Source organism: Pseudomonas sp. FFPRI_1 (genome assembly GCF_055384485.1).
Window position 1 is genome coordinate 2,942,578 of record NZ_AP029168.1, and the last position, 56,479, is coordinate 2,999,056.

General features: G+C 65.3%; 48 protein-coding genes and 1 riboswitch (2 of these 49 running past the window's edge). Of the genes, 22 read left to right on the top strand and 26 right to left on the bottom strand.

Features of this window, described 5'->3' with window-relative positions; genetic code table 11:
* The 8 genes from ACZ5BO_RS13125 to ACZ5BO_RS13160 all read right to left on the bottom strand — a co-directional run.
* Positions 1-724 carry the start of a CHAT domain-containing protein gene (locus tag ACZ5BO_RS13125; RefSeq protein ID WP_464700253.1) on the bottom strand. It extends 2,417 nt beyond the left edge of the window, so 724 of the gene's 3,141 nt are visible here — the first part of the coding sequence; the start codon lies at positions 722-724; the stop codon falls past the left edge of the window.
* 800 nt (positions 725-1,524) lie between these two features.
* Positions 1,525-2,262 (bottom strand): hypothetical protein, encoded by a 738-nt coding sequence (locus ACZ5BO_RS13130; protein ID WP_464700255.1) that lies wholly within the window; start codon positions 2,260-2,262, stop codon positions 1,525-1,527.
* 1,107 nt (positions 2,263-3,369) lie between these two features.
* Positions 3,370-4,170, bottom strand: coding sequence for an amino acid ABC transporter ATP-binding protein (locus ACZ5BO_RS13135; protein ID WP_108542691.1), 801 nt, complete (start codon positions 4,168-4,170; stop codon positions 3,370-3,372).
* A gap of 16 nt (positions 4,171-4,186) precedes the next feature.
* On the bottom strand, positions 4,187-5,428 hold the full coding sequence (locus tag ACZ5BO_RS13140; RefSeq protein ID WP_464700257.1) for an NAD(P)/FAD-dependent oxidoreductase: 1,242 nt from the start codon (positions 5,426-5,428) through the stop codon (positions 4,187-4,189).
* 46 nt (positions 5,429-5,474) lie between these two features.
* Positions 5,475-6,185: an ABC transporter permease gene (locus tag ACZ5BO_RS13145; protein ID WP_011060496.1), complete on the bottom strand. Its 711-nt coding sequence runs from the start codon at positions 6,183-6,185 to the stop codon at positions 5,475-5,477.
* Positions 6,182-6,901: an ABC transporter permease gene (locus ACZ5BO_RS13150; protein WP_025130068.1), complete on the bottom strand. Its 720-nt coding sequence runs from the start codon at positions 6,899-6,901 to the stop codon at positions 6,182-6,184. Before ACZ5BO_RS13150 ends, ACZ5BO_RS13145 begins: the two co-directional genes overlap by 4 nt.
* 86 nt (positions 6,902-6,987) lie before the next feature.
* Positions 6,988-7,740: a transporter substrate-binding domain-containing protein gene (locus tag ACZ5BO_RS13155; protein ID WP_464700260.1), complete on the bottom strand. Its 753-nt coding sequence runs from the start codon at positions 7,738-7,740 to the stop codon at positions 6,988-6,990.
* Positions 7,741-7,756: 16 nt separating this feature from the next.
* Entirely contained in the window at positions 7,757-8,632 is an 876-nt protein-coding gene (locus tag ACZ5BO_RS13160) for a MurR/RpiR family transcriptional regulator (RefSeq protein ID WP_025130066.1), read from the bottom strand.
* 129 nt (positions 8,633-8,761) lie between these two features.
* Between ACZ5BO_RS13160 and ACZ5BO_RS13165 the strand changes: the two genes are divergently transcribed.
* From ACZ5BO_RS13165 to nahK, 4 genes are all read left to right on the top strand, one after another.
* Entirely contained in the window at positions 8,762-9,799 is a 1,038-nt protein-coding gene (locus ACZ5BO_RS13165) for an Ldh family oxidoreductase (protein WP_464700262.1), read from the top strand.
* Between the two features lie 224 nt (positions 9,800-10,023).
* Positions 10,024-11,208 (top strand): porin, encoded by a 1,185-nt coding sequence (locus ACZ5BO_RS13170; protein WP_025130064.1) that lies wholly within the window; start codon positions 10,024-10,026, stop codon positions 11,206-11,208.
* Positions 11,209-11,900: 692 nt separating this feature from the next.
* Positions 11,901-13,064: a nitric oxide-sensing protein NosP gene (gene nosP / locus ACZ5BO_RS13175; protein WP_464700264.1), complete on the top strand. Its 1,164-nt coding sequence runs from the start codon at positions 11,901-11,903 to the stop codon at positions 13,062-13,064.
* Positions 12,994-15,636: a hybrid sensor histidine kinase/response regulator NahK/ErcS' gene (gene nahK / locus ACZ5BO_RS13180; RefSeq protein WP_464700266.1), complete on the top strand. Its 2,643-nt coding sequence runs from the start codon at positions 12,994-12,996 to the stop codon at positions 15,634-15,636. The genes nosP and nahK overlap by 71 nt, the downstream gene beginning before the upstream one ends.
* Positions 15,637-16,007: 371 nt before the next feature.
* Here the strand turns inward: nahK and ACZ5BO_RS13185 are convergent, their stop codons facing one another.
* Both ACZ5BO_RS13185 and ACZ5BO_RS13190 read right to left on the bottom strand, forming a co-directional pair.
* Positions 16,008-16,673: a response regulator gene (locus ACZ5BO_RS13185; protein WP_464700268.1), complete on the bottom strand. Its 666-nt coding sequence runs from the start codon at positions 16,671-16,673 to the stop codon at positions 16,008-16,010.
* 54 nt (positions 16,674-16,727) lie between these two features.
* Entirely contained in the window at positions 16,728-17,270 is a 543-nt protein-coding gene (locus ACZ5BO_RS13190) for a PQQ-dependent catabolism-associated CXXCW motif protein (RefSeq protein ID WP_464700270.1), read from the bottom strand.
* Positions 17,271-17,551: 281 nt separating this feature from the next.
* On the opposite strand from ACZ5BO_RS13190, the gene ACZ5BO_RS13195 reads away from it, so the two are divergent.
* The 3 genes from ACZ5BO_RS13195 to ACZ5BO_RS13205 are packed head-to-tail and all read left to right on the top strand — an operon-like array spanning position 17,552 to position 19,574.
* Positions 17,552-17,674 (top strand): hypothetical protein, encoded by a 123-nt coding sequence (locus ACZ5BO_RS13195; protein WP_464700272.1) that lies wholly within the window; start codon positions 17,552-17,554, stop codon positions 17,672-17,674.
* Positions 17,675-17,676: 2 nt separating this feature from the next.
* Positions 17,677-18,936 carry a sensor histidine kinase gene (locus ACZ5BO_RS13200; protein WP_025130059.1) on the top strand — a complete coding sequence of 420 codons (1,260 nt, stop codon included), beginning with the start codon at positions 17,677-17,679 and terminating at the stop codon, positions 18,934-18,936.
* Entirely contained in the window at positions 18,936-19,574 is a 639-nt protein-coding gene (locus tag ACZ5BO_RS13205; protein WP_025130058.1) for a response regulator, read from the top strand. Before ACZ5BO_RS13200 ends, ACZ5BO_RS13205 begins: the two co-directional genes overlap by 1 nt.
* A 628-nt stretch (positions 19,575-20,202) precedes the next feature.
* Here the strand turns inward: ACZ5BO_RS13205 and ACZ5BO_RS13210 are convergent.
* Together ACZ5BO_RS13210 and exaA are read right to left on the bottom strand one after the other, a co-directional pair.
* Entirely contained in the window at positions 20,203-20,862 is a 660-nt protein-coding gene (locus tag ACZ5BO_RS13210) for a pentapeptide repeat-containing protein (RefSeq protein ID WP_025130057.1), read from the bottom strand.
* 192 nt (positions 20,863-21,054) lie between these two features.
* A complete protein-coding gene (exaA, locus tag ACZ5BO_RS13215; RefSeq protein WP_464700275.1) occupies positions 21,055-22,947 on the bottom strand; it encodes a quinoprotein ethanol dehydrogenase in 1,893 nt (630 codons plus the stop codon).
* A 253-nt stretch (positions 22,948-23,200) separates the two neighbouring features.
* On the opposite strand from exaA, the gene pedF reads away from it, so the two are divergent.
* From pedF to ACZ5BO_RS13260, 9 genes are all read left to right on the top strand, one after another.
* Positions 23,201-23,659 carry a cytochrome c-550 PedF gene (gene pedF / locus ACZ5BO_RS13220; protein ID WP_464700277.1) on the top strand — a complete coding sequence of 153 codons (459 nt, stop codon included), beginning with the start codon at positions 23,201-23,203 and terminating at the stop codon, positions 23,657-23,659.
* Between the two features lie 5 nt (positions 23,660-23,664).
* Positions 23,665-24,429 (top strand): quinoprotein dehydrogenase-associated SoxYZ-like carrier, encoded by a 765-nt coding sequence (locus tag ACZ5BO_RS13225; RefSeq protein WP_464700279.1) that lies wholly within the window; start codon positions 23,665-23,667, stop codon positions 24,427-24,429.
* Positions 24,430-24,444: 15 nt separating this feature from the next.
* Complete coding sequence (locus tag ACZ5BO_RS13230) at positions 24,445-25,380, top strand: quinoprotein relay system zinc metallohydrolase 1 (RefSeq protein ID WP_464700281.1); 936 nt, start codon at positions 24,445-24,447, stop codon at positions 25,378-25,380.
* A 405-nt stretch (positions 25,381-25,785) separates the two neighbouring features.
* The gene (gene exaC / locus ACZ5BO_RS13235; protein ID WP_464700283.1) at positions 25,786-27,306 is read left to right on the top strand and encodes an acetaldehyde dehydrogenase ExaC; all 1,521 of its coding nucleotides are present in this window, start codon (positions 25,786-25,788) and stop codon (positions 27,304-27,306) included.
* Between the two features lie 601 nt (positions 27,307-27,907).
* The gene (gene pqqA, locus ACZ5BO_RS13240) at positions 27,908-27,979 is read left to right on the top strand and encodes a pyrroloquinoline quinone precursor peptide PqqA (RefSeq protein ID WP_011060521.1); all 72 of its coding nucleotides are present in this window, start codon (positions 27,908-27,910) and stop codon (positions 27,977-27,979) included.
* A 61-nt stretch (positions 27,980-28,040) separates the two neighbouring features.
* Positions 28,041-28,955 carry a pyrroloquinoline quinone biosynthesis protein PqqB gene (gene pqqB / locus ACZ5BO_RS13245; RefSeq protein WP_464700285.1) on the top strand — a complete coding sequence of 305 codons (915 nt, stop codon included), beginning with the start codon at positions 28,041-28,043 and terminating at the stop codon, positions 28,953-28,955.
* Between the two features lie 195 nt (positions 28,956-29,150).
* Positions 29,151-30,314 carry an alcohol dehydrogenase-like regulatory protein ErcA gene (gene ercA, locus ACZ5BO_RS13250; protein WP_464700286.1) on the top strand — a complete coding sequence of 388 codons (1,164 nt, stop codon included), beginning with the start codon at positions 29,151-29,153 and terminating at the stop codon, positions 30,312-30,314.
* Positions 30,298-32,025 (top strand): PAS domain-containing hybrid sensor histidine kinase/response regulator, encoded by a 1,728-nt coding sequence (locus ACZ5BO_RS13255; RefSeq protein WP_464700288.1) that lies wholly within the window; start codon positions 30,298-30,300, stop codon positions 32,023-32,025. Before ercA ends, ACZ5BO_RS13255 begins: the two co-directional genes overlap by 17 nt.
* A gap of 88 nt (positions 32,026-32,113) precedes the next feature.
* Positions 32,114-32,965: a VanW family protein gene (locus ACZ5BO_RS13260; RefSeq protein ID WP_464701254.1), complete on the top strand. Its 852-nt coding sequence runs from the start codon at positions 32,114-32,116 to the stop codon at positions 32,963-32,965.
* On the opposite strand, the gene ACZ5BO_RS13265 is transcribed toward ACZ5BO_RS13260, so the two are convergent.
* Positions 32,939-33,487 carry a YniB family protein gene (locus ACZ5BO_RS13265; RefSeq protein ID WP_464700290.1) on the bottom strand — a complete coding sequence of 183 codons (549 nt, stop codon included), beginning with the start codon at positions 33,485-33,487 and terminating at the stop codon, positions 32,939-32,941. The two genes, ACZ5BO_RS13260 and ACZ5BO_RS13265, sit on opposite strands and share 27 nt — an antisense overlap.
* A gap of 185 nt (positions 33,488-33,672) precedes the next feature.
* Between ACZ5BO_RS13265 and ACZ5BO_RS13270 the strand changes: the two genes are divergently transcribed.
* The 4 genes from ACZ5BO_RS13270 (at position 33,673) to ACZ5BO_RS13285 (ending at position 38,597) form a co-directional block, all read left to right on the top strand.
* A complete protein-coding gene (locus ACZ5BO_RS13270) occupies positions 33,673-34,341 on the top strand; it encodes an ABC transporter ATP-binding protein (RefSeq protein WP_464700292.1) in 669 nt (222 codons plus the stop codon).
* On the top strand, positions 34,341-36,821 hold the full coding sequence (locus tag ACZ5BO_RS13275; protein ID WP_464700294.1) for an ABC transporter permease: 2,481 nt from the start codon (positions 34,341-34,343) through the stop codon (positions 36,819-36,821). The genes ACZ5BO_RS13270 and ACZ5BO_RS13275 overlap by 1 nt, the downstream gene beginning before the upstream one ends.
* Complete coding sequence (locus tag ACZ5BO_RS13280; RefSeq protein ID WP_464700296.1) at positions 36,811-37,896, top strand: lipocalin-like domain-containing protein; 1,086 nt, start codon at positions 36,811-36,813, stop codon at positions 37,894-37,896. The genes ACZ5BO_RS13275 and ACZ5BO_RS13280 overlap by 11 nt, the downstream gene beginning before the upstream one ends.
* Before the next feature lie 113 nt (positions 37,897-38,009).
* Positions 38,010-38,597 carry a hypothetical protein gene (locus ACZ5BO_RS13285; RefSeq protein ID WP_025130638.1) on the top strand — a complete coding sequence of 196 codons (588 nt, stop codon included), beginning with the start codon at positions 38,010-38,012 and terminating at the stop codon, positions 38,595-38,597.
* Between the two features lie 293 nt (positions 38,598-38,890).
* Here the strand turns inward: ACZ5BO_RS13285 and ACZ5BO_RS13290 are convergent, their stop codons facing one another.
* Positions 38,891-39,277 (bottom strand): hypothetical protein, encoded by a 387-nt coding sequence (locus tag ACZ5BO_RS13290; RefSeq protein ID WP_464700298.1) that lies wholly within the window; start codon positions 39,275-39,277, stop codon positions 38,891-38,893.
* A gap of 211 nt (positions 39,278-39,488) precedes the next feature.
* Between ACZ5BO_RS13290 and ACZ5BO_RS13295 the strand changes: the two genes are divergently transcribed.
* Complete coding sequence (locus ACZ5BO_RS13295; protein ID WP_025130640.1) at positions 39,489-39,854, top strand: hypothetical protein; 366 nt, start codon at positions 39,489-39,491, stop codon at positions 39,852-39,854.
* A 103-nt stretch (positions 39,855-39,957) separates the two neighbouring features.
* On the opposite strand, the gene ACZ5BO_RS13300 is transcribed toward ACZ5BO_RS13295, so the two are convergent.
* Positions 39,958-41,376: an FAD-binding oxidoreductase gene (locus tag ACZ5BO_RS13300; protein WP_464700300.1), complete on the bottom strand. Its 1,419-nt coding sequence runs from the start codon at positions 41,374-41,376 to the stop codon at positions 39,958-39,960.
* 131 nt (positions 41,377-41,507) lie between these two features.
* Entirely contained in the window at positions 41,508-42,902 is a 1,395-nt protein-coding gene (gene hglS / locus ACZ5BO_RS13305; RefSeq protein WP_464700302.1) for a 2-oxoadipate dioxygenase/decarboxylase HglS, read from the bottom strand.
* Between the two features lie 275 nt (positions 42,903-43,177).
* Here hglS and ACZ5BO_RS13310 point away from each other — a divergent pair, with 275 nt between their 5' ends.
* The gene (locus ACZ5BO_RS13310) at positions 43,178-44,260 is read left to right on the top strand and encodes a diguanylate cyclase (RefSeq protein ID WP_464700304.1); all 1,083 of its coding nucleotides are present in this window, start codon (positions 43,178-43,180) and stop codon (positions 44,258-44,260) included.
* 960 nt (positions 44,261-45,220) lie between these two features.
* Here the strand turns inward: ACZ5BO_RS13310 and ACZ5BO_RS13315 are convergent.
* From ACZ5BO_RS13315 to ACZ5BO_RS13360, 10 genes are all read right to left on the bottom strand, one after another.
* On the bottom strand, positions 45,221-46,135 hold the full coding sequence (locus ACZ5BO_RS13315) for an ABC transporter substrate-binding protein (RefSeq protein WP_464700306.1): 915 nt from the start codon (positions 46,133-46,135) through the stop codon (positions 45,221-45,223).
* Positions 46,128-46,880, bottom strand: coding sequence for a (2Fe-2S) ferredoxin domain-containing protein (locus ACZ5BO_RS13320; protein WP_025130645.1), 753 nt, complete (start codon positions 46,878-46,880; stop codon positions 46,128-46,130). Before ACZ5BO_RS13320 ends, ACZ5BO_RS13315 begins: the two co-directional genes overlap by 8 nt.
* An 11-nt stretch (positions 46,881-46,891) precedes the next feature.
* On the bottom strand, positions 46,892-48,868 hold the full coding sequence (locus tag ACZ5BO_RS13325; RefSeq protein WP_464700309.1) for a TonB-dependent receptor plug domain-containing protein: 1,977 nt from the start codon (positions 48,866-48,868) through the stop codon (positions 46,892-46,894).
* A gap of 98 nt (positions 48,869-48,966) precedes the next feature.
* Positions 48,967-49,167, bottom strand: a riboswitch (cobalamin riboswitch).
* Positions 49,168-49,402: 235 nt separating this feature from the next.
* Positions 49,403-50,515, bottom strand: a complete 1,113-nt coding sequence (locus tag ACZ5BO_RS13330; RefSeq protein ID WP_464700311.1) for an arginine N-succinyltransferase — start codon at positions 50,513-50,515, stop codon at positions 49,403-49,405.
* 61 nt (positions 50,516-50,576) lie between these two features.
* Entirely contained in the window at positions 50,577-51,593 is a 1,017-nt protein-coding gene (locus ACZ5BO_RS13335) for an arginine N-succinyltransferase (RefSeq protein ID WP_464700313.1), read from the bottom strand.
* Positions 51,594-51,765: 172 nt separating this feature from the next.
* Positions 51,766-53,115 (bottom strand): APC family permease, encoded by a 1,350-nt coding sequence (locus tag ACZ5BO_RS13340; protein WP_464700315.1) that lies wholly within the window; start codon positions 53,113-53,115, stop codon positions 51,766-51,768.
* Between the two features lie 216 nt (positions 53,116-53,331).
* Positions 53,332-54,084 (bottom strand): N-formylglutamate amidohydrolase, encoded by a 753-nt coding sequence (locus ACZ5BO_RS13345; RefSeq protein WP_025130650.1) that lies wholly within the window; start codon positions 54,082-54,084, stop codon positions 53,332-53,334.
* Entirely contained in the window at positions 54,068-55,423 is a 1,356-nt protein-coding gene (locus tag ACZ5BO_RS13350; protein WP_029978607.1) for a type I glutamate--ammonia ligase, read from the bottom strand. Before ACZ5BO_RS13350 ends, ACZ5BO_RS13345 begins: the two co-directional genes overlap by 17 nt.
* Positions 55,420-56,064 carry a cysteine hydrolase family protein gene (locus tag ACZ5BO_RS13355; RefSeq protein WP_025130652.1) on the bottom strand — a complete coding sequence of 215 codons (645 nt, stop codon included), beginning with the start codon at positions 56,062-56,064 and terminating at the stop codon, positions 55,420-55,422. Before ACZ5BO_RS13355 ends, ACZ5BO_RS13350 begins: the two co-directional genes overlap by 4 nt.
* A gap of 2 nt (positions 56,065-56,066) precedes the next feature.
* Positions 56,067-56,479, bottom strand: the final stretch of a protein-coding gene (locus ACZ5BO_RS13360) for a MurR/RpiR family transcriptional regulator (RefSeq protein ID WP_025130653.1). Its footprint extends 442 nt past the window's final position; only the last 413 of its 855 coding nucleotides appear in the window; its start codon lies off the right edge, out of view; the stop codon is at positions 56,067-56,069.

A 56,479-nucleotide genomic window follows, 5' to 3' on the forward strand; every position in this document is an offset into this window, starting at 1 on the left:
CTTCCTCCTTCTCCGATCCGGCGAGTAAGTGTGCGACATTGATCGCAGCGACCACCTCATGTCTTGCAATCAAGTATCGAAGAATAGCTAGTGGCACTAGCTTGCCAGATGAACGCTCAGCCAGTATCACCATTTCTTTAGTATCAAGCGAATCAGAATCGGCCAGCAGCTGCAGTTGATATAGATACTCGCGCGAGCTCATGAAATCGGGGTGAAGCAGAGCTGCCGCTTCAGCGAAACGTTCGTCGGCTAATGCCCGCTCCAAGACCAAGTTCCGGACACCACTATCGGAAGCGTGTTCAGTGATCATGCGCAGCTCGAATTGTGCCCGCAGATTTGCATCGCCAATTCGTTCGGCGATGCGGGAAGCAATATAGAGAGAGCTCAACATGAGTTCATCATGGACAATTCTGTCTAGCAAGTCCTTAGCGTCAGCGTCAGCTCCAGCGTCCGCACACACATGAGCCATCCGTAGCAGTACTTCTGGTTCGGGATCAGCCGGGAGTATCAGCTTTTTGAACTCGTCATACGCGTGATCCGCCAAACCAGCGCTATGAAGCATTTGAATGGCTACAGCCCTAGTATCCACCTCATCACCAAGCTCCAGGCCACGGAGATGCGCGAGGGCTGCCCCTACCTCCCCATTTGCCAGCATCTGATCGCACAAATTAAGACCCTGCTGGATCCTCGATTCCCAATTGGAATAGCCATTTTCCTGACTCATAGTTACTCTCCAGAACCTTCATCCTTGCAGCTTGAGCGTACGGGCAAAATGCCCAACATGTAATTCAATTGTTCGCTGGTATTTCTGCCGATGCACTGGAGCTGAAGAGGCGTCGCTCACCTTATTGTTCTTAAATCAGGCCGCCCCCCCCCTATTCTTTCGTAGCTTCGGTATCTGGTTAAAAGACGCGCTCACTATTCCTTTTAATGATGGGGTCGGAAGGGGAGTTCGCAGGCAGTTGCCTATGAAATCTATACTTCGCCTCCTGCATCAATAAGTCGGAGATGGAGAGGTAGGCGTGAGCCTTAGCTTCGGCCGCGGAGGGGTTACAGAGGTAGGCTTTCGTGCCAAGGTCAGCACATTCCTTGGTGGCTGTTGGCCATTATCACAGACTTCGATCCTCTAATCACTTGCTTGGGGTTACCCAGCGGGTAAGGAGCAGGATCAGTTGGGTCTTTGAACACCCCGTGGCGCTTGGCTTGTAAAGGGCTGCCACGTGGGCTGTCTTACCCTTCTGGTTATCGCGAAGGTTGGTAGGCACCCAAGAAGCGTGGTTATCTCACTGCCATCAAGTTCCGGTCCGCTGATGCGAAGAGACGCTTTGGAACGTGTCACTGGCCCCATGACTTACTGCCTCCATTAAGAGGGTACAGCGATAGCAGCCTTCTCGAATGGCTCAGCATCCGGTTGTGGGCTGGCATGATCTGGGGTCTATTACGCGAGTGGCCGGTAGCTGCCCGTCGTGAACGGCTGCAACCGGCCAAAAGCGGTCATTAAGCTCATGAAAATTTGGGAGCAACTCAGCGCTTTATCGCCTCATATACGTAAGAACCAACAACTGATCCCGTTGCACCTATCACTATTGCCGTGATACCGGAGATTGCGAATGACCATACAGGGTACTGTTTTATGAAATCTGTAATTTTATAGAAAAGATCTTTTTGTATTCGACGTAGCTCGGACTGGCATTTTTCGATAGTTTCACTTGAAACTTTTTCTTGGCGAGACCGCTCTGCGCAACTTGAACAGAGGATAGGCTTGTGGCATGAATGAACAATATCTGTTTTTATACCATTCATATCAAAGATACACCCACGAGTCTCGTCGTGAGTAAAGTTGGTATGCTCTGCATTTGTGGGTATGCGGTTTCCGCTTCTTATGAAAAGCAATGAATATGCGTAAAAAAGACGATAAATTACATTCTCCAATGGAATATTTGAGTGTCTAAGTATATCCTTTATTTCATGAAACGAAAATACCACTCTATTGGACGTGAGACGTCGCGTATACCAATTCCCTTCAATTGGCACATTAACTATGGACACCAAAAAATCGCCAGTAAAACTCGTAGGCAATACTTTTTCTAGAGCTGCGTCTGTGAACTCCCACTCATGACCGTCGGATTGACAGTTGAGGGAGTAGTTTTCTATTTCTCCAGCCACTTCAAATATCGAAGACTTCCACTCTTTCAAGTTTTTATTTTGGAACTCCGCCTGAACATGCCCGATTGTTGCGACGGTTATTTTGATTTTTGGCATTGCCGATCCTTAGCTAGAGATAGTTGCAAATGAAGTCACATGTTGCATATGGCGAAAACTAATTTACTAGTACAGCTTGCGTTTCTCTCTCCATCCCTTTCGAGGTAGAGACTTTAAAAACTCTGATATATCACACGACAAAAGTATACAGCATGAATAAATGGCTTCGTTCACTCGGGCAGGCAGGTATGCACGTAAAACGCTATGCAATGTAGGCTCTCTTTCAGAAAATAAGATCAGCCTCTCTGAATCGCCCCGAGTTTCATAGATACTTTCGAGCCTCAGGGACACCAGCCTAGTCTAGTTAGACTGTCCGCTTTTGGCCGACAGCTGTCTGTCAAGAACGGTAGCTCATTGTCGGTTACTGTCGGTCTTGATCATTGCAGTGCGCAATATTTTGCGTTCGTTGATTTAGCTTTTTGCTTCCTTTTGGTGACGGAGGACTTAGGTTCTGCTCCAGATATTGCGGTGCAGGATCTGCTTTTTGTGCTGGTAGGTGCCATGGCTACGGCGAGCGAAAATGCTGAGTATCACTTGTAGTTCAAATTGCATAGATAGCCAGCCTTGAGATCGCTACGCCTGCTTCGCAGTCGTTCGTAGCCTTCTCCTACAGAGAACGCGAACGGCGATTAAACAGGCCGGCCGATAGGCCGCCGTCTGCTTTTGCTCTTGCTTTGGCTTTTGATCTGCCTGCCCCCTTAAACACGATGGCCGAACGCAGGCATTGAGCCGTGGGTAACCCGGCAGGACGCCGGGTTAGCCGCACTGGGCCAGGGATGGCCCATTGCGGCGGCCCACGGATCAATGCCGGAGTTCGGGCATGCCGAGCCTAGGCGAGGCACCGAGTGGAGGGGCAGGAGCCCTTTGCTTACTTTGGGGCTTTTCCAAAGTGAGTCGCTGTAAGAGCGAAACCCTAAGTGGCCATTACCGCAGCAACGGATATGTACACCCAAAAGACCGCAAACTCAGGTTTTACGACCGCTGCGCGGCCGAGCGGGAGCAAGCTCCCTCGCCACAGTAAGCTCGCTGAGCCCCTTGCTCACCGTGGCGTTTCAACCTGACTCGTTGCAGGGCGCCGACCAGCAGCAACGGATATGCCCACCCATCTCAATGCACAATCTGCGCAAGAAACGCCTTAGCCCTCTCACTCTTCGGCGCCCCAAAAAACGCCTCCGGCGGCGCATCCTCCACAATCCGCCCCCCATCCAAAAACAGCACCCGCTCCGCCACCTGCCGCGCAAACCCCATTTCATGGGTCACACACAACATAGTCATCCCACTCCCGGCGAGCTTCACCATCACATCCAACACCTCACTCACCATCTCCGGGTCCAGCGCCGAAGTCGGTTCATCGAACAACATGATCTTCGGCTCCATGCACAACGCCCGGGCAATCGCCACGCGCTGTTGCTGCCCACCGGACAGCTGGCTCGGGTACTTATCCGCCTGGTTCTCGATCCCCACCTTGGCCAGAAACCCCCGCGCCAGTTCTTCGGCTTTTTTCCGCGATAACCCGCGCACGGTCATCGGTGCCAGGGTGCAGTTGTCCAGCACGCTCATGTGCGGGAACAGGTTGAAGTGCTGGAACACCATGCCCACTTGGCTGCGCACCTGGGCGGCTTCGCGGGTGTTTTGCGAGAGGTCGGTGCGGTCCACCAGGATCCGGCCTTTTTCGGCGATTTCCAGGCGGTTGATGCAACGGATCAGGGTCGATTTGCCCGAGCCGGAAGGCCCGCAGAGGACGATGCGTTCGCCCTGGCGCACTTTGAGGTCGATGTCGTGCAGTACATGGAAAGCACCGTAGAACTTGTTCACCCCGGCAATATCGATCACCACTTCACGTGGGTCGGCAGCAGGGCGGGCAGGCGCTTCGGAAGCGGCGGGAAGCGGGGCGGTCTGGGTCTGCATGGCGGTTCTCCGTCGGTCAGTTGAAGCGCTCGGCGCGGTAAGGAGTGGGGTCGGTAAACGGGGTTTCGCCGGTGACCATCTGCGCCAGCAGTTGGCCGCTCACCGGGCCCAGGGTCAGGCCGTGGTGGGCGTGGCCGAAGTTGAACCACAGGCCAGGGTGGCGCGGGGCCGGGCCGATCACTGGGCACATGTCCGGCAGGCACGGGCGGCGGCCCAGCCAGGGTTCGGCGTCGAGGCGTTCGCCCAGGGGGTAGAAGTTTCGGGCCAGGGCTTCGCAGCGGCGCAGTTGGATTTCGTTGATCGGGTCGTCGCGGTCGGCGAATTCGATGCCGGTGGTCAGGCGGATGCCGCCCACCATCGGCGCCAGGACGTAGCCACCCACCGGGTCGAGGATCGGGTGCTGCAGGCGGGTGCCGGGCACGGCGGCGTAGTGCATGTGGTAGCCGCGCTTGATCGCCAGGGGAATGCGGTAGCCCAGGGGTTCGAAGATGCCGCTGGCTTGCGGGCCCAGGGCCACCACCACTTCCTGGGCGGTGATCGGGCCGAGTTCGCTCTGCACCTGCCAGCCGCCTTCGATCTGGGTCAGGGTCAGGGCATCACCGATGACGAATTGGCCGCCGCGCTGCTTGAACAGTTCGGCGTAGCCGCGGGTCAGGCCGCCGGGGTCGCTGACGGTCTTGGGGTCGAGCCAGTGCAGGCCGCCCACTATGTCGGGGTGCAGGCCGGGTTCCAGGGCCAGCAGTTCGGCGCGGTCCAGTACCCGGTAGTTGAGTTCGTAGTCGCGCAGGTCGGCGGCGGCGCGCTGGGCGAAGTCGAAGGCCTGCTGGTCGTTGAAGGCTTCGAGCCAGCCGCCGTCGGCGATCAGCTCCAGCATGTTGGCCGGGCGGGCCAGGGCCAGGTGTTCGGTGACGCAGCGTTCGATCAGCGGCAGCATGGCGCGGGTGGCAGCGGCCAGGCCCTTGGGCGAGGAGTGGCGCCAGTATTGCAGCAGCCAGGGGCCGGCCTTGGGCAGGTGGCGCAGGCTGTAGCGCACGTCCGATTGCTGGTTGAGGCCGTAGCGCACCAGCTTGGTCACTTCCCGGGGGAAGGCGTAGGGAATCACGCTGGCGCGTTCGATCAGCCCGGCATTGCCGTGGCTGGTGCCATTGCCCGGAGGCTGGCGGTCCAGTAGCACTACTTGGCGGCCGCGGGCCTGCAGGTGCAGGGCGCTGCTGACGCCGACGATCCCGGCGCCCAGAACTAAGGTTTGGCAATGCATGTTTCAGTCCTTATGACAGGGGCCGCGCGGCGGCCCGCTAAAGGGTTCAGTTCAGGTGCCGGCCCAGGCGGCCTTCCAGGTACTTGAGGCTGCGCCGCACCACTTCGACGATCAGCAGGTAGAGCACCGCGGCCCACAGGTAGATCTGGAAATCGAAGCTGCGGGAGAAGGCCAGTTTGGTCACTCCCATCAGGTCGTAGATGGTCACCAGGGAGGCGATGGCGCTGGCCTTGATCATCAAAATCAGCTCGTTGCCCAGAGGCCCGATGGCGATCAGCAGCGACTGCGGCAGTATCACTTTGCGAAACGCGGTCCAGCGCGACAGGCTCAGGGCCTTGCAGGCTTCGCGCTGGCCCTGGGCAACGGCCAGCAGGCTGCCGCGCAGGATCTCCGCCTGGTAGGCGGCGGTGTTCAGGGTGAAGGCCAGCAGGGTGCAGAACCAGGCGTCGCGGAAGAACCACCACAGGCCCACGTCCTGCCAGAAGCCTTTGAACGAGCCCAGGCCGTAATACAGCATGAACAGCTGGGCCAGCAGCGGCGAGCCGCGGAAGAAGTACACATAGGCCCCGGTGAAGCGCCGCAGGAAACGATTGCTGGACAGCCGCCCGAGGGCGATCAGCAGGCCGAGCACAGCGCCCAGGCTGAAGGAAATCGCCACCAGCTTGGCGGTCACCAGCAGGCCGTCGATAAAGCGCGGGCCGTAGCGTTCCAGCAGTTCCTGGTTGAGGAACAGGTTCAGCAGGTCATCCAGGTTCATGGCTGCAGGCTCCGTTGCGCACGGTTGAAGCGCCGTTCAAGAAAGCTGAACAAGTGCCCCGACAGCGCCGAGAAGAACAGGTAGCCAAAGCAGGCCACGCTGTAGAACAGCATGGGTTCCTTGGTCACGCTGACCGCGAGGTTGGTCTGGCGCATCAGGTCCACCAGGGAAATGGTCGACACCAGGGAGGTGTCCTTGAGCAGCGACAGCCAGTTGTTGGAAAGGCCGGGCAGGGCGATGCGCGTCAGTTGTGGCAGCAGCACCCGGGTGAAGGTGGTGCGCCGCGACAGGCTCAGGGCGCTGGCGGCTTCGTACTGGCCCTTGGGCAGGGTCTTGAACGCGGCCAGCCAGATCTCGCTGGAGAAGGCGGCGAACACCAGGCTGAAGGCGATCATCGCGGCGACGAAGGTGTTGATCGCCACTTCACCGGGGTAGCCCAGGGCGCCGAGGATTTTCTGCGCGGCGATCTGGCAGCCGTAGTAGATGATCAGCAGGGTCAACAGCTCCGGCAGGCCGCGAAACACCGTGGAAAAGGTCGTGGCCCAGGCCCGTGCCCAGCGGTTTTTCGAGCGTGCGGCCAGGGCCACCAGCAAGCCCAGGGGCAGGCCGATGGGCACGCACGCCAGGGCCAGGGCGATGGTCACCAGGGCCCCGGCGAGCAGGGCCGAGCCCCAGCCGCCGCTGGCGAAGGACAGGAGTGACAGCTGTTCGAACATGCGCGAACCCTCTGGAAGAATGAACCGTGCAGGGCGCCGCCGCGTTCAAGGGAACGCGGGGCTTAGGCAGCGGCAAAGGCGGCCAGTCAGTAGATGTCGAAGGCGAAGTAGCGGCTGGAGATCTGCTTGTAGGTGCCGTCGGCGACGATCTCGTCCAGGGCCTTGTTCAGGCGCTCGCGCAGGGCGTTGTCTTCCTTGCGCACGGCGATCGAGGCATCGGCGGTGGTGCCGTTGACGTCACCGATGATCTTGCAGCAGTCCTTGCCGGCGCTTTCCGCCCAGGCCAGCAGCGGGAACTTGTCGGCGATCACCCCGTCCACGCGCCCGGCCGCCAGATCGCTGTTGGCTTCGTCCAGGGTCGGGTAGAACTTCACGTCGGCGCCGGCCGGGCCGTAGTGGTCCTCGGCGTAGATGGCCTGGGTCGAGGAAGCCTGGGCGCCCACGGTGCGGCCCTTGAAGTTGGTCTGGGCATCGCTGATGTCCGAGTCCTTGGCCACCGCCACCGACAGCGGGGTGCGGTAGTAGTGGTTGCTGAAGGCGATTTTTTTCTTGCGTTCGTCGGTGGCGATCATCGAGGCCACCACGGCGTCGTATTTCTTCGCCAGCAGCGCCGGGATGATGCCTTCCCAGTCCTGGGCGACGATCTGGCACTCGACCTGCATCTGCTTGCACAGGGCATTGGCGATGTCCACGTCGAAGCCGTGCAGCTGGTTGTTGGAGTCCACGTAGTTGAAGGGCGGGTAGGCGCCTTCGGTGGCGATCTTCAGGGTTTCAGCCTGGGCGGTGCAAGCGCCGATGACCAGGGCGCAGGCGCCGGCGAAGCGAAGGACGTTGTTCATGGAGCACCTCGGTTATTTATTGTTTTGCGCGGGTGGACGATGTGTAGCCAACAAATTCGTTATGCAGGGCGGCGGTGGCTTCCAGGCGTTTTTCCACCTCGGGTCCCAGGTGCTTGCACACCTCGTTGATCAGCAGGTGCACCAGCGACAGCATGGCCGCGGTGGATTCCCAAAACAGGTTGAACTCGGTGGGCACGCGGAACACCTCGTCGGCGTTCTGCTCGGCCCAGTCGCAGAAGGTGTCGGTGACCAGGGTCACTGGAATCCCCGCCTCGCGGGCCTTGTGGCACAGGGTCAGGGCGTGGCGCGAATAGCGCCGGGCCTCGAACACCACCAGGGCGCAGTCTTCGGCGGGGCTCAGCAGCACGTCGGCGAAATGCCCGGCGGAGCCGTCCACCAGGTGCACGCCGTCGCGCAGGTATTGCAGCAGGTGGACCATGGAGGCGGCGATGCCGCGCTCGGTCTGGAACCCCGCCACATACACCCGGCGCCGGCTGGCCAGGCGCTGGACCACGGTCTGCCAGGCTGGGGTCAGGCTGTATTCGTAGACCTTGACCAGCGCCGCCACTTCCAGCTCGAAGCTGCGGGGCAGGCCCTGGGCCGCCGGGTTGGGCTGCTGGCGAAATTCCTGCAGGCGGTCGCCCACCAGCCACGGGCCTTCGCCGAGGTCGTTCTTCAGGTCGTTTTTCAAATCCTTGAAATGGCTGTAGCCGATGGCGCGGCAGAACCGCCCGACGCTGGACTCGCTGACGCCGAGTTTTTCAGCGATGTCGGCGGCGGTCTGGAAGGGCAGCTCATAGAGGTTGGCCAGCATGTAGCTGGCAATCGCCCGGCCCGACGCGGTGGCGCTGGACAGGCTGCTTTCAAGGCGTTGTTTGATGGATTGGCTCATGGGTTTTCATTGTTATTGGCCGTTGACAATGGAAAATGAATGTTTTCTGTCATTAAGTCAATATTTGACAGTTAACTGGCGTGACGCGATAGTCAGGCACCTTCCAATAACAATTCCAATGGAGCCACCATGTCCCACGCGACCCTGGCGCAGGCTGATGTCGAGTACCTCGACCTGCCTGCCTTGACCGACTTGCTGCAACGGATTTTTCTTCGCCACGGCACCTCTGCCGAGGTGGCCCGGGTGCTGGCCGACAACTGTGCCCGGGCCCAGCGCGATGGTTCCCACAGCCACGGGGTGTTCCGCATTCCCGGCTACCTGTCGTCCCTGGCCAGTGGCTGGGTCAGCGGTCAGGCCGTGCCGCAAGTGGAGGATGTGGCCCCCGGCGTGGTGGCGGTGGATGCCGCAGGCGGCTTTGCCCAGCCGGCCCTGGCCGCCGCTCGCGAGCTGCTGCTGAGCAAGGCCCGCAGCGCCGGGATCGCGGTGTTGGCGATTCGCAATTCCCATCACTTCGCGGCCTTGTGGCCGGATGTCGAGCCCTTCGCCGAAGAAGGCCTGGTGGCCCTGAGCCTGGTCAACAGCATGACCTGCGTGGTGCCCCATGGCGCCCAGCGCCCGCTGTTCGGCACCAACCCGATTGCCTTTGCCGCCCCCCGCGAGGGCGCCGAACCCATCGTCTTCGACCTGGCCACCAGCGCCATTGCCCACGGCGATGTGCAGATCGCCAAGCGCCAGGGCGAGCAACTGCCACCGGGCATGGGGGTGGACCGCCACGGCCAGCCCACTTGCGATCCGGCAGCGATTCTCGACGGCGGCGCCTTGCTGCCCTTTGGCGGGCACAAGGGCTCGGCGCTGTCGATGATGGTGGAGCTGCTGGCGGCGGCGCTGACCGGTGGCAACTTCTCCTTCGAGTTCGACTGGTCGCAACACCCGGGGGCGCAGACGCCCTGGACCGGGCAACTGCTGATCGTCATCGACCCCAACCACCTCGGCGGCGGGCGGTTTGCCCAGCGCAGCGGCGAGCTGGTGCGGCAGATGCAGGCCGTGGGCCTGGAGCGTATGCCCGGGGATCGGCGCTACCGCACCCGGGCCAAATCCCTGCAAGAGGGCATTCCCCTGGCCGCTGCCGAGCTGGCGCGACTGCGGGCCTTGGCGGGGGACGACTAAACGGCCGACGACTAAGGGCTTGATCCCTTCGCACCCGGGTCCATGAGCCCTTGGTGTTACTCCAGGTAGTGGGCCCGGTAGCGGGCTGGTCGTGGATCGGATTTGCCGCTCCCTGCCAGCCCCTCGAAAGCACCGTGAACTTGCCCCCAAGGCAGCCTATGGGCGGCCTTGGCGGGTTTCGATAATCGCCTCCGACAACTCGTCCCCCGATTGCGGAGTGCGCCATGCATAACAATAAGAACTGCCAGTACCCCCTGATTCCGGCCCTGATCGTCGGCCTGTCGACCCTTGGCCTGGGCTCTGTCGCCGAAGCCGAGATCCTGCTGTACGACAAGGACCAGACCACCTTCGCCACCGACGGCTACATCAATGCCTTCTACGTCAACAGCGACGTCGACCGCGCCGGCGACCAGTACGACCGCCGGCAGGCGCGGGTGAAGATGGGCTTTCTGCCCAACTACCTGGGCTTCACCATGGGCAAGCAGGTGGACGACCTCAAGCTCGGCGCCCGGGCCTCGTTCTGGGTCACCATCAACGACAGCGAAACCAACGGCACCGACACCGCCATCGACGTGCGCCAGTTCTACGGCACCGTGGCCAACCCGGAGTGGGGCGAGGTGCTGATCGGCAAGGACTTCGGCCTGTTCGCCCGGTCCAACATCCTGCTCGATGAAATGCTCGCCGGGTACGGCCAGGTCAGCGACAGCCTGGGGCTGGTGGACGGCGGCGGGGTGTCGTTTGGCAACATCGGCAGCGGTTATCCCTATCCCTTTCCGTCGTCGCAGATCACTTACCGCAGCCCGCTGATGGACGGCCTGCGGGTGGCGGTGGGCATCCTCGACCCGGTGGACACCAACGACAGCAGCGCCCTGGGCAAGGCCTACCAGAAGAACCCGCGCACCGAGAGCGAGATCACCTACCAGTTCGACCTGGGCGGGGCCAAGTTCTACAGCTGGCTCAACGGCAGCTACCAGACCTCCGACAACACCGACCCCAACGTGCAGTCGGTGACTTCCAAGGGCCTGGGCTATGGCCTGCAGGCGAAGATGGGCGGCCTGTCCCTGACCGGTTCCGGGTTCCAGGCCAAGGGCATCAACCCGTTCTTCACCAACAATGCCGGCGAGGCCACCCTGCGCAATGTCGACAGCAAGGGCTACCTGCTGCAGGGCTCGTACAAGGTGGGCAAGAACCGCCTGGCGCTGTCCTATGGCAAGACCAAGGACGACGGCAACGGCGTGGTCGGCAGCGGCGCCGATTACCAGACCCGGGGCGTGGCGCTGTTCCACGACATCAACGACAACCTCAAGCTGGTGGCCGAGTACAACCAGTTCGAAATCGACGGCCACCACACCAATGCGCAGAACGAAAACACCGACACCTTCGCCGTGGGTGCCGTGCTGACCTGGTAACCCCAGCGCCGGCCCTGGCGTGCGCATCGCGCCCGGGCCGGCGCCCCGCATTCCCTCTATTTCCCGTATCTACGCCTTCCCCTGTAGGAGCCGGCTTGCCGGCGAAGAGGCCCGTAAGCCCTGCACCAGACCGGCCGACGCCTTCGCTGGCAAGCCAGCTCCTACGGAGGTCGCGCCCGGCTTTCCCTCTATTTCCCGTATCTACGCCTTCCCCTGTAGGAGCCGGCTTGCCGGCGAAGAGGCCCGCCAGCCCTGCACCAGGCCGGCCGACGCCTTCGCTGGCAAGCCAGCTCCTACGGAGGTCGCGCCCGGCTTTCCCCGTATCTCCCGTATTTACGCCTTCCCGTGTAGGAGCCGGCTTGCCGGCGATGAGGCCTGCCAGCCCTGCACCAGACCAGCCGACGCCTTCGCTGGCAAGCCAGCTCCTACGGAGGTCGCGCCTGGCTTTCCCTCTATTTCCCGTATCTACGCCTTCCCCTGTAGGAGCCGGCTTGCCGGCGAAGAGGCCCGCCAGCCTTGCACCAGGCCGGCCGACGCCTTCGCTGGCAAGCCAGCTCCTACACGGTGGTTGGGCATTCAGGCGGTCACGCACCTACACCCATGGAACCGGCTACCCGCTACCCAAGTAGCATTCGTGCCCCGGGGCCGGCTTCGTACACTCATTGCTCAGACAACCCGCGCCGGAGGCGACGATGCAGCAAGCCCAGAGCGAGGGCGTGGTCAGTGCCATGTCCCAGGCCGTCGATCCGCAGCAGGTGGCCCAGGACCTGGCCAGCCAGTTGCTGCATCCGCACCTGGGCTTCGTGCTGTTTTTCTGCTCCGCCGAATACCCGCTGCACACCCTGGGCCCGGCCCTGCAGCAGAGCTTTGGCTGCATCCCCCTGGTGGGCTGCACCAGCGCCGGGGAAATCACTCCCCTGGGCTACGGGCGCAATTGCGTGACCGCCATCGGTTTCGATCACCGGCACTTCTCCATCGCCGCCGAACTGATCGACCAGATGGAGCACTTCAGCCTGATCGACGCCCAGCAGATGGTCGAACGCCTGGTGGGCCGTTGCCGCAGCAACACCCTGGCGCCGATCAAGGGCAACAGCTTCGCCCTGACCCTGCTGGACGGCCTGTCGAGCCGCGAGGAAATGGTCCTGGCTGCCCTCAGCGCGGCCCTGGGGGACATTCCGCATTTCGGCGGTTCGGCCGGCGATGACAACTACCTGACCCACACCCACGTGTATTTCGGTGGCGAGTTCCACAGCGGCGCGGCGGTGCTGGTGCTGGTCAACACCTGGCTGGATTTCGAGGTGTTCACCACCCACCACATCCAGCCCCGGGAAGAAAAACTGGTGGTCACTGGCGCCGACAGTACTTTACGCCGGGTCTATGAACTGAACGCCGAGCCCGCCGCCGAGGAGTACGCGCGGCTGATCGGCGTGCCCCTGGCGCAGCTCGACCATCGGGTGTTCGCCGCCCACCCGCTGGCGGTGCGGATCAACCAGCACTTTTACGTGCGCGCGGTGCAGCAGGTGCACCCGGACCTGAGCCTGAGTTTCTACTGCGCGGTGGAGAACGGCATCGTCCTCACCGCCATGACCCCCGGCCCCTTGCTGCCCAACCTGCAACAGCTGTTCGACGGCTTGCAGCAGCGCCTCGGCGTGCTGTTGCTGACCATTGGCTGCGACTGCTTTTTGCGCCGCCTGGAGCTGGAGGGGCAGGGCAGCCTGGAGCAGATCGGGGCCTTTTTGCGGGAACAGCGGGTGATGGGTTTCAATACCTACGGAGAGCAGTTCAATGGCATGCACATCAACCAGACCTTCACCGGGGTCGCCATTGCCCGCAGTCGAACTCCGGCCCGCCGCTGAGCTGCAAGCCCAGCTCGACTGCCTGCAGCGCGAGAACCGCAAGCTGCGGCGGATCAACAGCGCGCTGATCGAGCGGGTCGAATCCGGCATCACCCGCGGCAACGATCCTTATGCGGCGTTCCAGCATTCGGTGGTGCTGGCCGAGCAGGTGCGCGAACGCACCGACGCCCTGAACCAGGCCATGGCCGAGCTCAAGGCCGGCAACCATCTGCTCAGCGAAGCGCGGCTGCGGGCCGAGACGGCGCACCAGCACCTGATCGACGCCATCGAGAGCATTTCCGACGCCTTCGTGCTGTTCGACCAGGAGCAGCGCATTGTCCTGTTCAACAGCCGCTTCCGCGCCTTCTGGAGCCACAGCCGGGTGCGGATCATGGCCGGCATGCGCCTCTCGGAAGTGCGCAGGTTGCTGACCAGCACCGGGCTGTTCAGCGAGGAACCGCGCAGTGGCGGTGAAGAGCAGTTGCTCTATCGCCTGCACAACGGCCGCTGGCTGCAGGTCAGCGAGCGGCCGACCCGGGAAGGCGGGCGGGTGATCCTGTTTACCGACATCACTGAGGTCAAGCACAGCGAAACCCTGCGCCGGGAACAGGCGGTGGCGCAAAAGTCCCACCTGCTGCAACGGGCGGTGGACAACCTGTCCCAGGGCGTGGCCATGGTCAGCGCCGAGGGCGTGCTGGAGTTGTGGAACCGGCGCTTCCTCGAACTCAGCGGGCTGGCCCCGGTGGCCGCGCATCGCTTGTTTGCCGAGGTCATCGGCGACAGCGAACTGCGCCTGCTGAGCCCCGACAGCCGCGACACCAACGGCCGGCCGATCCACGAATGCGAGCAGCGCCTGAGCGATGGCCGGGTGCTGGAGATTCGCACCCATCCGTTGCCCACCGGCGGTTTCGTCAACACCTTCACCGACATCACCGAACGCTACCAGCACGCCGAGGCCCTGAGTGAAAGCGAACGCTGGATCCGCCTGATCACCGACCATGTGCCGGCGCTGATCGCCTACCTGAATGCCGACCTGGTGTACGAGTTCACCAACAAGGTCTATGAGGAGTGGTACTGCTGGCCGCGGGGCGTGATGCTCGGCCAGAGCCTGCGCGAGGTGCACAGCGAGCAGCACTACCAGCGCCTGGAAAGCTATGTGGAGCGGGCCCTGGCCGGGGAGAGCGTGACCTTCGAATTCGCCGAGACCAACATCAACAACCAGGAGCGCTACATGCTGCGCTCCTACGTGCCCAACCGCCTGGCCAATGGCGAGGTGGTGGGGATCTTCGTGCTGATCCGCGACATCACCGAGCGCCGGCGCACCGCCGAGGCCCTGCATCAGGCCTACCAGAACCTGGAACTGCGGGTACGCGAACGCACCGCCGAACTCACCACCCTCAACCAGCAACTGCTGCGCGAGATCGAAGAGCGCAGCCGGGTCGAATCACGCTTGCGCGAAGCCAAGGCCGAGGCCGAACGGGCCAACCTGTCGAAGACCAAGTTCCTCGCCGCGGTCAGCCATGACCTGCTGCAACCTCTGAACGCCGCGCGGCTGTTCACCAGCGCCTTGCTCGAGCGTCGCGACCCTCAGGCCAGCAGCGCCCTGGTGCGCAATGTCAGCAACTCCCTGGAGGATGTGGAAAACCTGCTGGGCACCCTGGTGGACATTTCCAAGCTCGATGCCGGGGTGATCAAGGCCGATATCGCACCCTTTGCCTTGAGCGAACTGCTGGAAAACCTCGCCGCCGAGTACGCCCAGGTGGCCCGCAGCGAGGGCCTGGAACTGCACTTCGTGGCCTGCTCGGCACTGGTACGCAGCGACATCCAACTGCTGGCGCGGATCCTGCGCAACCTTTTGAGCAACGCCATCCGCTACACCCGCCAGGGCCGCGTGGTGCTGGGCTGCCGGCGCCAGGGGCACTGGCTGTCGGTGGAAGTCTGGGACAGCGGCATGGGCATCGCCGCCGAACGTCTGGAGGAAATCTTCCAGGAGTTCAAGCGTGGCGAAGAGCAGCGCCCGGACCAGGATCGCGGCCTGGGCCTGGGGTTGGCCATTGTCGAGAAGATTGCCGGGATTCTCGGGCATCGCATCGGCGTGCGCTCCTGGCCGGGGCGCGGTTCGGTGTTCAGCGTGCAAGTGCCGATCAGCGCCAGCGCGCCGGTGCCAGCGCCGCGTCCGGAGCTGGGGGAAGCCCTGCTGGAACGTTTGCAGGGCGCGCGGATCTGGGTGCTGGATAACGACGCGGCGATCTGCGCCGGCATGCGCACCTTGCTTGAGGGTTGGGGCTGCCAAGTGATCACCGCCTTGTCCGAAGAAGACCTGGCGCGCCAAGTGGACGACTACCGTGCCGAGGCCGACCTGCTGATTGCCGACTACCACCTGGACCAGCAACAGAACGGCATCGATGCCGTGGCACGGATCAATGCCCGCCGCGCCCTGGCGATCCCGGCGATGATGATCACCGCCAACTACAGCAACGAGCTCAAACAGCAACTGCGCGAACTGGGCCACACCCTGATGCACAAACCGGTGCGGCCGATGAAACTCAAGACCGCCATCAGCCACCTGCTGAGCCCAACGCGGCATCCCTGACAACCGTAGGAGCTGGCTTGCCAGCGAAGGCGCCCGAAAGACCGCCTTCGCCGGCAAGCCGGCTCCTACAGGGCCCCCCACGAAATCACTGACTGCTGTAGGAGCTGGCTTGCCAGCGAAGAGGCCCGCAAGATTGCCTTCGCCGGCAAGCCGGCTCCTACAGGCCCCCCCACGAAATCACTGACTGCTGTAGGAGCTGGCTCGCCAGCGAAGGGGCCCGCAAGATCGCCTTCGCCGGCAAGCCGGCTCCTACAGGGCCCCCCACGAAATCACTGACAGCTGTAGGAGCTGGCTTGCCAGCGAAGGGGCCCGCAAGACCGCCTTCGCCGGCAAGCCGGCTCCTACAGGATCGGCGGCACGCTCATCTGAATTCAGCGGCGCAGGTAGGCGCCGAAATCAATATCCCCAGCACTGAGGATCGCTTGCACCCGGTTGTGCACATTGAGCTTGCGCAAAATCGCCGAGACGTGGGCCTTCACCGTGGTTTCGGCAATGTCCAGGGTGTAGGCGATCTGCTTGTTGGATTCGCCCTTGGTCATCCGTTCCAGCACCAGCAGCTGTTTGCGGGTCAGGGCCTGGAGCAGTTCCGGGGGGAAGCTCGGGGTCTCGCTGTTGCGCCGACCCGGCTGGCTTTTCTGGGTGCGGATGATGTCCGGCGGCAGGTACACGTTGCCGTTGAGGATCTGTTCGATGGCCTCGGTCATCTGTGAACGCGGCGAGGATTTGGTGATGAAGCCGACGGCGCCGTAGGTGATGGCCTGGAGCACGATCTGCTTGTCCTGCTCGGCGGACACGATCACCACCGGAATGGTCGGCGCTTCGTTGCGCAGGGTGATCAGGCCGTTGAGGCCGTGCATGCCGGGCATGTTCAGGTCCAGCAGGATCAGGTCGAGGTCGTCGTGTTCCTGGGTCAGGGCCAGGGCGCTGTCCAGGTCGGCGGTTTCCATCACCTCGCTGCCGGGAAATCCGTCGCTGATGACGTTGTGGATGGCTTCGCGAAACAGTGGGTGATCGTCGGCTATCAGAATTTTATACATGGCCTTTCACCTCGTTATTGTGGTTATGGGGGCGGCAACGCCGTGCTGCGGCGCTCAGGGAAAGGGGTGCGGCCGGGCCGCTTCCACGGGCAGGCCGGCGGCTTCCCAGGCATCCAGGCCGTCGCGGTACCAGTAGAGGTTCCTATAGCCCAGGGCTGCCGCGCGTTTTACCGCGTTCCAGCTCAGCCAGCAATCGGCACGGCAATAGAACACCAGGGCGCGCTGCGGATCGGCGTGGCTCAGGCGTTGCAGGTTGCCGGCGAAATAGGCCTGCCATTCGGGGCTCAGTTCGCCGTCGCCGGTATTGGCCAGCCAGTGGCTGCCGGGGAGGTTGGCGTGGGGCTCGCTGTCGATGAAGCGGCCCTGCAGCCATTGCCGGCGGTAGACGTCGATCAGCAGTGGCGCCGGTTGCTCCTTGAGCAGTTGTTGCAGGCCCGGGGTGTCGATGATCCGGCCCTGGTCGATCTGCAGCGGGGTCGGGCTGCGGTACAGGCGGGTGCGATAGCCCTCGGCGGAAAACAGCGGGGCAGCGGCCTGGGCGGCGCCCAGGGCCAGGCTCAGGGTTAGCGCAGCCAGGGTCTCTAAGGCACGGGGCATAAGGCTTTTATCCTTTTTGTTATAGGCCCATTACATGCCAGGGCAGGGCCTTTTGTGAATGCGACCATCGACAGCAAAAGCAGTACCAAAGTCGTAGAAAACCCTGCCGCCAAGAGGGTGTTGGCAAAGCCGGGATGGGGGCTTGCCGGCGGTTGGCCGACGCCGGTGTTCGCCGGCTATGCAGAAAGTAGCGGGGCAGCAGTACCAAGGTAGTAGGCCGGCACTCTTGCGCTGGCCTTAGCATGGGCTGCAGCGGCCATGGCCACCCGGAGGACCTCCCCATGCGCATCCTGAAAGTGCTGCTCTTGCCGTTGCTGCTGATCCTCAGCCTGATCGGCGTCGATCGCCTGCACGGCTCACGGTCGGCACCGGCGGCGAGCCAGCCGGCGGCGCTGGGGCGCTAGGCATGTCGGCCCTGTGGCGGATCAATCTGTGGGTCACGGCCTGTTTTGCCCTGCTGACCCTGGCCTGCGCCGGGCTGTTGCTGCGCCAGGCGGCGGACGATGTGGCGCGCGAAGTGCAATCCGCCGAGGCCTTGGTGCAGTACCTGGGGGACAGTGCCGAACGTCAGCCCGCCAGCCTGCAACCGCAACTGACCCGCAGCCTGCGGCATGTGCGGGTGCACTGGCTGGCGCCGGATGAAGACCCGGCGCCGCTCGGTACCGTCGCTGCCGATGGCTGGCTGGGGCGCCTGCTGCTGGGTAACAACCCGCCCAGTGCTCGGCTACTGGAACTGAATGACGGCCGGCGCGTGCTGATTGCGGTGAATGCCGCCGCTGAACTGGGGGAAGTGCGCCAGGCCTTGCAGCAATGGTTTGGCCTGTGCGCGCTGGCGCTGCTGCTCAGCCTGCTGAGCATCGGCTGGGCGGTGGGGCGTGGCCGGGCCTGGCTCGATGAAGTGCTGCACGCCCTGGGCCAGGTCTCCGACGGCCAGATGGCGGTGCGCCTGCGCAGCACCGCGCTGCCGGAAACCCGCCAGTTGGCCGAACATTTCAACCGCATGGCCAGCGCCCTGGAGCAGGCCCATGCCGACAACCAGCAACTGACCCAGACCCTGCTGGCGGTGCAGGAGCAAGAGCGCAACCACCTGGCGCAGACCCTGCACGACGACCTCGGCCAATACCTGGCCGGCATCCGCGCCCAGGCCTGCCTGCTGCGTCTGGTGGTGGACCAGCCGGCCCTGGTGGCCAGCACTGCCCAATCCCTGGAGCTCAACTGCGAGCACCTGCAACAGGGTTTTCGCGCCATGGTCCAGGACCTGTACCCGGTGGTGCTGGGCCACCTGCCCCTGGCCGAAGCCCTGGGGTTGCTGGTGCAGCAGTGGCAAGCACGTCAGGGGATTGAATGCCGGCTGCGGGTTGGCCAGCGCCTGCCGGCATTGCCGGGGGCGAGCAAGACCCACCTCTATCGCCTGTTGCAGGAAGCCCTGACCAACGTCGCCCGGCACGCCGGCGCCAGCCAGGTGCGGGTACGCCTGCAACGCAGCGGCTCAGGGCTGCGCCTGCTGATCCGTGATAACGGTCGCGGTGCACCCCAGGCCCGGCGAGCGGGTGTCGGCCTGCATTCCATGGCCGAACGGGCCCGCTGCCTGGGTGGTGAGCTGCGCATCATCAACTGCCCCGGCGCCGGTTGGGCGCTGGCCCTGAATGTGCCCTTGGAGGCCTGATGAATATCTTGTTGGTGGATGACCACGCGGTGGTCCGTCAGGGTTACGCCAGCCTGTTGCAGGCGGTGTTGCCGAGCATGCGGGTACGTGAAGCGGCCAATGGTGAAGAAGCCCTGGCCCGGGTGCTGGAAGACGTGCCGCAACTGGTGATCATGGATTTTGCCTTGCCGGGCATCAGTGGTTTGGAGACCACTCGGCGCCTGCGCCAGCGTTTGCCGCAGTTGCGGGTGTTGTTTTTCAGCATGCACGACGAACTGCCCCTGGTGCGCCAGGCCTTGGAAGCGGGGGCTTCGGGGTATCTGACCAAGAGCTCGGCCCCCCAGGTGCTGATCGACGCGGTGCACCGGGTGCTGGCCGGGCATGCGTACATCGAGCAAGGGTTGGCCACGCAGTTGGCGTGCACGCCGTTGCGCGACGAGAGCGACCCGCGCTTGCAGAGCATGACCCAGCGCGAGATGGAGATTTTCGTGATGCTGGCCAAAGGCACCCCGGCGCGGCTGATTGCGCAGCAGTTGTGTATCAGTGGCAAGACGGTGTCGAACTATCTGACCTTGCTCAAGAGCAAGCTGCAGGTCAGCTCCCATGCCGAGCTGGTGCATCTGGGGATTGATATGGGGGTGGTGCGGGTGGCGGGCTAATTGCGGTTTCGCCTTTGCGGCCAGGAGGATGGAGTACATATCCGGTGCTGCGGTAGCGGCGGCTTAGGGTTTCGCCCTTACGGCGAGTCCCTTTTTACAGTCGCCGGAGTGCCGGCCCAGCAAAAAAAGAACCAACAACGCTCGCCTCTCCATGGGCCCCTCGCTAAGGCTGGGAAGGGGCCTGAAGAGCAAGAGCCAAGCGCGTATTACGCGCTTTTCGTAGGAGCCGGCTTGCCGGCGAAGGGGCCCTAAAGTCATGCATCGTTCTGGCTGACGCCTTCGCTGGCAAGCCAGCTCCTACGGGGCGCTACACACGGCCTTATCCTCAGGTCGGCCGCAAGGCCGCCGTCAGATTTTGCTTTTGCTTTTGCTTTTGCTTTTGCCTTTGCTTTTGATTTTCCTGCCCCTTTAAACACGATGGCCGGAGTGAGGGCATGCCGAGCTTAGCGAGGCACCGAGTGGAGGGGCAGAAGCGTTTTGCTTACTTTTGCCTGGGCCGGCACTCCGGCTGTTCAAAAGTGAGTCGCTGTAAGAGTGAAACCGCCAGCCGCCGCTACCGCCGCATCGGATATGTACTTAACCCTTCATCAGCCGCCGCTACCGCAGCACCCGATACGCACTCATCCCCCTACTTATCCCACGTCCGAGGACACCCCTCACACCCCTCCATATTGGCATCCTGAAAATTCCCGTAATGCTGCCGCGCTCCCCGTAGATCAGCCCCCTGCAGATTGCTCTCGCCAAACTTCGCTTCCTGCAGATTGGCATCGCTCAGGTCAGCCCCTTGCAGATCCGCCTTGCTCAACCAGGTCATTTCCAAATCCGCCGCCTGCAGGTTGGCCTGCTGCAGCTTGGCTCCGGACAGCCGGGCAAATTGCAGGTAGGCCGCGCTGAGGTTGGCGTTCTTGAATTGCGCGCCCTGGGCAAACAGGCCCCAGCCCTGGATCGCCACCAGTTTGGCGTCGGTGAAGTCCGCCAGCCGCAGGTTGCTCTGTTGCAGGCTGGCGCGGGTCAGGTTGGCGCCCTGCAGGCGGGCTTGTTCCAGGTTGGCCAGGTCCAGCTGAGCGTGGCGCAGGTCGGCGTCACGCAGGTCGGCGCCGGCCAGGTTCATCTTGCGCAGGTCCTGGTTGGCCAGCTTGGCGCCCCGCAGGTTGGCCCCGGGGCACTGGCTGGATTCGGCAATCAGGCAGCCGTTGACGGTCAGCGGTACGTCGTTGCCGTCGTCGTCGACGTTCATGGCCAACGCCGGGGAGAGGATCAACATCAGGGCCAGTGGCAGGTAGTTCATGGTGCGGTTCTCCAGGCGGGAGTGAAGGCGGGTGGGGCGAGGGTGCGGGCTTGCGCTCGATCGGCGCCCTGGGGGCGCAGCCGTGCAGAGCCCGGCCCCCGGGGTGTGCCTGGCACCTCCCGGGGGCGGGCTTCGGGAGCGCTGCGCGACACAGCCGAGCACGCTCCCTCGCCACAGACAGGACGGTGACGGTCAGCGCTGGGCGCTCTGGTTATCCCAGCTCGGGATCTTGAACACCCAGAACGAACCGCCTTGGGCCACCGGCTTGGTCAGCTCGGCCATGTCGCCGCCCCACAGCGGCACCGCGCCGCCGTAGCCCACGGTCACGCCGATGTACTGCTCGCCATCCTGTTCCCAGGTGATGGGCGGCGAGACGATGCCGCTGCCGGTCTGGAATTTCCACAGCTCCTTGCCGGTCTTGGCGTCGAAGGCCTTGAAGAAGCCGTCGCCGGTGCCGGTGAACACCAGGTTGCCCTTGGTCGCCAAGACCCCGGCCCACAGCGGCAGGTGTTCCTTGTGTTCCCAGACCAGCTTGCCGGTGGTCGGGTCCATGGCGCGCAGGGTGCCGACGTGGTCGTCGTACATGCGCTTGATGCGGAACCCCATCCCTAAGTAGGCCGAGCCTTTCTTGTAGTTCACTTCCTCGGTCCAGTACTCCTCTTTCCACTGGTTGCCGGGGATGTAGAACAGCCCGGTGTCCTGGCTGTAGGCCATGGGGTTCCAGTTCTTGCCCCCGAGGAACGGCGGCGAGACTTCCACCGGCTTGCCCTTGGTTTCACCCGGCAGCGGCTTGGCCGGACGCTGGCCTTCGTTTTCCACCGGGCGCCCGGTCTTCAGGTCGATGTGGCTGGCCCAGGTGATGTTGTCGACGAAGGGGAAAGCGTTCTGCAATTTGCCGTTGTTGCGGTCCACCACGTAGAAGAAGCCGTTGCGGTCAGCGTGGCCGGTGGCCTTGACCACTTTGCCGTCCTTGCCCTTGTAGTCGAACAGCACCAGTTCGTTGTTGCCGGAGAAGTCCCAGGCATCGTTCGGCGTGTGTTGGTAGAACCACTTCACTTCGCCGGTGCTCGGGTCGACGCCGACCTGGCCCGAGGTGTACAGGCTGTCGTAGTCGTGGGGGTTGCCGTCTTTCGAGGTGCGTGCCCAGGTGTTCCACGGGCCCGGGTTGCCGGCGCCGACGATGATGGTGTTGCTCTCGGCATCGAAGCTGGCGCTCTGCCAAGGGGCGCCGCCGCCATGGCTCCAGGCCTCGACCTTGCCGGTTTCGGTGGTCTTGTCGTCGGGCCAGGACGGCGCCTTGACGTCGCCGGTGGGGGTGCTGTCCTTGCCGTTCAGGCGGCCCATGTGGCCTTCGACGAAGGGCCGCATCCACACCTCTTCGCCGGTGTCCGGGTCGCGGGCGAACAGCTGGCCGACCACGCCGAATTCATCGCCGGAGCTGCCGTGGATCAGCAGCACCTTGCCGCTGCTCTTGTCCTTGATCAGCACCGGGGCGCCGGTCATGGTGTAGCCGGCGCTGTGGTCGCCGAACTTCTTGTTCCACACCACCTTGCCGGTGTTCTTGTCCAGGGCGATGACCCGGGCGTCGAGGGTGCCGAAGTAGATCTTGTCGCCGTAGATCGCCGCGCCGCGGTTGACCACGTCGCAGCACGGGCGAATGTTGTCCGGCAGGCGGTGGTTGTAGGTCCACAGGCGTTTGCCGGTCTTGGCGTCGAGGGCGAACACCCGCGAGTAGGAGCCGGTGACGTAGACCACGCCGTCGCTGACGATGGCCTGGGATTCCTGGCCGCGCTGCTTCTCGTCGCCGAAGGAGTAGGACCAGGCCGGGGTCAGCTTGAACACGTTCTGGTCGTTGACCTGGGCCAGCGGGCTCCAGCGCTGGGCGTTGGTGCCCATGCCGTACTGCAGCACGTCCTTGGTGGTCAGGTGGTCGTTGGCGATGTCTTCCCAGGTGACGTTGCGGGTGCTCGGTGCAGCCGCGGTGGCGGCACTGGCGCCGGCGCTCAGGGACAGGCTGCCGGCGAGCACAAAGGCCTGCATGGCCAGGGTCAGCGGGGAAAGGGTGGGTAGCGTTCTTATTCTCATGGTGGCAGTTCCCAGTGGAGGTTTTGGCCTGACTAGGGTGTGCCGGGGCGTGGCCTGGAGATACGGAAAAAGTCCCGCGCTTGCCGGGAAAACTTCCCAGCCGGCACCTGATTTAGACCCGCACCACAAGCCCTACTACCAAGGGAGTAAGGCCCGGCCACCAAAGCAGCATACGGCTGCCCCGGGGGCTGTTTCTAAGATGGCGCCACGGCCTCTGTCGAGAGGCCTCGCGTGCAATCTTGAGGGCATGACAATGATAAGAAAACACAACGCCTGGCTGGCCGCCGGGCTGCTGGCCGGCCTGTTGAGCAGCGGTGCATGGGCCCACGGCAACGTAGTGCCCCAGGCGGTGGAAACCAAGGGCCTGACCCCGGTCAAGGACGCTGGCGTGACCCTGGACGGCGACGGCTGGGCCGCGGTCAATCCGTACCGCGCCAGCCCCGAGCGGGACAAGGCGGTGGAAATCGGCGCCTCGGCCTACAACCAGAACTGCGCCGCCTGCCATGGCCTGGAAGCCAAGTCCGGCGGCATTGCCCCGGACCTGCGCATGCTCGATGTCGGCGACGCCGGGGACGAGTGGTTTGTCGAACGGGTGCGCCACGGCGCGGTGCGCGATGGCCGGGTGTACATGCCGAAGATGGCCGACTACCTGAGCCAGGAAGCCCTGTGGGCGGTGCGCACCTACCTGGACAGCGTGCACGTCGAGGAGTGACGGCCATGGGCCTCAGGGGGCTGTACCTGGGCGGCCTGCTGCTGGTGTCGCCGCTGGCCTTTGCGGCCCGCATCGAGCCCGGCCCGGACCCGGTGCCGTCGGTGATGTGGGCCTACTACCAGCGGCAGATCCTGGCGGACGCACCCTTCGTCTTCGATGAACGGGTCAAGCTGCTGGCGCCGCCGTTTGCCGAGGATGCACGCCAGGTGCCGCTGGAAATCGACGCCCGGGCCTTGGCCGGCGAGGTGGTGAAGATCCTTGCCTGGGCCGAGCTCAACCCGTTGCCGCGGATCGTCGATTTCGAGCCGGGCGCCGGGGTGGCGCCCTGGCTGTCGATCCGAATCCGCATCGAACAGGCCACGCCTTTGCGCGCCGCGGTGCTGACCCGCGATGGCCTGTGGCACGTCGGCTCGGCCCTGATCGACGCCGCCGGCGGTGGCTGCACCGCCCCCAGCCTGGTGCGCAGCCAGCCCGGCTGGGAAGAGCACGTCGGCGAGGTGCTGGGGGCGCGTTATCCCCGGGGCAGCGCCAGCCGTTTGCGCCTGCAGGTGTCGCACCCGATGGACAACGGCCTGCTCGGCGGCATCCCCGAATTCTTTCTCAACCAGGTGCAACTGCTGGACGCCGACAACCGCGTGCTGGCGCGCCTGGAGCTGTACCCGGCGGTCAGCGAGAACCCAAACCTGGGGTTCGATATCCAGGCCCCCGGGCAACCCCGCCTGCTGTTGCGGGACAACAACGGCAATCAGTTCGAAGCGACCATTCCCTGAGCCGAGGAGCAAGCCATGCGCTGGATACTGCTGCTGTGTCTGAGCCTGAGCCTGAGCCTGCCGGCCTGGGCCGAACTGGACTACCGCCTCAAGCCCCGGCAGATCGCCGAGGGCACCTGGCTGCTGGAAGGCGGCACCGAGAATTTCTCCCGGGACAACGGCGGCAATATCGTCAACACCGGGTTCATCGTCACCGAGGCCGGCGTGCTGGTGATCGACACCGGGCCGTCGAAACGCTACGGCCAAGCCCTGCGCCAGGCGATCGCCGCCACCACCGAGCAACCGCTGGCCCAGGTGCTGCTGACCCATCATCACCCGGACCATGTGCTGGGCAACCAGGCCTTCAGCGACGTGCCCATCGCGGCCCTGGCCGGCACCACCGACCGGCTGCGCGAACAGGGCGACGCCATGGCCGAGAACCTCTACCGCCTGGTGGGCGACTGGATGCGCGGCACCGAGGTGGTGCTGCCCAACCGGACCCTGGAACCCGGGGTACTGGAGATTGGCGGGCACCGCCTGCGGCTGCTGGCCCTGGCCGGCCATACCGGCGCCGACCTGGCGATTTTCGACGAACGCACCGGAGTGCTGTTCGCCGGCGACCTGGTGTTCTACCAGCGCGCCCTGACCACCCCCAACAGCCCGGGGCTTGAAGTCTGGCTCGACGACCTGCAGCGCCTGCAAGCCTTGCCCTGGCGCCTGATCGTTCCTGGCCACGGCCCGGTGGCCAGCAGCGCCGCCCCCTTTGCCCAAATGCGCGACTACCTGGGTTGGCTGCACCAACTGCTGAGCGCCGGCGCGGCCCGTGGCGACGACATGGCCGAATTGATCCGCGCACCGATTCCCGAGCGTTTCGCCGCCATCAGCCTGACCCGTTACGAGTTGATCCGCAGCGTCAGCCACCTGTACCCGGGCTACGAGCGCAAGCGCATGCAGCGGGTCGACCTGCCCTGACCATCCCCGTTTAGGCGCTGGCTGGCCAGCGAAGAGGCCCACCAAACCGCCATCGCCGGCAAGCCGGCTCCTACAGAACTCACACCCTCTCATTGCCAGCTGTAGGAGCTGGCTTGCCAGCGAAGAGGCCCGCCAGACCGCCATCGCCGGCAAGCCGGCTCCTACAGAACTCACACCCTCTCATTGCCAGCCGTAGGAGCTGGCTTGCCAGCGAAGAGGCCCGCCAGACCACCATCACCGGCCAGCCGGCTCCCACACACCAGGACGCAGCATGGACGCAGGCATTCAACCTACGACCAAATGACGAGGGCCCCCCTGCCAACGATGCATTCGTCAGCGCTGCGGGGCTCTCTACCATCGAGCCATCGCCTGTCGTGGACAGGCATCGACCAGCAGAGGCCCAGCATGATCTACGCACAACCCGGAACCCCAGGCGCCGTCGTGTCCTTCAAGCCACGCTACGGCAATTTCATCGGTGGCCAGTTCGTGCCGCCGGTGGACGGCCAGTACTTCAGCAACACTTCGCCGGTCAACGGTGAGGTGATCGCCGAATTCCCGCGCTCCACTGCCGCGGACATCGACCAGGCCCTGGACGCCGCCCATGCCGCCGCCGAGGCCTGGGGCAAGACCAGCGCCCAGGAGCGCTCGTTGGTGCTGCTGAAGATTGCCGACCGCATCGAGCAGAACCTGGAGATCCTCGCGGTCAGCGAAACCTGGGACAACGGCAAGGCCGTGCGCGAAACCCTCAACGCCGACGTGCCCCTGGCCGCCGACCATTTCCGCTACTTCGCCGGTTGCATCCGTGCCCAGGAAGGCGGCGCCGCGGAAATCAACGAACTGACCACCGCCTACCATTTCCACGAACCCCTGGGTGTGGTCGGGCAGATCATCCCGTGGAACTTCCCGCTGCTGATGGCCGCCTGGAAGCTGGCCCCGGCCCTGGCCGCCGGCAACTGCGTGGTGCTCAAGCCCGCCGAGCAGACGCCGCTGTCGATCATGGTCTTCGCCGAGCTGATCGCCGACCTGCTGCCGGCCGGGGTGCTGAACATCGTCCAGGGCTTTGGCCGCGAAGCCGGCGAGGCCCTGGCCACCAGCAAGCGCATCGCCAAGATCGCCTTCACCGGCTCGACCCCGGTGGGCTCGCACATCATGAAATGCGCCGCTGAAAACATCATTCCCTCCACCGTGGAGCTGGGGGGCAAGAGCCCGAACATCTTCTTCGAAGACATCATGCAGGCCGAGCCTGCGTTCATAGAAAAGGCCGCCGAAGGCCTGGTGCTGGCGTTCTTCAACCAGGGTGAAGTCTGCACCTGCCCATCCCGGGCCCTGGTCCAGGAGTCGATCTACGAGCCGTTCATGGCCGAGGTGATGAAGAAGATCGTCAAGATCAAGCGCGGTAACCCGCTGGACACCGAGACCATGGTCGGCGCCCAGGCATCGCAGCAGCAGTACGAGAAGATCCTCTCCTACCTGCAGATCGCCCAGGAGGAGGGCGCCGAGCTGCTCACCGGCGGCGCTGCCGAGCGCCTGGAGGGCGACCTTGCCAGCGGCTATTACATCCAGCCGACGCTGCTCAAGGGCCATAACAAGATGCGCGTGTTCCAGGAAGAAATCTTCGGCCCGGTGGTGGGCGTGACCACCTTCAAGGACGAAGCCGAAGCCCTGGCGATCGCCAACGACAGCGAATTCGGCCTGGGGGCCGGGTTGTGGACCCGCGACATCAACCGCGCCTACCGCATGGGCCGGGCGATCCAGGCCGGGCGCGTGTGGACCAACTGCTACCACCTGTACCCGGCGCACGCCGCGTTCGGTGGCTACAAGAAATCCGGGGTGGGCCGCGAGACCCACAAGATGATGCTCGACCACTACCAGCAGACCAAGAACCTGCTGGTGAGCTACGACATCAACCCCCTGGGCTTCTTCTAAGGGCAACAACAGGCGCGGTGGTTGGGTGCCGCCGTGCTTGTGCGGGACGGACACGGGGAGGGCTCATGGGTGGGCACCTCCCCGTGTGCGTTGTGGGTCCAGCACACGATACACAGCCCCTGTAGGAGCCAGCTTGCTGGCGAAGGGGCCCGCAAGATCGCCTTCGCCGGCAAGCCGGTTCCTACCGGGGCAAGCCCCACCACCGCCAGCCATGTAGGAGCCAGCTTGCTGGCGAAGAGGGCCGCAAGATCGCCTTCGCCGGCAAGCCGGCTCCTACCGGGGCAAGCCCCCCACCGCCAGCCATGTAGGAGCCAGCTTGCTGGCGAAGAGGGCCGCAAGATCGCCTTCGCCGGCAAGCCGGCTCCTACAGAGGCAAGCCCCACCACCGCCCTCCGTGTAGGAGCCAGCTTGCTGGCGAAGGGGCCCGCAAGATCGCTTTCGCCGGCAAGCCGGCTCCTACCGAGGCTAGCCCCCCCCAACCACCAATCTCCCCCTACCAACGCACCCCGCCGGTTCGTCCCAAAGTAGCATTCGGCCCCTGCGCTCCCCGTGCATTAATGCCTCTACCGGAATCCCCCGGCACAACAAGAGGCTTGACCCCATGTGGCATAAACCCGCGTACACCGACCTGCGTATCGGCTTTGAAGTGACCATGTACTTCGCCAACCGCTGAGCCGTCCCGCTTCGGCCGGTGCTGGTGTCGGCCGGAGCCTTTTGCCCTTCAGGAGCACGCCATGCACATTCGCATTCTCGGTTCCGCGGCGGGGGGCGGTTTTCCCCAGTGGAACTGCAATTGCCGCAACTGCGCCGGCGTGCGCAACGGCACCCTGCGGGCGCGGCGCCGCAGCCAGTCGTCCATCGCCCTGAGCGACCACGGCAGCGAGTGGATCCTGTGCAACGCCTCCCCGGACATCCGCCAGCAACTGGAATCCTTCCCGGTGCTGCAGCCGGGCCGACAACTGCGAGACACGGCCCTGGCCGGGGTGATCCTGCTGGACAGCCAGATCGACCATTGCACCGGCCTGCTCAGCCTGCGCGAAGGTTGCCCGCATCAGGTCTGGTGCACCGAGATGGTCCACCAGGACCTGAGCAGCGGCTTCCCCCTGTTCAACATGCTCAGCCACTGGCATGGCGGCTTGCAGTGGCAGCCCATCCACCTCGATGGCCGCGAGTTCAGCCTGCCGGCCTGCCCGGATATCGCCCTGCGGGCCATAGCCCTGCGCAGCAGCGCGCCGCCGTATTCGCCCCATCGCGGCAACCCGCACCCGGGGGACAATATCGGCCTGTTCATAGAGGACCGGCGCAGCGGCGCCAGCCTGTTCTATGCCCCGGGGCTGGGGCAGGTGGACCGGCCCTTGCTGGAATGGATGGCGCGCGCCGACTGCCTGCTGGTGGACGGCACCTTGTGGCGCGATGACGAGATGCGCTTGTGTGAAGTGGGCGACAAACTGGGCAGCGAGATGGGCCACCTGGCCCAGAGCGGCCCTGGCGGCATGCTCGAGGTGCTGCAGCGTTTCCCCCGTGCGCGCAAGGTGCTGATCCACATCAACAACACCAACCCGATCCTCGATGAGGATTCCGCCGAACGCGCGGAACTGACCCGCCGCGGCATCGAAGTGGCGTACGACGGCATGAACATTCACCTCTGACCCGTACACCGCACACCGTAGGAGCCAGCTTGCTGGCGAAGGCGCCCGCAAGACCGCCTTCGCCGGCAAGCCGGCTCTTGCAGGGGCAGAGGCAGACAGGGCGCATACCACCACCCAATGGTCGGATTGCTTTCATCGCGGGATGCTTTAGGCTGGCGTTCTTCTCCAGAACAATAAGAAAACAGGCTTCCCCCCATGGGCCAGAATCTCAGTCTGCTGCGCAAGTTCGTCTCTCCGGAAATCATCTTTGGCGCCGGTTGCCGGCACAACGTCGGCAACTATGCGAAGACCTTCGGGGCGCGCAAGGTGCTGGTGGTCACCGACCCCGGGGTGATCGCCGCCGGCTGGGTCGCCGATGTCGAGGCCAGCCTGCTGGCCCAGGGCGTGGAGTACTGCCTGTACAGCGCGGTGTCGCCCAACCCGCGGGTGGAGGAAGTGATGCACGGCGCGCAGATCTACCGGGAAAACGCTTGCGATGTGATCGTCGCGGTCGGTGGCGGCAGCCCCATGGATTGCGGCAAGGGCATCGGCATCGTCGCCGCCCACGGGCGCAGCATCCTCGAGTTCGAGGGGGTGGACACCATCCGCATGCCCAGCCCGCCGCTGATCATGATCCCTACCACCGCTGGCACCTCGGCGGATGTCTCGCAGTTCGTGATCATCTCCAACCAGCAGGAACGGATGAAGTTCTCCATCGTCAGCAAGGCGGTGGTCCCGGATGTGTCGCTGATCGACCCGGAAACCACCCTGGGCATGGACCCGTTCCTCTCCGCCTGCACCGGTATCGACGCCCTGGTGCACGCCATCGAGGCCTTCGTTTCCACCGGCCACGGGCCGCTCACCGACCCCCACGCCCTGGAGGCCATGCGCCTGATCAATGGCAACCTGGTGCAGATGATCGCCAACCCCGCGGACATCGCCCTGCGCGAGAAGATCATGCTCGGTAGCATGCAGGCCGGGCTGGCGTTCTCCAATGCCATCCTCGGTGCGGTGCATGCCATGTCCCACAGCCTGGGGGGCTTTCTCGACCTGCCCCACGGGCTGTGCAACGCGGTGCTGGTGGAGCATGTGGTGGCCTTCAACTACAACTCGGCGCCGGAGCGTTTCAAGGTGATCGCCGAGACCTTCGGCATCGATTGCCGCGGCCTCAACCAGCGGCAGATCTGCGGGCGCCTGGTGGAGCACCTGATTGCCCTCAAGCACGCCATCGGCTTTCACGAAACCCTGGGCCTGCACGGGGTCAGCAGCAGCGATATCCCGTTCCTCTCGCAGCACGCGATGGGTGACCCGTGCATCCTCACCAACCCTCGCGAATCCAGCCAGCGCGATGTCGAGGTGGTCTATGGCGAGGCCCTCTGAGGAACAGCAACGGGCCCTGGCCGGGCTGCTGGGGCTGGGCAACCATTCGGCGCGCAAGAGCCATTACCCGGAGCTGGCGGCGCGCCTGGACGACCTGGAAACCGAACGCAACCGCTACAAGTGGCTGTTCGAGCATGCGGTGCACGGGATCTTCCAGGCCAGCCTGCAAGCCGGCATGCGCGCGGCCAACCCGGCCCTGGCGCGAATGCTGGGTTACCAGGACCCCCAGGAGGTGCTGTTCTCCCTGGCGGACTTGGCGGGCAATCTGTTTGTCGGTGGCGTCGAGGAGTTGACGGCGATCGCTGAGCAGTTGCACAAACAACGTAGCCTCCTGGGTTATGAGACCCAGCTGCGGCGCAAGGACGGCAGCAGCCTCGATGTGCTGATGAACCTGTTGCTCAAGCCGGATCAGGACGGCCTGGTGGAAGGCTTTGTCGCCGACATCACCGAGCGCAAGCTGGCCCAGCAGCACCTGGAACAGCTCAACGATCAGTTGGAGCAACGGGTGGCGGCGCGCACCGATGAGCTGCTGGACGCCAACCGCAACCTGCAGCAGCAGATTGCCCGCCGCGAGCGCATCGAGCGTGACCTGCGCGAGGCCAGGGACGCCGCCGAGGCCGCCAACCGCAGCAAGGACAAGTACCTGGCCGCCGCCAGCCACGACCTGCTGCAACCCTTGAATGCCGCGCGGCTGCTGATTTCCACCCTGCGCGAGCGCCACCTGCCGGCCCCCGAGCAGTTGCTGGTGGAGCGTACCCACCAGGCCCTGGAAGGCGCCGAGGACTTGCTCACCGACCTGCTGGATATTTCCAAGCTGGACCAGGCGGCGGTGAAGCCGGACCTGGCCACCTACCGCCTGGATGAAATGCTCGCGCCGCTGATTTCGGAGTTCCAGTCGGTGGCCGAGGCGGCGGGGCTGGGGTTGCGGGTGCGCTTTGGTGATTTTGCCCTGTTCACCGACCTGCGGCTGATGACCCGGATCCTGCGTAATTTCCTCAGCAATGCCTGCCGCTACACCGAGCACGGCAGCATCCTGCTGGCGGCCCGGCGCCGGGGCGACTGCCTGCGCCTGGAGGTGTGGGACACCGGACGCGGCATCGCCGCCGACCGTTTGCAGTCGATCTTCCTTGAATTCAACCAGCTGGATGTGGGGCGCGCCGCCGATCGCAAGGGCGTGGGCCTGGGGCTGGCGATCGTCGAGCGAATTGCGAAAATCCTCGGCTACCGGGTGCAGGTGGATTCGCGCCCCGGGCGCGGTTCGCGGTTCAGCATCGACGTGCCTCTGGCCGCCCGGGTGCCCTTGCCCCTGGCTCAGCAGGCGCCGCAGCCGGGCACCGGCAACCCGCTGCCGGGGCGGCGCCTGCTGGTGCTGGACAATGAGTTGAGCATTCTCGAAAGCATGGCCGCGCTGCTGGGCCAGTGGGGCTGCGAGGTGGTCACTGCCACCGATCAGGCCGCGGCCCTGGAGGTCTTGCAGGGGCGGGCACCGGAGCTGATCCTCGCGGACTTTCACCTGGACCACGGGGTGACCGGCTGCGAGGTGGTTGCACAGTTGCGCGAACATTTCCGGCAGCCATTGCCGGCAGTGATCATCACTGCCGACCGCAGCGACCAGTGCCGCCGGGCCTTGCAGCAGCTGGGGGCGCCGCTGCTCAACAAGCCGCTGAAGCCGGGCAAGCTGCGGGCCGTGCTGAGCCAGTTGCTGGGCTAGGGGGCGGCGGCTAGTGAAGGTGCCAGGCAGCGGCTAAGATGCCGCTGTTTTTTCCTTCAAGGACCCACGGCACGCCGTGAATGAATCGATGAAACCCCTGTCGTCGTATCACCCTGCGCTGTACTGGCTGCGGGTTCGCCAAAGGCGCCTGGCGCGCCACCTGGCCTGGCGTTTCTCCGGGCGCCGCTATGCCCGGCCCGAAGCCGGCAGCCCGCGCTTGCCCCATCGCTTCATCAAGCACACCTCGAAACTGATCCGCACCCTGGGGGATTCCGACCTGGCGTTGCAGCACAACAAGGTGATCAACCTCCGCCTGGCGGTGGCCTGCATCGACGGCGTGCGCATTGCGCCCGGGGAGTATTTTTCCTTCTGCAAACTGGTGGGCCGGCCCAGCCGCGAGCGGGGTTTTGTCGAGGGCATGGAGCTGTCCTTCGGCGAGGCCCGCAGTGGCATCGGCGGTGGCATCTGCCAACTGAGCAACCTGATCCACTGGATGGCGATCCACTCGCCGCTGCAGGTGGTGGAGCGGGCCAATCACAGTTTTGACCCGTTCCCCGACCAGGGTCGGGTGCTGCCCTTCGGGTCCGGGGCGGCGATCTTCTACAACTACATCGATCTGGTGCTGCACAACCCGGGGCCCCTGACGTTCCAGCTCAAGCTGCGGGTGGCAGCGCAGCAGCTGGAGGGCGAACTGCTCTGTGAGCAACCGCGGGACTGGCGCTATCACGTCTACCAGCAGGCCCACCGGTTTGTTCGCGAGGGCCCGCGGGTGTACCGCGAGAACCAGATCTGGCGCGACATCAGCACCAAGGGCCAGAACCCCGAGCTGCTGCGCCGCGAATGCCTGTATCGCAACCGGGTGGTGGTCAAGTACCCGGTGGCCGACGCGCTGATCGATCCGCCGCCAGCGGGATCAGAGGATGCCCAGCATCCACAGTAGGCCGAGGTACAGCGCGGCGAAGAACAGCGGCCGCACACAGAGCCAGTGGGTCTGGGACAGGAAGCTGACGCCGGGCTCCACCGGGGTCGTGTCTTCCAGTTGCTGCAGGGTCATGGCCGCTACGCCTTCCTCGGCCGGGGCATTGAGCCGGGCCTGGATCAGCGGCTCGACTTCCTCGACCTTGCGCATCAGGCTCCGGCCCCAGCCATACAGCGCCGCGCCAACGAAGATCAGCAGGTAGATCACCAAAAATTTCCAGTGGGACGGGTAGCTCAGGTCGATGAAGCTGGGGAGCGGGCTGTTGTCCCAGAACCAGTTCAGCGGCTGGGTGTAGGCGTTGACCTGGTACACGAAATACTTGATCGGCTGGTTGATCACCGAGGCCATGGTGGTGTAGCTGTCCAGGCGCCAATAGAGCATTTTCAGGGTCGAGATACAGGTCGAGATCAGCGCCCCGCTGAACAGCAATGCGCCTGCGGCGATGGCGAGGCGGTATCTCAACTGGGCCTGGGTGTAGTTCATCGGTGCTTCCTGCAATGGGGGGAAAAGGGGCGCAATACTATATTTCGTGGCGCCGGGCCGATAGGGGCACGCCACGGTTGGCCGGCCCCTGGTGCATCGCCTGCCCGGGGGCCTTGAAGGTTTGCCCCGGCCAGGGCACGACACGGGTTATTCTTGAGGCCTTCTTCAGTCGGACGAGCCTGGCCATGCTGCACGTACAAGGAGTGTTCAAGAGCTACGCCACGCCCCAGGGGCCGCTGGCGGTGCTGCAGGGGGTCGACCTGCAGCTGGGGCAGGGCAGCAGCCTGGCGCTGATGGGCGAATCGGGCAGTGGCAAGAGCACCTTGCTGCACCTGGTGGCCGGCCTGGACAAGGTTGACCGCGGCAGTATCCGCATCGGCCAGCAGCAGCTGGAGCAGATGAGCGAACAGCAGTTGGCCAACTGGCGCCGTACCGAGGTGGGCCTGGTGTTCCAGCAGTTCAACCTGATCGGCAGCCTGCGGGTCGCAGACAACCTGGCCTTCCAGGCGCGGCTGGCAGGGCGTTTCGATCCTGTCTGGCAGGCGCAACTGGTGGAGCGCCTGGGGCTCGGTGAGCTGCTGCGGCGCTACCCCGAGCAGCTCTCCGGCGGCCAGCAGCAGCGGGTTGCCCTGGGCCGGGCCCTGGCGTCCAGGCCCGGGCTGTTGCTGGCGGACGAGCCCACCGGCAGCCTCGACGAAGCCACCAGTGACGAGGTCTTGCAGCTGTTGCTGGAGTTGCTGGCGGACAGCCCCACCAGCCTGCTGATGGTCACCCACAGCCAGCGCGTGGCCAGCCGCCTGCAACAGGTGGTGGTGCTGCAACGAGGCCGCCTGGCCGGATCGGGTGCGGCTTGATGGCGGTCATGGGCACCACGCTGCAGGCGCTGCTGAGCCACTGGCGCCAGCACCCGGTGCAGTTCTTCAGTGTGCTGACCGGACTGTGGCTGGCCACCAGCCTGCTGACCGGGGTCCTGGCCCTCAACAGCCAGGCTCGCGACAGCTATGCCCGGGCCAGCCAGTTGATCGGTGGCGAGCCCCAGGCCAGCCTGGCCCGTGCCGACGGGGCGAATTTTTCCCAGGCACTGTTCGTGACCTTGCGCCGCGCCGGCTGGCCGGTGTCGCCGGTGCTCCAGGGCCGGGTCCAGCTCAAAGAGCATGAGGATCAGCGCCTGCAACTGATGGGCATCGAGCCGCTGTCGCTGCCCACAGGTTCCGCGGTGGCCGGAGAGGCCCTGGGGTTGCAGCAGGTCATCGAGTTCTTCAGCCCGCCGGGGATGACCTGGGTGGCGCCGCAGACCCTGGCCAGCCTGGGCTGGCGAGCAGGGCAACAGCTTGAGGCAAGCAACGGCCAGCGCCTGCCGCCCTTGCAGGTGCGGGCGGACATGGCCCCGGGGCTGCTGTTGATGGACATCGGCTTTGCCCAGCAGGTGCTCGGCCTGCCCGGGCAGGTGACACGCCTGTTGCTGCCCAGGGACGTGGCTGCCGACGCGCCAGCCTTGCCCGAGCAACTGAACGGGCAACTGGTGCTGCAGCCGGGCGAGTCGCAGAACAACCTGGCGCGCCTGACCGAGAGCTTTCATTTGAATCTGGATGCCTTGGGTTTCCTGTCCTTCGTGGTGGGCCTGTTCATTGTCCATGCCGCCATCGGCCTGGCCCTGGAGCAGCGTCGCGGGCTGCTGCGCACCTTGCGCGCCTGTGGCGTCAGCGCGCGCATGCTGCTGGCCTGCCTGACCCTGGAACTGGGTGGGCTGGCGCTGCTGGGCGGGGTGGCGGGGGTGACCAGCGGCTACCTGCTGGCCGGGGTGCTGCTGCCGGATGTGGCCGCCAGCCTGCACGGGTTGTACGGCGCGCAAGTGGCCGGGCAGTTGCACCTGAGCCCCGGCTGGTGGCTCGGTGGAATCGGCCTCAGCCTGTTGGGCGCGCTGCTGGCCGGAGCGTCCAGCCTGTTGCGCGCGGCGCGTCTGCCGCTTCTGGCCCTGGCCAATCCCCAGGCCTGGCACCAGGCCCACGCTCGCTGGCTGCGGCGCCAGGGCTGGGTAGCGACGCTGGCCTTGCTGGTGGCCCTGGCGGCCTGGCAATTCGGAGATAGCCTGGCCAGCGGTTTTGTGCTGATGGCGGCCTTGCTGCTGGCCGCGGCCCTGGGCTTGCCGGTGCTGCTCAATGCACTGCTGGGGGCGTTGCTGGGGCGCAGCCGTGGGGTGCTGGGGCAGTGGTTCTTGGCGGACTGCCGGCAGCAGTTGCCGGCCCTGAGCCTGGCGCTGATGGCGTTGCTCCTGGCCCTGGCGGCGAACATCGGCGCCGGCAGCATGACCGCAGGCTTTCGCCAGACCTTCAACGACTGGCTGGAGCAGCGCCTGTCCGCCGAGCTCTACGTCAATCCGCAAAGCCCGGAGCAGGCCCGGCAGTTGCTGGACTGGCTGCCGCGCCAGCCCCAGGTGACGGCGGTGCTGCCCAGCTGGCAGGTGCCGATGCAGGTGCAGGGTTGGCCGGCAGACCTGTACGGGGTGATCGACCATCCGTTCTACCTTCAGCATTGGCCGTTGCTGGAAAGCCTCGGCGATGATCCCTGGCAGCAATTGGCGGCGGCGGACACGCTGATGCTCAGCGAGCAACTGGCCCGGCGCCTCAAGGTCCACCCGGGGGACCGGCTCAGCCTGCCGGTGCCGACGGGGCAATGGACGCCCCAGGTGGTGGCGATCTACGCCGACTACGGCAACCCCAAGGGCCACTTGCTGGTGAATGCCCGGCACCTGCTGGAGCATTGGCCGCAGCTGACCCCCAACCGGTTCAACCTGCGCCTGGAGCCGGGAGCCATGGTGCCGCTGCTCAGCACGCTGCAGCAGCATTTCCAGCTGGACGACAGCCGGATCATCGATCAGGCCCGGCTCAAGGGCTGGTCGCTGCAGGTCTTCGAACGCACCTTCGCCGCCACTGCGGCCCTCAACAGCCTGACCCTGGGCGTGTCCGGGGTGGCGCTGTTCATCAGCCTGCTGACCCAGAGCCAGAGCCGCCTGGGCCAGTTGGCGCCGCTCTGGGCCCTGGGCGTGGGGCGGCGCCAGTTGATGCTGCTGAACCTGGGGCAGACCTGGCTGCTGGCCTCGCTGACCCTGGTCCTGGCGCTGCCCCTGGGCATTCTCCTGGCCTGGTGCCTGGACAGCGTGATCAACGTCCAGGCCTTTGGCTGGCGCCTGCCGCTGCGGGTGTTCCCGGGGCAACTGCTGCAGCTGCTGGGGCTGGCATTGCTGGCGACCCTGCTGGCGTCGGCCTGGCCGCTGTGGCAGCTGCAGCGGGCGCAGCCGGCGGATCTGCTGAGGACCTTTGCCCATGAAGATTGAGCCCCTGTACCGCTGCTGCCTGGCCCTGGCGGCGCTGCTGCTCAGTGGCTGCGACCAGCCTGCCGAGGCGCCCCAGGGGTTCGCCGGGCTGGGCAACCAGGCCGCGACCTTCAGCCCGGTGGTGCCGGGGCGGGCGTTCAGCTTTCCTGCCGACCATGGCGCCCATGATGGGTTTCGCATCGAGTGGTGGTACCTCACCGCCGACTTGAGCGACGCCCAGGGCCGGCATTTCGGCGTGCAGTGGACGCTGTTTCGCAGCGCTCTGCGCGCCGCTCCCGAGCAACCGGGCTGGAGTGCGCCCCTGGTCTGGCTGGGGCATGCGGCGGCGACCTCCGCTACCCGCCACTACGCGGCCGAGCGCCATGCCCGGGGCGGTGTCGGGCAGGCCGGGGTGATTGCCCAGCCGTTCCAGGCGTGGATCGATGACTGGCAACTGCGCAGCCTGGCGCCGGGCCAGGATCCCCTGGCGCGAATGCAGGTGCAGGCCAGTGGCAAGGGCTTCGCCTATCAGCTGCAACTCACCAGCAGCCGGCCCCTGGTGCTCCAGGGCGAGGGTGGCTACAGCCGCAAGTCCGACCAGGGCCAGGCGTCCTATTACTACAGCCAGCCGTTCTTCCAGGCTTCAGGGCAGTTGCAGATCGATGGCCAGGACTATCAGGTCAGCGGGCCGGCCTGGCTCGACCGCGAGTGGAGCAGCCAGCCCCTGGCCGCCGGCCAGACCGGCTGGGACTGGTTTTCCCTGCACCTGGACAGTGGCGAGCGGCTGATGCTGTTCCGGGTCCGCGACAGCACGCAGGGGCCCTACATCACCGGCACCTGGATCGACGCCCAGGGCCAGGCCCGGAGCCTGAACCGCGAGCAGATCCAGTTGACCCCCCTGGCGTACAGCGAGGTGGCCGGGCGACGGATCCCCACGCGCTGGGGCCTGAAGATCCCGGACAAGGGCCTGGACATCACCACCCGCGCCCTGAACCCCCAGGCCTGGATGAACCTGAGCATTCCCTACTGGGAAGGGCCGGTGACACTGGGCGGCAGCCATACCGGCAGCGGTTATCTGGAAATGACCGGTTACTGAAGCACTGCGACCGGTGGGCGCAGCGGTCGGGTGCAGGCGCAGGGGTGGTCTATGCTCAGTCCCTTGACCTGAACCGTCGGACAGGTTTTTTCACCACTAAGGAAGGTAGAACCATGAAAACCCTCAATACCCTGACCCGCGCCATTGCCCTGGCCACTGTGCTCGGCGCCGCCAGCCTCAGCGCCCAGGCGGCGGATATCCCGCTGTCGGGAAGCATTGAAGCCGACCAACTGGTGACCAAGGTCATTTCGGTGGATGCCGCCAAGCACCAGGTGGTGCTCGAAGGTGCCGGGGGCAAGCCGGTGCATGTGCAACTCAGTGACCAGGCCAAGGACCTGGCCAACCTCAAGAGCGGCGACCAGGTCAAGGTCACCGTCACCCACTCGGTGGTCGCGATGCTGGACACCGATGTGCTCAAGGGCAAGCCCGACGCCAGTGAAACCAGCGGCGTGGTGCGTGCCACCGCAGACAATCCCAACCCCGGTGGCGCGGCGTACCGCCAGGTGCAATTGCAGCTGAAGATCAGCGCCATCGACCTGAAGAAAAACCAGCTGACCTTCGAAGGCCCGGCGGGCAACAAGAAGGTGGTGAGCGTGGAGAAGCCTGAGGTCCAGGAGCGTCTCAAGGACCTCAAGGTGGGCCAGAGCGTGCTGGTGACCTACACCGATATTCTGCAGGTCACCACGGCTCACGAGGGCTGACGGGGCAGGGCAGAATCGTTTCCAGGCCATGGATTTTGCGGATAGTGGCGCTGTTCAGTTTTATTCAGATTCTGTCCTCGGACTTTCCCATTCAGTTGCACTAGAATGCCAACCGTTCGCCCGGTGCAAGGGCTCTTTACCGGTGCAAGGATTGCCAAGGCCAGAGCACTGGGCGAACACCCTCCCTGGGTTGCATTGCGCGACCGTCACGCCTTGCCAACGGCGTTTTACTCCTTGTACTGAAGTCCTTCGTGGTTGTTTGCAGTGGATCGGCTGCCGCTCGACCTGAGCGCTCAGAGATCGATTGGCCGCAGGCTGACCTGACGCGCCCGCAGCTTGACGCACTGTGGCGTACACGCCGGGCCGCCCTGCAACGACAGCAGGATGATCGAGCGATCGACGGCCAGGGCCGCCGCCCCATCCGCTTCGACCTGCAGCAGCTGCCCGCTGACCTGCAACGCACCCCGCTGCCAGTGCAGGCGTGCCGGACCCTGGGCCGCCGCGCTGATGTTGGCATTCCAGTGGAATTCGTCCTCCAGGCTCAGCTCCACTTCATAGTCCTGTGCAACCTGGGGCAGGGGGCCCAGCCACTGGCCCCGGCCGTCGCCGCAGGCGCTGCTGAAACTGACCTGCAGAGGGTGTGGCGGGTCGAGGTGCAGCTCGGTCAGGGTGATACGCATGCCAGGATTTTCCGATGTGCAGGGGGAACAGGAGGGGCCATTTTGCCATTGACGCCAGGTCCCCGCAGCAGCCCCGGACAAGGCGCAAGGGCAGGCCATTGCCTGGCACGTGTGCAGCGGTTTTTATTGCGCAGCACCAGGGCCTTCAACAGAATGCGCGCTGGCCCCACCACCCTGGTCGCGGGCCATGGAATGCAGTGGAGATCCTGGAATGATCTGGTTCAAGCGTTTTCTCATGTCGGTGGGTGTCCTGGCGTTACTGGCACTTTCACTGGTGGTTGTCTTCATGGACTATTCCAATCCTGTGGTACCTGTGTTGCCCGAGCATCCTGCCGCTCACTGGCAAGGCGCTGCGGACGGTGGGCACTTTATCGAAATAACCCGTTCCGAGCCGCCTTACTACTTCGTTCAGGTTCGTTATGAAAGCGGCGACCTGTGGAGTGAAGGCTGGCTCAAATATGAGGGGGATAACGGCGTGGCCTTGAGTGCCAACGAAGTCATTGCCTTCGACGGAGACCGGGTTATCTACCTGCAACAGCGCAAAGTGCTCGCGGCGGATCAGCAACTGGCCCGATAAGCCAGGCCTCAGGGTATGCCGCCCCGGCCAGGCACAGCGTTCGCCGGCCGCCCCCGGCAGCAACGATTCTCCTGGCGCTGGCTCATGCTCGAAGGGAGGCGCCTTATGGCTGCGTCCCGTTCTCCCCGGCAGCAACCCCATACGCATCCCACAACTTATTGCGGAACTTGTTCTGCGGATCGACCCGGGCCTTCAACGCGAGAAACTCCCCGGCCCGTGGATAGGCGGCACGAAACTGCTGCGGCGTGGCGTGGATCTGGTAGGGCAGGTAATAGCTGCCGCCGTGCTTGATGGCGCTGTCCACCAGGGCGCGGGTCCACTGCCCGACTTCATTGCGCGCGGCTTGCGTGGTGCTCTGCTGGTAGTACAGCACCAGGGCGAAGACCTCGGTCTTGGCCCAGGCCAGCAGCGTGCCGGGGTCGGCCTTGGCGTGGCGGATCGACAGGTTGATCACGTTGACCTTGTGCGCCCGCAGGGTCGTGCCCATCTCCTGGATGAAGCTTTCCAACTGGTCGGGGGGCACGAAGTATTCCTGCAGCACGTAGGTGCGCTTGGCCCTGGAGTCGGGTTCCAGTTCGCGCACGTCGAGGCTGGCTTCGTGGTTGCGCCAGGACACTTGCGGCTTCTTCAGCACCAGAGGGTCGATCACCTCCTGGCGCAGGGTCTTGCCGCCGGGCCACTGGCTCACCACTTTCATGGCTTTGTGTTCTTTCCAGTAGTTCTGGTTCAGGGGCGTGAGGCGCTCCTGCACCGTGAGCGGCAGTTCGGTGCGGCGGTAGGAAACCGCGCGCAGGGTCTGGTACTGGTCGGGGTAGAGCACGGCGTTGTGCAGGATGACCTGCGGGTTGTGCTCGATCTGCGCGGCGAAGTAGTCGCGGTAGTCAGCCAGGGGCATTTCTTCGAAGGTGCGCAGCAAGCGCACGTTGTCGCTCAGGTGCAGGGTGGCTTCGACTATCACCCCCAGGCCGCCGTAGCCGCCGATGGCGCCGTAGAACAATTCGGCGTTGAGCTGCGGGCTGGCCTCCACCACTTGGCCGTCGGCCAGCACCAGCTTGATGGATTTCACCGAACTCACCAGCGGGCCGTAGCCAATGTAGCGGCCGTGGGCGTTGACGCTCAGGGCGCCGCCGACGGTGAAGTTGGCGTAGCTCTGCATGATGCTCACGGACAGGTCGTAAGGGTCGATGAAGTCTTGCAGGGCGCGCCAGGTAATGCCGGGCTGGAGCGTGATTTCCTTGCGCTCCCGGGAAAACCCGAGGATCTGCTTGAAGCTGCGCATGTCGATCTGCAGGGCGTGCTCGGTGGCGGTCTGGCCGCCCATGCTGTAGCGGCCACCGCCGATGGCGATGGGGCCGGAGTGGGTGGCGACGAGCTCGACGATCTCTTCCAGGGTTTTGGGGTGTGCCACCCGGTCGACCACGATGGGGTTGAGCTGGGTGATGTCGTTGACGGTTTCTGCGGCGTGGGTAGTGAGTGCGCCGCCGAGTGCCGCGCATAAAAACAGGCCGATCGCGAATCTCATTCGCCGTGTCCATCCCTGGTGGTGAGGCGCCGCGGAACCTGGCGCAAGTGGCGAGAGAATAACCCTCTCGCCAGCTCCTGAACATGGGGCGAGTTCACTGCATCGGCTGGCTGGCGGCGCCGGGGAGGGGACTACAGCGCGGGCAGGCCGAGGGTGGTGGCGCACTGCTGCAGGGAGCGTTGCTGGGCCTGGGCGTAGAGTTGCAGCTCATCCAGGGTGCTGCGGCCCAGGGCGGTTTCGAAGGCCTGGCGGTTGGACTGCCCGGCGTAGTGGCTCTGGCTGTCATCCCCCAGGTTGGATTGGAAGATCCCGGCGGCGCTGACCGGCAGGAAGTCCTCGTACACCAGGGGCTCGAAGCCCAGGTGCCCGGCGGCCAGCAGGGCCTCCAGGGAGCTGGGGCGCGCGGGTTCGGCACGGGCCGCAAGCCCCGCCTCGCTGACGAAGTAGCGGAAATAGGCCAGGCCCTGTTCATGCATGGCGGCGTGGCTGTCGGGAAACGCGTCGAAGTGCTCTTGCATCAACTGCTCGTAGCGCCGCGCATTGGCCTCGCTGGGGAAGTCCCCGAGGGCATCGCGGGCGGCGTTCAACAGCTGGTCGTAGAGCGCCCGCCCCTTGGGCGTGAGGGCCGCGCCGCGCTGTTCGATCTCGCCGAAGCGGGCACTGTGGCTGCCCTGGTTGTGCTCCTGGTCGACAAAGGCCACGGCTTCCTCCAGGGCCTTGAAGCTGGTCTGGCGCAGCAGGATCGGGCAGGCCCGGCGTGGCGGGCCTTCGATCACCGCCTTGGGGGTGATGCCGTGCGCAGGCATCAGCCGTTGCACGTCATCGATGTCCAGGGTGCGCGGGGTCAGGTGGTTGATGTGCGGGCCCTTGAATGCCACCACGTCGGCGATCAACCGGTGCTGGGCGCTCAGGGTGGCGTACTGGGCGGCGGTCACCGTGGCGTGGTGGTGCCAGCGGAAGGTCTCCAGGGCTTCCTGGATAAAGCACTGCGCGGCGTCCGCGTCGAGGCCGCCCTGGGCCTGAGCCTGGTCGATCAGCTCCAGTGCCTTGGGCGTGAAGATCGAACGTCGGGCCAGTACCTGTTCGGCAAATTGGCGCAGCTCGGGGTTGTCGATCAGTTCCAGGCGCAGCAGCGAGGTGAAGACCCGGAAGGGGCTGACCTGCAGGGCCTGTTCGTGCACCGCGCGAAAGGCCGTGGAGTGCACCGGCACCCCAGCCGGGGTCAGGTCGTAGTAGCCCACCGGCTGCATGCCCATCACCGCGAACAGCCGGGCCAGGGTCGCCAGTTCCTCGGCCGTGCCGACCCGGATCGCGCCGTGGCGCTCCAGGTCCAGGCGCTGCAGCTCACCGCTGTGCTGCAACTGCCGGGCAATGGCCGGCTGCTGTTCCAGGACCTGGGCATTGACCTGGGCCACCAGTTCCATCAGGGCGCCATAGAGGGGCACCTCCTCGCGGTACATGTCCGACATCGCCCGGGAAAATCCCTGGCGGATCAGGTCAGGACTGACGAAGCGCTGGTTGCTCATGGACAGGGTTCCCGTAGCAGTGGATCGAGGCGTGAGAGGAGCGGGTCGGTCTCGATTCTGCTGGGCCCGGGAGGGGCTGACAAACGAAAGTTCCTCTGAACTTCATTCTGCAAATGAATGCAGCGCAGGGGGCAGGGCGTTTCCGAGCAACGGTCGCGCGCAGAGGGCGCGGGGCACTTGCGGTGATGGCGCTTTGAATGAGGGCTGATAGACTTTCACCGGTTGATTTCTACCCATTCGATCCAACTTCTTTTCCAGCGCGGGACGGAGGCGACTTGGTTTCTGCGTCGTACACCGCAGGCAAGGGACTGTCACTGGCCAGGAGGCTCTACAAGTCACGAACCCTGGGCCTGGCCCTGGGGTTTCTCTGCGTTGGCGCGGGCATGCTGGCGCTGCAACCGGCCCCCTGGGTCTGGGGCCTGATGCTGTTCAATGCCTTCGCCTGGCCGCACCTGGCCTACCAATGGGCGCGTCTGGCGCGGGTGCCGTTTCGCGCCGAGCACCGCAACCTGCTGCTGGACTCGCTGATGGGGGGCTTCTGGGTGGCGGCCATGCACTTCAACCCGCTGCCGACCACCACCACCCTGGGCATGATGGCGATGCACAACATGGCGCTGGGCGGGGTGCGCTTCTTTTTCGCCGGCTGCGCGGCCCAGGCTCTGGGCATCGCTATCGCCCTGTGGCTGTTCGGCGTGTCATTCGTGACCCAGAGCAGCCCGATGCAGGTGTATGCCTGCCTGCCGATGCTGACCCTGTACCCGCTGTCCCTGGGCTATATCTGCTACCAGCAGGCGGTGACCCTGGGCCGGCACAAGCGCGAGCTGCTGGCCCTGAGCCGCACCGACAGCCTGACCGGGCTGCTCAACCACGGGGCCTGGAAGGATCAGCTGGAGATCGAGTTCCAGCGTTGCCGGCGCCAGGCCCAGGGCGGCGCCATTGCCCTGATCGACATCGATCACTTCAAGGCCATCAACGACACCTACGGCCATGTGGCCGGCGACGTGGTGCTGCGCCAGCTGAGCAGGATCCTCAGGCAGAACCTGCGGGCCAGCGATCAGGCCGGACGCTACGGTGGCGACGAGTTCTGCGTGATCCTGCCAGACGTGCCCCTGGAGCATGCCGCCGAACTGATGGAAGCCCTGCGCGGGCGTTTCGGCGCCCTGGGCTACGAGCAGAGTCCGGCGTTGCAGGTCAGCCTGAGCATCGGCCTGGCGGCGTTCAATCCCGAGCACGGGGACGCCATGGGCTGGCTGAACGACGCCGACCAGGCGCTGTACGCGGCCAAGACCGGCGGCCGCAACAACGTCACCTGCCATCCGCCGGAGTCGCCTTCGCGCCGAGTGTTGAACCCTCTGTAAGGCCTGCCCCTTGCCGGTGAAGGCATCTGTGAGGGGGGCCGTGGGATTGGCGGTGCTCCCTTCGCCGGCAAGCCGGCTCCTACGGACGGTGTGGTGGGTAGGAGCGGGCTTGCCCGCGAAGGCGTCGGTAGGGACGCCGTGGGATTGGCGGTGTTCCCTTCGCCGGCAAGCCGGCTCCTACGGACGGTGTGGTGGGTAGGAGCGGGCTTGCCCGCGAAGGCGTCGGGAGGGACGCCGTGGGATTGGCGGTGTTCCGTTCGCCGGCAAGCCGGCTCCTACAGACGGTGTGGTGGGTAGGAGCGGGCTTGCCCGCGAAAGCGTCGGTAGGGACGCCGCGGGATTGGCGGTGTTCCCTTCGCCGGCAAGCCGGCTCCTACGGACGGTGTGGTGGGTAGGAGCGGGCTTGCCCGCGAAAGCGTCGGGAGGGATGCCGCGGGATTGGCGGTGTTCCCTTCGCCGGCAAGCCGGCTCCTACGGACGGTGTGGTGGGTAGGAGCGGGCTTGCCCGCGAAGGCGTCGGGAGGGATGCCGTGGGGTTGGCGGTGTTCCGTTCGCCCGCAAGCCGGCTCCTACGGACGGTGTGGTGGGTAGGAGCGGGCTTGCCCGCGAAGGCGTCGGGAGGGATGCCGTGGGATTGGCGGTGTTCCCTTCGCCGGCAAGCCGGCTCCTACGGACGGTGTGGTGGGTAGGAGCGGGCTTGCCCGCGAAGGCGTCGGGAGGGATGCCGTGGATTGGCGGTGTTCCGTTCGCCGGCAAGCCGGCTCCTACGGACGGTGTGGTGGGTAGGAGCGGGCTTGCCCGCGAAAGCGTCGGGAGGGATGCCGTGGGATTGGCGGTGTTCCGTTCGCCGGCAAGCCGGCTCCTACGGACGGTGTGGTGGGTAGGAGCGGGCTTGCCCGCGAAGGCGTCGGGAGGGATGCCGTGGGATTGGCGGTGTTCCCTTCGCCGGCAAGCCGGCTCCTACAGGGCGGGGTGCAGGCGTCGGGCCAGTTCCAGGGCGGTGCGGCCGCTGGCGATGCCCGGCACCAGTTGGGTGAAGGGGATGTCGATCAGCCGCTCCTCGCGCACTGCCCGCAGCCGCGACAGCACCGGGTCAGTGTGCAGCAATTGGCGCTTGCGTGTGGCCGGCGACCATAGGGCGTCGGCCAGCAGCAGTACGTCGGGGTCCCTGACCAACAGCGTCTCGCTGTCCACCACGAGGCGGGGGCGGTCGAGGTCGGCGAAGCGGTTGCGCGCGCCGGCGGCTTGCAGCAGCACCCCGACAAAGCCCCGCTGGCCCTGGCTGGCGAGGCCATTGACCTCACTGTCGAGGTAGAACACCGAGGGTGCCGTGCGGCCCTGGTAGAGGGTTGCCGCCGCGGCAAGGTCGGCATCCATCTGGGCGATCAGTTGCCGCGCGCGGTCTTCCTGGTGCAGCAAGCGGCCCAGGGTCGACAGGTCGCGGCGGATATGCCCGAAGTAATCCTGGTCATGCCCGGCGCAGGCCGACTCCAGCAGGTAGCTGCCGACGCCGATGGCCCCCAGGCGTTCCCGGGAGCTGAAGTTGTCGGGAAAGGCCGAGGCAAAACCGCCCACCACCAGATCCGGCTTCAAGCTGTAGAGCACCTCGGCCGAGGGGTACTGGCGTGAGATCACCGGCACCCCGTGGTACTGGCCCTGGCGCTGGGCCTGGCCATCGTCGTCGAGGTAGGCGACGCCGATCATCGAAGGGCCGGCGCCCAGGGCCAGCAGCAGGTCGGCGCTGTGCTGGTTGAGGGCGACGATGCGCTGCGGTGGCCGCTCGAGGTGCCAGCTCCGGCCACAGTTCTCATAGCTGTCCGCCAGGGCCGGCAGGCAGGCCAGCCAGAACAGGGCGCCGAGTATCGGTCTAGGCATCCGCAGCCCCGGCGTAGGGGGACGGGATCAGCAGGTCCGACACGGCTTCACCCTCCCGCAGATGGCCCTGCACCAGGCGCAGTACCTGGCTGTCGTCACTGACCCGGTACCAGCAGCCGTCGGGGTGCACGGTCAGCACCGGCCCGAGGTTGCAGGGGAACTGGCAAGCGGTGCGGGTCAGCAGCACGCCGCCGGGTTTCTCCATGAGATCCAGGCGCAGCAGTTCGCGGCGCAGCGTCTTCCACAGCGCCAGTGCACCGCGTCGCACGCAGCGCGGGCCGGTGCAGAGAAACACCTGGCGGGCATGGGGCGGCACCCGGGACCAGTCCGGGTCGCTGGCCACCGCATTGACGTTGTCGCACGGCAGGTGCCGCTCGCGCTGGCCGATGCTGGCCCAGGCCTGGGCCGCGTCCAGCCCGCGACGCCCCAGGGCCTGGGCGGTGACCCACAGCTTGGGCGCCTGGGGGTGGGCCTGGGCCAGGCGCCCCAGTTCATCGCGCAGCCAGTCCAGGTAGGCGCTGTCGGACGTGGGTTCCAGGTCCACCACCAGCAGCGCTGCGCCGTTCCCGGGCAAGGGTTCGTCCAGGGCCGCCCAGAGGCTGTCGAAGCCGTCCAGGGTGTCGATCACCCGCGGGGCTTCGCCCTCGCCGCACAGGGCCTTGAGCGCCTTGCGAAAAGCCTCGCCCAAGGCCCCGCCTTGCAGGCCGGGGCCGACGAACAGCACCCGTTGATAGTCTTCATGCATGTCGGTCGGCCTCAGAAGCGGTAGGTGTAGCGCACTTCGGTGGTGAAGGGGCGCCCGAGGTTGTCCACCGCCGGCGAGGTGCTGGTCATGCTGGTGGCGTAGTCGCGGTCCAGCAGGTTCTCCACCAGCAGGCTCAGGCGATGTCGCTGGGGGCCATCGAGGTAGCGGTAGGCGTCGGCATCCACCACCGAGTAGTGGCCGTAGTCGACCTTCTTTGGGCTGTCGATCTGGCCGATGTAGCGGATCGCGCCGCCCACGCCCCACATCCGGTCCAGCGACTCGAAGCCCAGGCGCGAACGGGCGAAGAAACCGGGGATGTTGCTCAAGGTCACGCCGTTGCGCGACTCCACCAGGTTGCGGGTCAGGTCCGCCGAGAGGTTCCACTGCGGGCTGAACTGCCAGCGTCCGTCGGCTTCGATACCGCGGACCCTGACCTGTGCCTCGCCGTTGACGAAGTGGATCCCATCGAGGGCAATCAAGTCATCGATCTTGCGCCGGTAGGCGGTGACGCTGGCGTTGAACTCACCGGCCAGCAGGCTGCCCTTGTAGTCCAGGCCCAGCTCGGCATTGACGCTCTTTTCCGGCTTGAGGTCGGGGTTGCCCTTTTCGTCGTCCTCGTTGGCGTAGAGTTGCTCGGCGTTGGGCAGCTTGAAGGCGCTGCCGTACTGGCCGCGCAGTTGCCAGTTAGCGTTGAGCTCATACAACGACGTGAGCATGCCCACCGTGGCGCTCTCGCCGCCGCTGATCTTCTCGTGGCGCACGCCGAGGCTCGGGTGCCAGTCGGGCAGGGCCTCGAACACCGGGCGCAGCTGGGTGTACAGGGCGCTGGCCCGGGCCTGTTTGTCGTCGATCTTGAGCACATCGTCCTGGCCCTTGAACCACTGGTTGTCGCTGCCGAACACCAGGACGTGGCCGCCGTCCAGTTCGGCCTTGCCCTCGGCCTGCAGGCCCCAGTCGGTGAAGCCCCAGTAGTCGTTGTGGTTGATCACCTTGGTGGCGCCGGTCTCGGTGCTGTTGATCCGCGTGTAGCGGGTGTCCCAGTCGTTGACATGGCCCTTGACGAAGTAGCTGAAGCGTTCGTCCAGGCGCTGTTCGAAGGTCGCGGTGGCGATCTGCTGGATACGGTCGTTGGTGGTCTTCTTGTTGTTCACCGCCCGCGCGAAATCCAGGTTGGCATCGCTGTACTGGTAGAACAGTTCCAGGCGCGAGTCGTCGGCAAAACCCTGGATCGCCTTGGCGCCGAAGGTGCTCACCTCATAGGCGCGTTTCTTGTCCCGGGTGCTGGCGCTGTAGGCGCTGTTGCGAAACGGCTGGTAGCCATCGGAGACGTTGTGGCTGACATAGGCCAAGAGGCCCAGGTCGCCGAAGCCGTTGCTGACGATCCGTTCCACCCGGGCATCGCCGCTCCTGCCCATGAAGCTGTCCAGGCCCAGGTTGACCTCGCCCGAGGCTTCGCGGGTTTGCGGGCTGCGGGTGACGATGTTGATCACCCCGGCCACCGCCTGGGTGCCGAACAGCAGGCTCTGGCCGCCCTTGAGCACTTCGATGCGCTCGATGGCGTTGGCCGGCAGGGTGTCCAGGTACAGGCCGCCGTACAGGCGGTTGTTCAGGCGCACGCCGTCCAGCAGGATCAGGGTGTCGTCGTTGCGTCCGCCCAGCAGCGAGTAGGTGCCGTAGTCGAAGGGGCCGTTCTTGGGCGCCACGTACAGGCCCGGCACGTACATCTGCAGGACCCGGGTGATGTCGCTGCTGGGGCCGGCTCGCTCGATCTGCTGGCGCTCGATGATCTGCACCTTGCTGCCGAATTTCGCCATTTCGGCGACGGTGGTGGACTCCACCGATGGCGCGGAAACAAATTGCTGTTCAAGTCTGAGGGGACCGTCATCGGCCAGGAGCAGGGGGCTGAACAGGCAGCCGAGCAAGGCGCCACTCAGGGAGTGGCCAGGGGTGCGCCAGGTGCGCACAAGGGACGTATCGATTGTGGTCATTCTTGGTCTTCTCGAAGGTGACTTCGGGAAGCATGCAGGAGAAGGTATCGGCCACGCGCACGAGACCATACCGGCCCATGCCCGCCCACCGCAGGATTGCCAAACACAGGCTTCAGGCCGGTCTCCGGGCTCACGAGGCTCGCTGCATTCGCCTTCCCATACCCAAGTACAGTGGCCTGTTGAATGCAGCACTCGCTTACCGTTGCGGGGGCAGCACCGGACTTGCCGCAAAGGGCTCACCGGTTTCCCGTTTCACTTCATGCACGGCGGCATGAGGCACCTGAAACTGGGCGGCATCTGAACATTGCGCCACAGCTTCGTCAACGTTGCACTTGCATGCAGGTGTTGCCGGGGGCCGGGGATGAACGCCGGTCGGCTGCAAGCCGCTGTGGCTGGGGCTGGCGGATTGCGGCCGTGGCAATCCGGCGGCGCGCCTCGCGGAGCGGCTGCCCGGGTGACGCGGCGCCATGGCCCGTGAGAGCGCCGGGGTTGTTGGGCGCAGCCTGTGTCTGCGAGCGTGGTTCGAGCCCGGGGCTAGAGCAATGCCGGATCCTGGACCAGGGCCGCGTTGCGGGTGGTCCAGCCTCTGGTGGCTGGCGTCAGGTGGAGCTGCGCCTGGGTCGCTTGGCGCGCAGGGCAGGCCAGCAGCGAAACCGCCCGCACCGTGTCCCCCGGTTGCAGTTGCAGGCGCTTGGCGGTCAGGCGGTCCACCAGCAGGCTGCCGGAGACCAGGCGCCCGGGGGCGGCGGTGATGCGGCAGTTTTCCAGGCGCCGGTTGTGAATCAGCCAGATCGGCGCCTGGTCGTCCGGGCTGCCTACCCGCAGGGGCAGGACCTGGCTTTCCCGCACGCTGCGGACCTTGGCCACTTCGGCTTCGATCAGCGGCCCGCCGTCGAAAATGTCGATGCAGCCCTGATGGCTGAAACCTTCGTCACGCAGGATGTTCAGGGCCTGCTCGGTGCTGGCGTGGGCCTGGCCGATGGCGGCCTGGGCCTGGGGGCTGAGCAGGCAGGTGTAGAGCGGCTGGCGCGGCATCAGTTCGGCGATGAACGACTTGCTGCCCAGGCTCGACAGGCGACTGGCCTGCTGGAAACCCATCTTGAAGAAGTGCCGGCCCAGGCTGTCCCAGAACGGCGAGCGGCCCTGGTCATCGAGCTGGCCGCGCAGTTCGGCCACCAGTTTGTCGCCGAACAAGCCAGGGTACTCGGCGACGAACAGCAAGCGCGCAGTGGACAGCAGGCGGCCGGTGTAGCCCTGGCGCTGGTCGCGCCGCAGGTACAGCGAGCAGAGCTGGGATTGCCCGGTCATCTCGTTGCACAGGAACAGGGTCGGGATCTGTTTCTCGATGCCCAGCTCCGGGGCACTGCCATGGGTGGTGCCGACCCGGTAGTTGTAGCAGGGTTCGCGCAGGCCGATGGCGCCGCTCAGGCCACAGACCCCGATCACCTGCTGCTCGTCGTCCTCCATCACGAACAGGTAGTCGGCGTCGGCCCGCTCCACCTGGCCGGCAAACGCCCGTTGCGCCCAGCGCAGCCGATGGGCCAGGTGCTCGGGCTCGGAGGAGAGGTTGTTCAGCTCGCGACAGCTGCCTTCCAGCAGGTTCAGGACCGCCGGCAGATCGGTGAGGCGGATCGGACGCACGATCATCGAACAACTCCTTGTCGCGTTCCCGGGCAGTGGCGACGCCGGGACGGTAGTGACCCGCGGTTCACAGGGCAACGCCCCGCACCGCTTCGCCCGGGGTCAGTTGCAGGGCCTGCAGCATCGATGCATCCAGGCCGACCACATCGCCGGGGGCTTCGTCGAGGGGGGCGACGATGGCACGAAACCCCTGCAACCGGTCATTGCTCAGCAACCAGTGCCGGCCCTGGCCACTCTGGGGGCTCAGGTGGCAGATCGCGACGCGGCTCTGGATGATCGAGCGTAGCTGGTTATTGCGCGCCTGCAGGGTCGGTCCGGCATCGAACAGGTCGACATACTGGGTCGGCGCAAACCCCTCGTCGACCAGGATGTCGCAGGCTTCCCGGGCATCGGGGTGAATCCGGCCGATGCAGTCCTGGGCCGGTTGCGCCAGCATCGGGATATACAGCGGGTACTGGGGCATCAGTTCGGCGAGAAAGCCACGGCCCTGCAAGGCGCACAGGCGTTCGGCCTCGACATAGGGCAGGTCGAAGAAGTGCTGGCCCACGGCTGCCCAGAACGGCGACTCGCCGGTGTCGTTGCTGTAGCCGACGATCTCGCTGATGCAGCTGTCGGCGAAGCGTTGGGGGTGGGCGGCGATGAACAGCAGGCGCGCCCGCGAGGTCAGTTGGGCCAGGGGCGTGCCCTCCAGCTCCGGGTCCACGTGGAAGCTGCGCAGCAGGGTCTGCTCGCTGAGGTCCTGGCACAGCGACAGGGTCGGCACCCCGTGCTGGATGTTCAGTTCCCGGGAGCTGCTGATGAAGGGTCGGTTGCGCAGGCTGTAGAAGGGGCTGGAGAACCCCGCGGTGGCGAGGATGTCCGAGCAGCCGCGCAGTTGGCCGCTGTGCGGGTCCTCGAGCACCAGGAAATAGTTTTCCGGGCCCTGGCTGGCCTCGGTCTTGGCAAAGGAGGCCTCGGAATCGAGGATCTTCTCTCGCAGGTAGGCTTCGTCGTCCACCAGCGAAGTCACGCCCAGCAGGCGTTCGCGGGCCAGACGCCGCAGTTGGGGCAAATCGGATAACGCCACGGGACGCAAGGCCAGCATGGGTGTACTCCTGTATCGAGGGCCGCTTTGCCCTTGGAGGCAAAGCGGCCAGACATCACTGTCGGTGACCACGCAGTTCCACGGCCGCGGCATCCTGCGGCCTGTTCCCGGGGCGGCTCTTGCTGGCCGCTTCCGGGGTGGCGCGGCGCCGTCGGGCGCCGCGCGGGTGCGACTATTGCTTGAGCGGATCGGGCAGGGCGCCGCCGCTGCCCAGCTTGTTCAGCAGGAACAGGTAGACCAGCCCGGCGAGAATCCAGATGGCCCCGAGTTTCTGCGCGTCCACGCCCATGTTGTACATGATGGCGCTGACGATCACGAAGCCGATCACCGGGCAGATCAGGTGACGCACCACCTGGCCGGATTTCTGCCGGCGCCAGTAGAAGTTGATCACGGTGATGTGCAGCAGCATAAAGCCGCTCAGGGCGCCGAAGTTGACCAGTGAGGTCAGGGTGTCCACCGAGTTGATGAACAGGTAGCAGATCAGCAGCGACAGCACCGCCACCAGGTAGATGCTGATGTGCGGGGTGTTGTGCTTGGGGTGGACCTTGGCCAGCACCTTGGGCAGCTTGCCGTCACGGGCCATGCCGAACAGCAGGCGCGACACCGCGGCCTGCGAGGTGATGGCCACCGCCACGCCCCAGGCCAGTGCCGTGGCCACCCCGGTGAGGGTTGCCAGCCAGCTGCCGGCGGCCAGTTCGGCGATCTCGTAGAAGGCGGTGTCGGCGGACTTGAAGCCCATGCCGGCGGCCAGGTCAGTGGCGATCCAGGTCTGCACCACGAAGATCGCGCCCATCACCACCAGGGTGATCAGCGCGGCGCGGCCGACGCTGCGGCCCGGGTCGCCCTTGACCTCTTCGGCGAGCGTGGAGATGGCATCGAAGCCGAGGAACGACAGCACCGCGATCGACACACCCTGCATCAGCATGCCGAAGTGGAAATTTTCCGGGCTGTACAGCGGCGCCAGGGTCAGTTGGCCGTTGCCGGCGCCACCGTGCAGGGCATTCCAGGCGTAGAACAGGAAGATCCCCAGGACCACCAGTTGCGCCAGCAGGAACAGGATGTTCATCCGCGCGGTGAAGGTGATGCCCCTCAGGTTGACGAAGGTCGCGCTGACCAGGAACGCCAGGATGAAACCGACCTTGGGCACTTCCGGGTACAGGTGGTTGAGGGCCATGGCCGCGTAGACATAGAGCAGCGGCGGAATCAGCAGGTAGTCGAGGAGCATCAGCCAGCCGGCGAGAAAACCGACATGGGGGTTGAGGCCGCGCTGGGCATAGGAATAGACCGAACCGGCGATGGGGAAGGCCCGGGCCATGGCGCCATAGCTCAGGGCGGTGAAGACCATCGCCACCATGCCGATGATGTAGGCCAGGGGCACCATGCCCGGGGCTTCCTGGTTGACGTAGCCGTAGACCCCGAACGGGGCGATGGGGATCATGAAAATCATCCCGTAGACCACCAGGTCACGCAGGCTCAGCCCACGCTTGAGTTCCTGTTTGTAGCCGAATTCTTCAATCTCCATGAAGCCGTTCTCCTTGAGCCTGTGTTAGTGGGTAAAGGCGTGGCCTTGGGGGTCGTCATTGACACCGCGGGCCGCGCTTTCGTGTTTGAACCTGGCAGGGTTTAAAGACACACCACAGCGGTTTTTCTAGTTGTTGTACCGGTCCTGCAAACAGCTTTTCTGGCGCGCCGGGTGAGTCCTTCGGGGCGCGCCGGTGAAACCTTCCTGCACCAGCGGCTACAGCAGCGGCGCCAGTGTATCGCTCCAGTGCTGCACCGCCTCCTGGGTGCGCAGCAGATCGTTGCGTACCTCGATCAGCACCGACGCCAGGCCACGGGCATCACCGTGCACCGGCACGGTCATGTCGCTCAGCGGGTCGATCTCGTAGGGCTGGTTGCCGGCGACCTTGATCGGCAGGCTCCACAGCCCTTCGAGGATTCGCGCCGCGTAGTCGGTGGCGCTGCCATACAGCACGCCGACCTCCAGCGAACGCGGCTGGCCGTAGTAGATCGGGGTGAAGCTGTGGATCCCCACCACCCGCACTTCGCGGCCCTGGGCCAGGCGCCGGTCGATGATGCGTTGCAGGCGCTGGTGGAACGGGGTGAACAGCTGCTGGCGGCGGTACTCGCGGGTGGCCTCGTCCAGTTGCTGGTTGCCCGGCACCTGATAGATCTCGCTTTGCAGCGGGATGCTGTCGGGGGCATGCCGCGGGCGGTTGAGGTCGATCAGCAGGCGCGAGTAGTTGGCCGCGATCAGCGTCGCGCCCAGGGCCTGGGACAGGCTTTGGGCCAGTTCCAGGGCGCCCGGGTCCCAGGCGATGTGCTCGCGCGCCGCCACCGGGTCCAGGCCCAGGTCGTGCAGGGCCGGAGGAATGTAGTGGCTGGCGTGTTCGCACACCAGAATCAGCGGATGCTCGGAGTCTTCCCGGAACAGGCGATAGGCCGGCTCGGAATACAACCCCAGCTCGGCGGATTTAGTACAGGTGTCCATAGTGCTCACAGAGTTGGGCAGCGTTCAGGTGTTGGGTCAGGGACACTTCCTTTTGTTTGACGGCGAAATAAGTGGCCAGCAGCGCTGCTGGCAAGAGCTGCAGCAACTCCGTGTTGCTGCGCAGGCATTCCAGGGCCTGGGGCAGGGTCCCGGGCAGCGGCACGATGCCGCTGGCCCGGCGCTGTTCGGCGCTGAGCTCATCGGGGACCTTGTCGGTCACCGCGTTGAGCGCCAGCTTCTGCTCGATGCCCAGGCGTCCGGCCATCAGGATCACCGCCATGGCCAGGTGCGGCGAGGCGGTGGCGTCCAGGGCGCGGAACTCCAGGTTGTACTGCGGCGCCGCGGGCTTGCCGCCGATGGTCACGGTGGGGCAGATGCGCAGCGAGGCTTCGCGGTTGCGCAGGCCCAGGCACGCGTAGGAGGCGCTCCAGTGATGGGGCTGCAGGCGCTGGTAGGAGATCGGCGTCGGCGCGGTGAAGGCGCACAGCGCCGGCAGGTGCTTGAGCACCCCGGCGGCCCAGTGCTGGCCGAGGTTCGACAGGTCGTCGCCGCTCACCGCGTGGGCGTCGTAGAGCAGCGGTTCGCCTTCCAGGTCCTGCAGGCTCAGGTGCAGGTGCACGCCGTTGCACACTGCGTTCTCGGCGGTCTTGGGCGCGAAGCTGACCCGGTGCCCGGCTTGCCGGGCGATTTCCCGGGTGATCTCGCGCACGTTCACCGCCCGATCGGCGGCGGCCAGGCCCTGGGTCGGCCGGCAGGTGATTTCGTACTGCTGCTTGCCGTACTCGGGGAGGAACATTTCCGGCTCGACCCCGGCGGCCCGCAAGGCGGCCAGCAGCCAGCCACCGAAGGCCGCGCCCTGGCGCTGGGCCTCCAGGGAAAAGGCCAGGTGTTCGGTTGGCTGGCTGCCGCTGTCGAGGTTGAATTCGTGTTCGAAGGCCGCAGTGACCTGGATCCCCAGCTCGCGGTAGCGCTCCACCTCGGCGCGCAGCAAGGTGCGCGGGCAGGCGGCCCAGGGCTGGCCATCGGTCTCGCAGATATCGGCGTGGATGAAGTCCAGCGCTGGCGCCGAGGCATCCGGGCCCGCGCCGACACTGACCCGGCTGTCGAGGTCGGGGATCAGCCGCAGGTCGCCATAGGCCCCCCAGGGGTTGTCCTCGGCGATCAGGTCCTGGGGGGTCAGGGCACTGTTGGCCGGCACCCAGCCGCAGCCGCCGAGCCGATAGCGCTCCAGCTCATCACTGGGAAACGAGCGCCCGCGGGTCACCCCGATCAGGTCGGTGGTGACGATGCTGGTCATCGCCACCGGTGTCAGGGCCTCGATGCCCTGGCCGCGGCTCACCCGCGGATCTCCCGCAGGCGGCCGAGCACGGTGGCGGTGTCGGTGATCCAGCAGTAACCCTTGATGGCGTTGAGGCAGGCCTGGTGCCGGGTGTCGCCGTAGGTGGCGCAGGCATCTTCCACCAGGGTCACCAGGTAGCCCCGGTCGGCGGCGTCGCGCACCGCCATGTCCACGCACTGGTCGGTGACTATCCCGGCAATGATCAGGTGACGGGTTTCCAGGTTGCGCAGCACGTAGTCGATGTTGGTGGAGTTGAACACCCCTGACGAGGTCTTGGGCAGCACGATCTCGTTTTCCACCGGCGTCAGCTCATCGATGATCGCCGCCTGGGGGCTGCCCTTGGGCAAATGCATGTCCGACAGCTTGTGGTCCAGGGAGCGGTCGCGGCCGTCGGCGGTGAGGCTTTCGATCAGGGTGTGCAGCACGTTCTGCCGGGCTTCACGCACCGCCGCCAGGAGCTTTTGCTGATTGGGAATCACCACCTCCCGGGCGCGCTTGAGAAATGCCTCGCCCTCGGGGCCTTGCAGGTGCGGGTCGAACTGCGGTTCGAGCCAGGCGCGCTGCATGTCCACCAGCAGCAGCGCGGTGTGATCGACGACGAAGGGCAAGTCCCGGGGCGAACGATGGGGCAGGCTGAACATCCTTATTTTTCCTCCAGCACGTGGGTAGCGAATTCCGCCCGCAGGGCATCGACACCCTCCAGGCGCTGATCAAGATGGGTACTGCGCGGGGTCAGGCAGGCAATCAATGCCTCGACCTGGGCCAGCGCCGGCACCAGGGTGTCGAATGGCGACAGGGATTCCACCGGGGCACTGATGATCAGGTCCGCCAGTTCCCGCAGCGGCGAGGCGTAGATATCGGTGAACAGCACCACCCGGGCATTGCGCGCCTTGACGGCGCTGGCCACCCGCAGGGCCTGGGACTGATAGCGGCGGTAGTCGAACAGCAGCACCACGTCCTGGCGTTGCACATCGAACAGGCGGTCCGGCAGTTGCGCGTTGTCTTCAAGGAAGAAACAGCCCGGGCGCATCAGCCGCAGGTGGTTAAGCAGGTAAT

Bases quoted from the DNA above. Each gene is read 5' to 3' on its own strand.
- ACZ5BO_RS13130 (WP_464700255.1), bottom strand. From the start codon at position 2,262: ATGCCAAAAATCAAAATAACCGTCGCAACAATCGGGCATGTTCAGGCG.
- ACZ5BO_RS13135 (WP_108542691.1), bottom strand. From the start codon at position 4,170: ATGCAGACCCAGACCGCCCCGCTTCCCGCCGCTTCCGAAGCGCCTGCC.
- ACZ5BO_RS13140 (WP_464700257.1), bottom strand. From the start codon at position 5,428: ATGCATTGCCAAACCTTAGTTCTGGGCGCCGGGATCGTCGGCGTCAGC.
- ACZ5BO_RS13145 (WP_011060496.1), bottom strand. From the start codon at position 6,185: ATGAACCTGGATGACCTGCTGAACCTGTTCCTCAACCAGGAACTGCTG.
- ACZ5BO_RS13150 (WP_025130068.1), bottom strand. From the start codon at position 6,901: ATGTTCGAACAGCTGTCACTCCTGTCCTTCGCCAGCGGCGGCTGGGGC.
- ACZ5BO_RS13155 (WP_464700260.1), bottom strand. From the start codon at position 7,740: ATGAACAACGTCCTTCGCTTCGCCGGCGCCTGCGCCCTGGTCATCGGC.
- ACZ5BO_RS13160 (WP_025130066.1), bottom strand. From the start codon at position 8,632: ATGAGCCAATCCATCAAACAACGCCTTGAAAGCAGCCTGTCCAGCGCC.
- ACZ5BO_RS13165 (WP_464700262.1), top strand. From the start codon at position 8,762: ATGTCCCACGCGACCCTGGCGCAGGCTGATGTCGAGTACCTCGACCTG.
- ACZ5BO_RS13170 (WP_025130064.1), top strand. From the start codon at position 10,024: ATGCATAACAATAAGAACTGCCAGTACCCCCTGATTCCGGCCCTGATC.
- nosP (WP_464700264.1), top strand. From the start codon at position 11,901: ATGCAGCAAGCCCAGAGCGAGGGCGTGGTCAGTGCCATGTCCCAGGCC.
- nahK (WP_464700266.1), top strand. From the start codon at position 12,994: ATGGCATGCACATCAACCAGACCTTCACCGGGGTCGCCATTGCCCGCA.
- ACZ5BO_RS13185 (WP_464700268.1), bottom strand. From the start codon at position 16,673: ATGTATAAAATTCTGATAGCCGACGATCACCCACTGTTTCGCGAAGCC.
- ACZ5BO_RS13190 (WP_464700270.1), bottom strand. From the start codon at position 17,270: ATGCCCCGTGCCTTAGAGACCCTGGCTGCGCTAACCCTGAGCCTGGCC.
- ACZ5BO_RS13195 (WP_464700272.1), top strand. From the start codon at position 17,552: ATGCGCATCCTGAAAGTGCTGCTCTTGCCGTTGCTGCTGATCCTCAGC.
- ACZ5BO_RS13200 (WP_025130059.1), top strand. From the start codon at position 17,677: ATGTCGGCCCTGTGGCGGATCAATCTGTGGGTCACGGCCTGTTTTGCC.
- ACZ5BO_RS13205 (WP_025130058.1), top strand. From the start codon at position 18,936: ATGAATATCTTGTTGGTGGATGACCACGCGGTGGTCCGTCAGGGTTAC.
- ACZ5BO_RS13210 (WP_025130057.1), bottom strand. From the start codon at position 20,862: ATGAACTACCTGCCACTGGCCCTGATGTTGATCCTCTCCCCGGCGTTG.
- exaA (WP_464700275.1), bottom strand. From the start codon at position 22,947: ATGAGAATAAGAACGCTACCCACCCTTTCCCCGCTGACCCTGGCCATG.
- pedF (WP_464700277.1), top strand. From the start codon at position 23,201: ATGATAAGAAAACACAACGCCTGGCTGGCCGCCGGGCTGCTGGCCGGC.
- ACZ5BO_RS13225 (WP_464700279.1), top strand. From the start codon at position 23,665: ATGGGCCTCAGGGGGCTGTACCTGGGCGGCCTGCTGCTGGTGTCGCCG.
- ACZ5BO_RS13230 (WP_464700281.1), top strand. From the start codon at position 24,445: ATGCGCTGGATACTGCTGCTGTGTCTGAGCCTGAGCCTGAGCCTGCCG.
- exaC (WP_464700283.1), top strand. From the start codon at position 25,786: ATGATCTACGCACAACCCGGAACCCCAGGCGCCGTCGTGTCCTTCAAG.
- pqqB (WP_464700285.1), top strand. From the start codon at position 28,041: ATGCACATTCGCATTCTCGGTTCCGCGGCGGGGGGCGGTTTTCCCCAG.
- ercA (WP_464700286.1), top strand. From the start codon at position 29,151: ATGGGCCAGAATCTCAGTCTGCTGCGCAAGTTCGTCTCTCCGGAAATC.
- ACZ5BO_RS13255 (WP_464700288.1), top strand. From the start codon at position 30,298: ATGGCGAGGCCCTCTGAGGAACAGCAACGGGCCCTGGCCGGGCTGCTG.
- ACZ5BO_RS13260 (WP_464701254.1), top strand. From the start codon at position 32,114: ATGAAACCCCTGTCGTCGTATCACCCTGCGCTGTACTGGCTGCGGGTT.
- ACZ5BO_RS13265 (WP_464700290.1), bottom strand. From the start codon at position 33,487: ATGAACTACACCCAGGCCCAGTTGAGATACCGCCTCGCCATCGCCGCA.
- ACZ5BO_RS13270 (WP_464700292.1), top strand. From the start codon at position 33,673: ATGCTGCACGTACAAGGAGTGTTCAAGAGCTACGCCACGCCCCAGGGG.
- ACZ5BO_RS13275 (WP_464700294.1), top strand. From the start codon at position 34,341: ATGGCGGTCATGGGCACCACGCTGCAGGCGCTGCTGAGCCACTGGCGC.
- ACZ5BO_RS13280 (WP_464700296.1), top strand. From the start codon at position 36,811: ATGAAGATTGAGCCCCTGTACCGCTGCTGCCTGGCCCTGGCGGCGCTG.
- ACZ5BO_RS13285 (WP_025130638.1), top strand. From the start codon at position 38,010: ATGAAAACCCTCAATACCCTGACCCGCGCCATTGCCCTGGCCACTGTG.
- ACZ5BO_RS13290 (WP_464700298.1), bottom strand. From the start codon at position 39,277: ATGCGTATCACCCTGACCGAGCTGCACCTCGACCCGCCACACCCTCTG.
- ACZ5BO_RS13295 (WP_025130640.1), top strand. From the start codon at position 39,489: ATGATCTGGTTCAAGCGTTTTCTCATGTCGGTGGGTGTCCTGGCGTTA.
- ACZ5BO_RS13300 (WP_464700300.1), bottom strand. From the start codon at position 41,376: ATGAGATTCGCGATCGGCCTGTTTTTATGCGCGGCACTCGGCGGCGCA.
- hglS (WP_464700302.1), bottom strand. From the start codon at position 42,902: ATGAGCAACCAGCGCTTCGTCAGTCCTGACCTGATCCGCCAGGGATTT.
- ACZ5BO_RS13315 (WP_464700306.1), bottom strand. From the start codon at position 46,135: ATGCCTAGACCGATACTCGGCGCCCTGTTCTGGCTGGCCTGCCTGCCG.
- ACZ5BO_RS13320 (WP_025130645.1), bottom strand. From the start codon at position 46,880: ATGCATGAAGACTATCAACGGGTGCTGTTCGTCGGCCCCGGCCTGCAA.
- ACZ5BO_RS13325 (WP_464700309.1), bottom strand. From the start codon at position 48,868: ATGACCACAATCGATACGTCCCTTGTGCGCACCTGGCGCACCCCTGGC.
- ACZ5BO_RS13330 (WP_464700311.1), bottom strand. From the start codon at position 50,515: ATGATCGTGCGTCCGATCCGCCTCACCGATCTGCCGGCGGTCCTGAAC.
- ACZ5BO_RS13335 (WP_464700313.1), bottom strand. From the start codon at position 51,593: ATGCTGGCCTTGCGTCCCGTGGCGTTATCCGATTTGCCCCAACTGCGG.
- ACZ5BO_RS13340 (WP_464700315.1), bottom strand. From the start codon at position 53,115: ATGGAGATTGAAGAATTCGGCTACAAACAGGAACTCAAGCGTGGGCTG.
- ACZ5BO_RS13345 (WP_025130650.1), bottom strand. From the start codon at position 54,084: ATGGACACCTGTACTAAATCCGCCGAGCTGGGGTTGTATTCCGAGCCG.
- ACZ5BO_RS13355 (WP_025130652.1), bottom strand. From the start codon at position 56,064: ATGTTCAGCCTGCCCCATCGTTCGCCCCGGGACTTGCCCTTCGTCGTC.